Consider the following 57,671-nt stretch of genomic DNA (forward strand, 5'->3'; position numbering starts at 1 on the left):
TGCATAAGGATCAATATCGTACAAAGCCATTCTATTCTGGATTTCTTGCGGCAACGGCTGCTCAACCTTAGCACGAATAGAAGCTGGTAATCTTCCTTCACATGCTGTCAATATTCCCATTACAAACAACATGCACACAGCGAGGAATCTGCTAAATGTCATCGAATAAAACTCCAATCCAACACCCCTCACAAAAAATAACCTATGTTAGAGATCGACCAATTTGAAGATATTTTTCCCTTCGCTCTTGTTTAAGAGCTTCCCCATCTTTTCCAGCCATAGCTTTTAAAGCCTCTGAAATAACATCACCCGTTGCATCAATGGCAATCTCTTTGCCACGATGTGCTCCCCCTAAAGGTTCCGAAATAATGCCATCAATAATCTTTAAGCGATACAAATCTTGAGCGGTAATACGCATATTCATTGCAGCATCTTTCGCACGAGCTGGATCACGCCATAAAATAGAAGCTGCTCCTTCTGGTGAAATAACAGAGTAAATTGCGTGCTCCAACATATAAACTTTATTGGCAGCCGCGATTGCTATCGCCCCTCCAGAACCGCCTTCTCCAATAACAACGGAAACTACAGGAACTTTCAAACGCAAAGTTGTAGCTGTTGATTGGGCAATTGCTTCTGCCTGCCCCCGTTCTTCAGCACTCACACCAGGATAAGCGCCTGCCGTATCAACAAAAGTGAGAAGTGGCAAACCAAAACGATCAGCCATTTCCATAATACGTACAGCTTTACGATAGCCTTCTGGACGTGCAGAACCAAAATTATAGCGCAAACGTGTTTGCGTGTCATAACCTTTCTCTTGACCGATATAAGCAACGGCCTCACCTTTAAAGCGTGCAAACCCCGCTTGAATAGCCTCATCTTCAGCAAACTTGCGATCTCCGGCCAAAGGCGTAACGTCACTCAATAGGCGTTTAGAATAGTCCATAAAATGGGGACGATTAGGATGACGAGCAACTTGCGTTTTTTGCCACGGCGATAATTTTTTATAAATATCGCGCAAGGCTGTTTGGGAACGCGTTTCAAGGCGAGCAATCTCATCGCTCATATCAAGACTGCCTTTTTCCTGAGAAATTTTTTTTAATTCAAGAATTTTCCCATCAAGATCAGCAACTGGTTTTTCAAAATCAAGATAATTATACATTTGTGTCAACTCATTCAGTGTCACTTATACACTTATAATTTGCTTTATAAAGTCTTTTTCAAAAACATCACCTTTTCTTTAACGAGCCTTTTGCTCATCGGCAAGTGGATGATGCTCATTGACTAAACGATAAAGTCCCTCTTCCAACACATGGGTATAAATCTGAGTAGTAGCAATATCAGAGTGACCTAACAAATGTTGAACGGCACGCAAATCAGCACCATTTTGCAAAAGATGACTAGCAAAAGCATGACGCAACACATGGGGAGAAAAGCTATCACTTTCTATTCCTGCTCTTCTAGCGAGATTTTTCAACTCCCGCGCAACGACTTGACGAGCAATATATCCTGTCTCGGAATGCGCGGGAAAAAGATAAGAACTCGTAGCACCCTTTCCCTGATCACGCAAGTTTAACCACTGTGAAAGAACTTGGCATGCTTTTTTTGATAACAGCACCATTCGTTCTTTTTTGCCCTTACCACGAACCAAAACGCTGTACTCCTTCCTTCGAACAGACTGAACCGGCAGACTCACCAACTCACTGATGCGTAATCCCGTTGCATACAGCATTTCAATCAATAGCTGAAGACGTAGTGCACGGAAATACTCTTTGGACCCATAATCTGCTTGATTGACTTCTAACTGTGCCAAATCAAGCAATTTTATCACTGCATCTTCACTCATGATTTTGGGCAAAGGACGCCCCTGACGAGGTGCATCAATATCATGAGAGGGATCATCTGCTCTCAACCCTTCAGCATAAAGAAATTGATAAAACTGACGCAAAGTCGATAAACGGCGCGCTTGCGATGATGCCGCAAAACCAAAAGTATGCATAAGCGACAAAAGGGTAATTAAATCTTCTTTTTGTGCTGAAAAAAGCGAAACAGAGTGTGAAGACAATTCGTCTTGTGCCCACTGCAAATCATGCTGATAAGCCGCAAGTGTATGAGGTGAAGCCCCTCTCTCCGCGCTCATCATCTCAAGAAAATGATCTATCACAGCACCACTTTTCATTTCATTGATTCACTTCCGTAGAAAGATTCCATGAATCCAAGGGAACATCAATGTACATATCCACAGTTACTGGTTCAACCCAAACCACAAGAGCACCCATTATAATGAAAAAAACAGAAAACAAAATGAAAAGAATCATCAAAAATCTAGTCAATGTTGGCATAAGACAATAACCTACCCAAAAATATTCTATCTCGTATAATGCCTCACAAAGATTAACAGGAATTGACTTTAAGATGGATAAATGCCGAAATAAAGTTATGAAAAGCAATCGACCAAAACGAATCCCCATAACACAAATAAAGAATCAGCTCTTATCGTCCCTTGATAAAAGAGCACTTGTCCTTGTTGGCCTTATGGGGGCAGGCAAATCAGTGATCGGAAAACGCGTCGCCACCATGCTTCGTTTACCCTTTTATGATTCTGACCAAGAAATTGAAAAAGCTGCACAAATGACAATCACGGAACTCTTTGAAATTTATGGTGAATCCGAATTTCGTGCTCTTGAACAGCGTGTTATTCTAAACCTCATGAAAAAAAGTCCCCTTATTTTAGCAACAGGTGGTGGTGCCTACATAAATGAAAATATCCGAAAAGCCATTCACAAAAATGGTATATCTATATGGCTAAAAGTCGATCTTGATATCCTCATGCAACGTGTCTCAAAGCACCCGACACGTCCCCTGCTTAAAACAGCCAATCCTAAAGAAACCATGCAAAAACTCATGGAACAGCGTTATCCTATCTATGAAAAGGCAAACTTAACAATTAACAGTCATAAAGAAAGCCGTCATACCGTAGCACAAAATGTTATACGATCCGTACAGCACTACCTATACACAGAAATTAACAATAGGGATAACCAGCATGCAAACCAAAACCGTCACTGTTAAACTGGACAAACACTGTTACGATATCATCATTGGTCCGGGTCTGATTACACAAGCTGCTTCACAGATTAAACATGCTCTTAACAAAAAAGATCCTTATCCAACGCGCTTTGCACTTGTTACAGATACAAATGTTGCTTCCCTTCATTTGGAGATATTGCAAGCAGAATTAACAAAAAATAAAATTCATACTGTCCCTATTATTGTAGAAGCGGGAGAACAATCAAAATCATTTTCAACCCTGCAAGTTGTCATCGATCAAATTCTTGCTGCGCGTTTAGAAAGAGGCGACTGTGTTATTGCTTTTGGCGGTGGTGTCATTGGCGATCTAGCAGGATTTGCGGCAAGTATAATCCGCCGTGGTATGAACTTCATTCAAATGCCCACAACGCTTCTTGCACAAATTGATTCCTCTGTTGGTGGAAAAACGGGCATCAACAGCCGATATGGCAAAAATCTTATTGGTGCTTTTTTTCAACCGCAATGCGTTATTGCTGACACCTGTGTTCTTGATACCCTATCACTGCGTGAATTTCGTGCTGGTTACGCGGAAATGGTCAAATATGGACTCATTAACCAGCCTGATTTTTTTGAATGGCTTGAAAAAAATGGACAAGAAGTCTTTTCTAATGGCCCTATGCGAACAGAAGCCATTGTCCGCTCATGCCAATTTAAAGCTGCCATTGTAGCACGTGACGAACACGAAACAGGAGAGCGCGCACTCTTAAATCTCGGCCATACATTTGGACACATGCTTGAAACAGCAACCGCTTATGACTCAAAGCGTTTAATTCACGGTGAAGCTGTAGCAATTGGAATGATTCTAGCGCATCAATTTTCTGCTCAATTAAATTTAATAAGCCCCACGCTTACACAACGCGTTGAAGCACACCTTAAAGCAATAGGATTACCTACACAATTAAAGGATATCCCAGGGTGTCTACCAGATGCTGAAACTTTAATGACTCTCATTGCCCAAGATAAAAAAGTTTTACAAAATAATTTGACCTTCATCTTAACGCGCGGACTTGGCCAATCATTTATTGCAAAAAATGTTTCACCAGATGCAGTTTTATCCTTTTTGGAACAAAAATTAACAGAAATTCGTTAATTCATATTGAATATAATTGATTCGTTTTTATACTTCTATTAAAGATTAAATATGATGATGTCTGCGTAGCTCAGTAGGATAGAGCACAGGATTCCTAAAGAAATTGGGCACTTTGAGGAGAAATCCTCAAAGTGAATCTGCTCAAATTCGGGGAAAGCTTCATGGGCGACTATATGCCAATCCCGAGCCAAGTCTCTCTTCAAATGAGAGAAAGGTGTAGAGACTGAACGGGCAGCACCTAAAGAGCAAAAGCTTCAAGGTGAAGAGACAGTCCAGACCACAAACAGCCGATAAGGCTGGCGGTGAAAATCGAAGTGGTATGAATCCTGGGGTCGCAGGTTCGAATCCTGCCGTAGACACCATCGTATCAGTCAAATTATTCTTTGTGCACAATATTAGGAATATAGGGAAGCATCATGAAAAAAACTTTGCACATTTTAGGATTTTTCACCGCTTTAAGTTTATCACTCTTCAGCTCAAACAATAGCTTAGCTGGTTCTTTAATCATTGAAGTACCAGACAATCCAGAGCCCAAAACAGAGATCATTACCTATCAGTGTGATACTGAAACAGGTAAAGAGCGCGTTGAGGCAGTCTATCTTAATGCTGATAATATTTCGTTGGTTGATTTCAAATGGAACGGTGATCGTGTCATTGCTGCTAATGTCATCGCTGCGACAGGAGCAAAATTTGCAGGAGCTCAGTATATCTGGTGGGAGAAGAACAAAGAAGTCACGCTTTATGACCTTGCTCAGGATCCAGAAGAAAAAAAACCTATCCTCTGTAAAGATGAGTCAACATTATTATTTTAAATAACACGGGAAATATTATGAAAAAAATTTCTTTTACTAAACAATTTTTCATTACTTTAAGTGTGTTCCTCCTCGGTTCAATTAATGCATTAGCAAGTTCTTTAGTCATTAAAGTACCAGATGATCCAGAACCAACAACAGAGACCGTCTCCTATCAATGCGATATGGGAACAAGCAAAGAGCATGTTGAAGCAACTTATCATAATGCTGGCAATATTGCGCTTGTTGATTTAAAATGGAACGGTAAGCGCATCGTTGGTTCTAATGTAATTGCCGCTTCTGGAGGAAAATATGTGGGTGGTCAATACATTTGGTGGATAACTAAAAATGAAGCCATATTTTACGATCTTATTAATGATCCAAAAGAAGAAAAGCCCATCCACTGTGTAGAAGAAAAAAGCACAGAATAAGGAAGGTTCTTACATTTCAAGAACCGCGCTGGCTCTCATCTCTTGATGTTCCTTCTGATGTGGGTAACTTTTCCTCCGTCTGGTGTAATAAAAGAGCCAGCGGTTTTTCTGACTGTTCTTCTGAATGATGTCGATAAGCTGCTGTATGTGAAAGCAACATAGAAGCTATCGGCGCTGTTAAAAACAAAAAAAACATCAGCAACGCTTCATGAAAAACAAAATAATGGTCCACAAATATTGAATAAAGAAATGAAGAAATAAGAATACTACCAACGCCCCAACTCGTACATACTGAAAGCATATGCAAACGCTTATAAAAATTGGAAAAACGCACCAAACCTATTGTTGCGATCAATGTCAGTCCCGACCCTAATATTAAGAAAATCGTGATAGCAATAGCAACCACAAGCGATACATCATCTTTCATTCAATAATCTCCCCTCGCATGAGAAATTTCGCCAAAGCAATACTCGAGACTGGACCCAACAACCCAATAATGAGAGCTGCGACAAAATAAATGGTTGTTCCAGAACGAATATCGAATGTAAGAAACAAAAGAATAGTGGTTATATAAAGGGCATCCAAACCAACAATTCTATCCTGTGCCCGTGGACCACGAATCAACCGAAACAGCGCGAAAATCACCGCTAAACTTAAAAAAAACTGTGAAAAGAAAAGCCCCCAATAAAGAATCACCATACTCATAAAAAAATCTCCAAAAGCAATTGCTCATACCGTTGTTTGATCAACTGTTTGTAATCATATCCATTTTTTAAATTTAAGACATGAAGCAAAAGTTCACCCTTTTTACTATTATAGGCAACCCAAGCAGTTCCAGGGGTTGCCGAAAGGATGCACGCTAAAATAGCCAAAGCAGTGCGATTATGAAGCAGAAGAGGTACTACAATAAAACCAGATTTCTGCTCTCGAGACCTTTTTGTTAAAACAAACCAAGCCACCGAAACATTTGAGAATATAGAATCTATAAATACTCGAAAAACGAGACGAAAAACCGCACTCCAGCTTTTAATAACAGCCTTCTCTGGCTCCAGAAGCCGTATCATCCAACCACAAAACAAAGCGGTTAAAATCCCTAAAAGCAATTGCCCTAAACTAAAACCATTTAAAATAAGCCACATAAGGACAATGCCACCACTGAAAAAAGGGGAAGTATAAAAACGATTCATTTACTCATCTCCCTATTTTCGAGAGAAAAATCCGTTAAAACGCTCCCAATATAGTTTTGAGGTTCATACAAAGTCTTAGCGGTTTCAGACATATAATGACTAACAGGACTGGCTACAATTGTTATAAGAAAACACAAGGCAAGAAGAACGGCAATAGGTGCAAATTCTATCACCTGCACACGGGGAACGCGACCTTCAAGAGAAATCCAAAAAGTTCGGATACCCGTTCGTGTCAGTGCAATCAAAGCTGCAAATCCAGAGAGGGTGACAAAAACTACAAAAAGCCAATCTTGGTAAACCGGAAGAGAGGCAAAAAAATCCTCTCTACTATGGTTTAAAATTGCCATGAACATCATAAGTTTAGCAACAAAACCAGAAAAAGGTGGCAATCCAATAATCAAAATGGCACAGATACCAAAACAAGCCCCAAGAATTGCCAAGGTTACAGGGAAATATGTGCCAACTTCATCTTCTTCCTCCTCTTCATCGTCGCCATAAACCTCCATTGTGACAGCAAGAACATTAGCAGCCACATCTTGACAGCGCTCAACCAACTCTACCAAAAGAAAAAAAGCTCCCAGTGCTAAAGTTGAAGAAACAATATAAAAAAGTGCACCTGCTGTCAGTGCTGCATTGCCGATGCCGATCGCGGCCAACAATGTACCAGAAGAGACAAGGACACTATAAGCTGCCAAACGCACCAAAACTTGACTCGCCAATACCCCAATAAAACCAACAATCATAGTGGCAAGCCCACCATAAAACAAAACCGTATGACCAAAATGGTTAAAATATTCACTTTCAGGACTAAACCATAGCAACGTTAAACGTAAAATAATATAAATACCCACCTTGCTCAAAAGTGCAAAAGAAGCTCCAACGGGTGCTGCTACTGCACTGTAAGTTGGCACCAACCAAAAATTAAGCGGCCACATACCCGCTTTAAGCAAAAAAGCAATACCTAAAAGTGCAACACCTATTTCGAACAAAACAATATCTGTAGAAGATATATATTTTATTTTAACAGCCAAATCGGCCATATTAAGAGTACCAACGACTCCATAAATGAGCGCTATACCCACTAAAAAAAATAATGAAGCAACAAGATTAACCACGACATAATGCAACCCTGCGCGCACGCGTGTCTGACCAGAACCATGCAAAGCAAGCCCATAGGAAGCCGTTAACATAACTTCAAAAAACACAAATAAATTAAATAAATCGCCGGTCAAAAAAGCACCATTTATTCCCACCATAAAAAATTGCATTAGTGACTGAAAATGAGAACCAGCTTTGTACCAATGAGCCCGCGCAAAAACCAACACGCTAGTCACCAACAAGCTGGAAAGTAAAAGCATCATAGCGCTTAAGCGATCAAGGACTAAAACAATTCCAAAAGAAGACGGCCAATTACCAAGTCGATAAACATCACAAGCCGGTGCTATTTCAAGAGTACGTATAATCAATAAAATGGCAGTAACGACCAACAGTCCCGCAGAAGAAAGACTGATGAATGATTTAAGTTTTGCACGACGTTCATCATAAAAAAGAAGAAGTGCTCCAGTGATTAACGGCAAAAGAATAGGCAAAATAAGGAGATGATGCACCCCTACTTCCATTATTGCACCTCACGTCCATCAACGTGATCAGAACCCGTTAAACCACGTGAAACCAACAAGATAACTAAAAATAAAGCTGTTGTTGCAAAACCAATCACAATCGCAGTTAACACCAAGGCTTGTGGGAGAGGATCGACATAATTAGCTGGATTAATAACAGTGGTAGGATCAACAATTGGAGCAGCATTACTACGCGGTCTACTCATTGAAAATATAAAAAGATTAACACCATAGGAGATCAAGGACAAACCAAGAATGACTTGAAAAGTACGTGGACGCAAAACAAGCCAAATACCTGATCCGACAAAAACACCAATACCCAAAGAAAGAACAATTTCCATTAATTTTCCTTCTCTTTTAAAATAGGTTTCTTACCGATTCGGTAACTCCGAATTGACTGGTGTGCAAGTGCAATTAAAATGAGAACAGTTGCTCCCAACACAAGAGAAAGTACACCAAAATCAAACAAAAAAGCAGATGTCATGGGAACTTTCCCAATTAACGGAAGATGAATATATCGAAAAAAGGATGTTAAAAAAGGATATCCAAAAAACCAAGAGCCCATCCCCGTTACAACTGACAACAATAAGCCAAAGCCTATCCAACGCAAAGGTAAAACTCTCAAATGCGTTTCCACCCACCGAATATCGCGTGCAAGATATTGTAAAATAAACCCTATCGCCAAAGTAATACCACCGACAAATCCACCTCCTGGCAGATCATGCCCTCGCATGAATAAATAAATAGCAAAAGCAATAATAATCGGAAAGAGCCAACCCATAATAACAGCAGGAACAGCTAAATAATTTAATACTGTATCTCCCACATTTCGATTAGGCTGTGCTATATCAAAGGCTTTCTGGATACGTTGTTGAAAAGGCGCATCAATACTCTCAGGCGCAGGACGAAAACGTCGTAAGAGGGCAAAAACAGTAAGGGAAACAACACCCAAAACCACAATTTCTCCCATGGTATCAAAACCACGGAAATCAACCAACAACACATTCACAACATTGCGACCACCAGCATCTGAGTAAGCATGCGTTAGAAAAAAATCAGAAATCGTTGTACCTTGAGGACGTGTCATCACTGCAAAAGAAAGCCATGCTACACCAGCACCTCCTACAAGGGATATGATGAAATCACGGAAACGACGCAAACGAATCCAAAAATGAACAGCAGCTGGCCCAGGATCATGCAAACGTTTAGGCAACCACCGTAAACCAAGCAATAATAAAACGACTGTAACAACCTCAACAACCAATTGTGTTATTGCTAAATCAGGAGCAGAAAGCCATAAAAAGGTTGCACAAGTCATCAAACCAGCTCCCCCTAAAAGCATAAGTGAAGCAAGACGATGAAACTTTGCTCGCCAAGCAACTAAAAGCGCACATAATCCGCCAACCAGCCAAAGAGCGAGAAAAGGAATATCAAGTGGAAAAAGCGGTAATGTCCCCACTGGAATGAAACCATCGCACCAAAGTAAAAGACCAACAAATGCAAAACAGACCCAAAAAATCCAATGCAACTGGATCTGCAAACGGCGTGTTGACAAAGCAGATTCCACCGCACGGGCCCATTTCCAAGAAATAATTACGAGAATGCGTTCAAAAATACGCGGTCCTTTTAAGTGACGGAAAAAAGGAGCCCCATCATCACAGGATAAAAAATAACGATGCCCGACAGCATAGAGCAATCCGCCCCCTAATAATGCAACAAAACTCATCACTAATGGAGTGTTAAACCCATGCCAAACAGCCAAACTATAAGGAATTGTCATTGGTCCTAAAACAGACACGACCGCATTATCTAAAATAGGTCCTATTGTTAAATTAGGAAAAATACCAACCGCTAAACAAATAAACACCAAAAGCTCCATTGGTAAACGCATAAAATGCGGTGGTTCATGGGGAGTCTTGGGTAAATTGTCAGGCTTTGGTCCTAAAAAAACACCGTGAATAAAGCGTATAGAATAAGTCACACTAAACAGACTAGCTAGCGTTGCCACATAAGGCGCAATCCAATCGAGCCATGATTCCATATGCGTTTCAACAGCTTCAGCAAAAAACATCTCTTTCGATAAAAAACCATTCAACAAAGGAACCCCAGCCATCGCTGCACTCGCAACTAAAGCAAGAGTTGCTGTAATAGGCATAGAACGATAAAGCCCTGACAGTTTACGCATATCACGTGTTCCTGTCTCATGATCAATAATGCCAGCAGCCATAAATAAAGAGGCCTTAAAAGTAGCATGATTGGCCATATGAAAGATCGCCGCAACACATGCAAGTGGACTACCAAGACTTAAAAGCGTTGTAATTAATCCAAGATGACTAATAGTCGAGTAAGCAAGCAGTCCTTTTAAGTCTTGCTGAAACATGGAAAAATAGGCACCTAGCAGCAATGTCGAGAGTCCTGAAAAGCCAACCAGCCAAAACCAAGATTCTGTTCCAGAGAGCACAGGCCATAAACGAACAAGCAAAAACAATCCCGCTTTTACCATTGTTGCCGAATGCAAATAAGCCGATACGGGGGTTGGAGCAGCCATCGCGTTGGGTAGCCAAAAATGAAAGGGAAATTGCGCGCTTTTTGTTAACCCTCCCAATAAAATACAAATAAGGATAGGACTATAAAGAGAACTTGACCGGATCATATCTCCAGACTGTAGCACCTTATCCAAATCAAAACTGCCAACAGTATACCCAATCAATAAAACTCCAATAAAAAGGGCAAAGCCGCCAAAACCTGTGATCGTTAGAGCCATACGCGCACCCTCACGCGCACTTGCATTATGGTACCAATAGCCGATCAACAAAAAAGAAAAAATACTGGTGAGTTCCCAGAAAACAACCAAAAAGACGAGATTACCTGATAAAACTATTCCTATCATTGATCCCATAAAAGCCAAAAAAAAGGAAAAAAAACGAGGTACAGAATCCGCTGGATCCATGTAATAACGTGAATAAATGACAACAAGCAGCCCAATCCCTGTAATGAGCAAGCAAAAAAGCCACGATAAACCATCTATACGAAGAATCAAATCGCTTCCCCATTCTGGAAGCCAAGAAATATCTAAACGCACTATGTGGTTTCCGCGAACTTCCGGATAAAGCATTATTGTAAAAATAAGACAGAAAAGCGCGACAATCCCAGCAAACCAGGCTTCATTATTTTTTGCTGTCGAACGAAAAAAGCCAATGACAGCACTTCCACCAAAGGGAAGCAAAACGAGCAATACCAACATTGCTTCCCGTGTTGTCATTCTTTAAACTCCATTTTGCCTTAATATTTTGTCATCGACAAAAACTTATATTCTCACCCCCCATTCCACACTTAATGATAATAAGATTTAATAAAACTTAAAAGCATTTAAAATTTTAAAAAAAACAATGCTGGCATGAAAATACTGCGCACCACACAAGTCTTCTCTTTATTTTAAGAACAATAACGCCCACGACAAGAAGCAATTAAAATTTTATTTAATAATTTCTATCCTTTAAAAAAGCGTGATAAACACTGCTTACGCCCCCCATGAAAAGGCTGAAAACTATTATCATTTTTATTATAAGAGCGATAACGCGCAAGGCAAGATTCAATATGTTGTTTAAGCATCCATGGCTCTTTTTTTTCTAATTTTTCCGAAGAAGAAGTTAAAAACACTTTTTTAGCATCTGGTACAACTTTTAATGATGCGCCTTTTGTGCTTAAGTGCGGTGATGTAATAAATGCCACTTCAGGATACCACCAATTATCACTGTATTTACGATAACCACGCCGATAATGACGATAACCTTTAAAACCATTAAGTTCTCTACGCCCCGTAAAAATCAAAGGCACCGAACTATCTTGGAGAGAGGTCTGAGTAACCAGTTTGGCTTTAGCATCACTCCTATTTTGCCCCCAATTAACAAGAGTGGTTATTATAATGAAAAAACTGCTAACAAATACAAAAGCTAAAGCATAATATAATTTTTTTTTCATACTCATAACAAAAAACTCAACATAATAAACAACAGTAATTACAGAAAGCCTTTCTCTTGCTGGACAGAAACAGATTCTTTTCTTAAGATTCTTTTTTCTTGAGACATTCTGTTACTCTTTGTACTAAACGTTGATCTTGGCAATAAGATCCTACAAAAAAGAATGAATAAATAATGATAAAAACCCCCTACTATCTTATAGACAAATCGAAACTCATCAAAAACATGCAAACAATTTCTCGTTTACGGGAAATGTCCGGAGCTAAAATTTTACTTGCTTTGAAATGTTTTGCCACATGGAGTGTTTTTGATTTAATGTCTGAGTTCATGGATGGAACCACATCATCATCCCTTTATGAACTGCGTTTAGGAAGAGAAAAATTTGGCAAAGAAACCCATGCTTATTCAGTGGCTTGGGCAGATGATGAAATTGATGAAGCCTGTGGTTATGCAGATAAAATCATCTTTAATTCCATCCAACAGCTTCAACGCTTTTCTGATGCAACAAAAACCATTCAAAGAGGTTTAAGGTTAAACCCAGGAATGAGCGCATCAAATTTTGATCTTGCCAACCCCTCTCGCCCTTTTAGCCGCTTAGGAGAAACAAACCAAAGCGCTATCAAAGAAGTTCTGCCTCTTATCAACGGATTGATGATCCATAACAATTGTGAAAATGCTGACTTTAATCTTTTTAACCAAATGCTTGGGTATATGGAAGAAAAATTTGCAGAACTTTTTTCTGCTGTTGACTGGATAAGCCTTGGCGGCGGAATCCATTTTACGGCTGAAAATTATCCTCTAGAAGCTTTCGCAAAACGCTTAAAACAATTTTCTAAAACTCATGGTGTCACTCTTTTTCTAGAACCAGGAGAAGCTGCTATTACCAAAAGCACCACACTGGAAGTAAGCGTTCTTGACACATTGTATAATGAAAAAAAACTTGCCATCGTTGATAGCTCCATTGAAGCTCATATGCTTGATCTTTTAATTTATCGTGAGAATGCCAAATTAGAACCCAATCAAGGTCCACACGAAATTATGATTTGTGGAAAGTCTTGTCTTGCCGGCGATATTTTTGGAACATTTCAATTTCAAAAACCTCTTAAAATAGGCGATAGACTGTCTTTTCAGGATGCAGCAGGTTATACAATGGTCAAAAAAAACTGGTTTAATGGCGTTACAATGCCTGCTATTGTTCTCAAAGAGTGCGATGGTACATTAACACTTCAACGCCAATTCAGCTATAACGACTATCAGGAAAGCCTTTCATAAAGATAAACCATAAAAAACGTCATACAACAGTATTAAAAAGGAGATGGACCTACAATGAAAAAAAATGTTCTCATTATTGGTGCCGGAGGTGTTGCACAAGTTGTTGCGCATAAATGCGCTCAAAACAACGATATTCTTGGTGAAATTCATATTGCTTCACGAACACTCAAAAAATGTGAGGCCATCATTGCTTCTATTAAAGAAAAAAACACAATGAAAGAACAGGGTGTTCTCAAAAGCCATTCGCTCAATGCCATGAATGTAGAAGAAACTATAAAGCTCATCCAAAAGACCAAATGCGAAATTGTCATTAATGTTGGTTCTGCCTTTCTTAATATGTCTGTTCTTTCAGCTTGTATTGAAACCAAATGCGCTTATATCGATACCGCAATTCATGAAGACCCATTGAAAATTTGTGAAACACCTCCTTGGTATGGCAATTATGAATGGCCTCGACGTCAAGAATGTGAAAAAGCTGGTATAACCGCTATTTTAGGAGCAGGTTTTGACCCAGGTGTAGTGAATGCTTATGCTGCATTAGCGCGCGATGATTATTTTGATAAAATCACAGATATTGATATTATTGATATTAATGCCGGAAATCATGGGCGTTGGTTTGCTACAAATTTTGATCCAGAAATTAACTTCCGTGAATTTACAGGACAAGTATGGTCATGGCAAAATAAAAAATGGACTTCCAATAAAATGTTTGAAATCAGCCATGAATGGGATCTTCCCGTTGTGGGAAAACAAAAAGCCTATATGACAGGACATGATGAAATTCATTCACTTTCCAAAAATCTTGATGTAGAGAATGTCCGTTTCTGGATGGGATTTAGTGATCGTTATATCACTGTTTTTACGGTTCTAAAAAACCTCGGACTCTTATCCGAACAACCAATTAAAACGGCAGAAGGTCAAGAAGTCGTGCCCTTGAAAGTCGTGAAGGCCGTCTTACCCGACCCTTCCTCTCTCGCCCCAGACTACACAGGAAAAACCTGTATCGGAGATCTTATTAAAGGCGAAAAAGATGGAAACTCGAGAGAAATTTTTATCTATAATATAGCCGATCACAAACAAGCTTTTCATGAAACTGGGGCACAAGGCATTTCCTATACAGCTGGCGTACCAGCAGCCGCAACAGCTCTTCTTATTGCCACAGGCGAATGGGATGTTAAAACTATGGTCAATGTAGAAGAATTACCACCCCACCCTTTCCTTAAATATCTTGATCATATGGGGCTTCCCACTTTTATAAGAGAACAACAAGAAGATAAAAAATTACAATTTTAATACCTATAGAAAGCATATGCTTGATTTTTTAAGTTATCACAAAACTGCCCAATGAAAACAAACTTAATATTCTCGTGTAATTATGGTTTTCAAAAAAATTTTAGCTATTCGTTATATTTTGGCAACATTACGATTTCTTAACAACCTTAAAGAAGAGACATATCATCTTTTTAAGACATAGCAAGCAATGATCAAGAAAAGCAGAGAAGAAAAAACTAACTTAATCACACTGTATGACTTGTCATTATCATCAAAAAGATAGTGTCATAAACAAAAGATATAAAAATACCGCTTTTTTAAAGAAGAGCGGTATTTTGTAGAATATCCAATCCCTCCCCTCTTCATCTTAAATGACAAAGATCCTTAACCCACACCAATCATTAAACAATTCAATTTCTTTGGGTGAATTCCTCTTGGCTTCTCTCTTCATATGATTCATCATCATATATAACACATTGATTTATAACAATAAAATATCATTTTCAACTTGATTTATAACGCTGAATACTGTAAGATTTTCTTATCACAAGCTCTCTCACATTGAAGCAATTAAAATCTTTTGTCTGCACATCACAAACAAAGCGAGCGTGTGAGGTAAAATGATAAAAGAACAGAATAAAAATTCTCTTATGAAAACTCTCAAATAATAAAGAGCTTTAGCAATATTGAGAACTAAAAAAGTGTATTATCAATGTCAGCGTGTACTTTTACTAAACATAAAGATGATGGTGCACAATAGGTCGTATAACAGTTTGAATGAATTTCATATATTTCAAGAGAAACTTTACAGCTATACCATTCACGAGCACCATTGCGAAGTAGATTTGGGCATTTTGAGAGATGTTTTCTTAACACAAAGCACGCAGATAGGCTCAGAATCCTATCTTAAATATTTTATAACAGTATAAAAACTACCCCATATATAAAACTTTACATAGACTAAACACCACCGCTCTAAACGATAGTGCACAACAGAATAATCAATCAAAACTGCACAACAGATATCTAAAACAGTAATTATCGAAAAGCATACAACAAATGGAACATTTTAATACAATTGGTTATATTCCTTTTTAAAGTTTTAAAATGTTGTTGCATGCTTCACTAATATTTTCCGCCTCATGTGCCTTTTAAAATGTACTTTTTAAAAGCTTTTTAAATATGAAGTGGTTTAGCAAATGTTGCCAAAGCTGCCTCACGCACGGCTTCTGATAAGGTAGGATGTGCATGGCAACAACGTCCCAGATCTTCTGATGAACCACCAAATTCCATTAAAACTGCAATTTCATGGATCATTTCACCAGCACCAAATCCAAGAATATGCCCCCCTAATACCCGATCTGTTTTTTTATCAGAAAGGATTTTAACGAACCCATCACTCTTTTGCATTGCACGTGCACGACCATTAGCCATAAAAGGAAATTTGCCAACATTATATTCAATACCAGCAGTTTTTAGCTCTTCTTCTGTCCTTCCTACACTCGCAATTTCCGGCTGTGTATAAACAACACTAGGAATAACATCAAAATTAACATGTCCTTTTTGACCTGCCAAAATTTCTGCCACAGCAACGCCTTCTTCCTCTGCTTTATGTGCTAACATTTGTCCTTTTACGACATCACCAATTGCATAAATTCCTGGAACATTCGTCTGCCAATGAGCATCAATTGCAATAAATCCGCGTTCATCTAACTGAACACCAGCCTCTTGTAAGCCAAGCCCCTCTGTATAGGGAGAACGTCCAGTAGCAATAAGCACAACATCAGCCTCTAAAGTTTCAGATTCACCACCTTTGACAGATTCAAAGCTCACCTGAGCAGTTGAGCCAGATTGTGTAACAGCTGTCACCTTTGCACCCGTTTTATATTCAATCCCCTGTTTTTCCATTAATTTCTGAAATTGCCGTGAAACTTCACCATCCATTGAGCCCAAAACTTTATTAAGATACTCAATAATGGTCACCTTAGCACCTAAACGGCTCCAAACTGATCCAAGTTCTGAACCAATAACACCAGCACCCACTACAATCATATGCGCTGGTACTTTTTCAAGTGAAAGAGCTCCCGTAGAAGAAACAATAGTCTTTTCATCAATTTCAACATTCACCCCTGGAATGCCTGAACTCTCTGAACCGGTAGCAATAATAATATTTTTTGTTTCAATTGTTTGTTTATTACCATCTCTGGCAACAACTTCCACATGACCCGCACTCAAAATTTTGGCTGTCCCAAAAAAAGTATCAACTTTATTTTTTTTCATCAAAAAAGAAACACCACTCGTATTGGCTGTTACCACAGCTTTCTTATGAACCATCATTTGTTCAAGGTTAAGCTTAGATTTACCAATAGAAATACCAAGCGTTTCAAAACCATGCTGGGTTTCAGAAAACACTTCTGAAGCATGCAACAACGCTTTAGAAGGAATACAACCAACGTTGAGACATGTTCCTCCTAATGTTGTACGCTTTTCAATAATCGCTACTTTAAGTCCCAGTTGTGCCGCCTTTATTGCTGCTACATAACCACCTGGACCCGCTCCGATCACAGCCACATCATAAGACATCCGTTTCTCCTTTCATCCTGAAAACTGTATTTTACAAATCAAGAACAAGGCGTTCCGGATCTTCTAAGCTTTCCTTAACACGCACAAGGAAAGTCACAGCTTCTTGCCCATCCACAATACGGTGATCATAAGAAAGCGCTAAATACATCATGGGACGAATCACAACTTGGCCCTCAACAACCATTGCTCGCTCTTTAATCGCATGCATTCCCAAAATACCAGATTGTGGTGCATTCAAAATCGGTGTTGACATCAACGATCCATACACACCACCATTGGTAATGGTAAAAGTTCCGCCCTGCATATCAGAAACGGCTAATTTTCCATCACGCGCAAGACGTCCCAAACGACCAATCTCTTTTTCAATCTCTGCCAATGACATTTGATCTGCATCTCGCACTACTGGAACAACAAGCCCTTTATCCGTTCCAACAGCAATTCCAACATTGACATAGTTTTTGTAAACAATATCTGTCCCATCAATCTCGGCATTAACAGCAGGAAGTTCTTTTAATGCATGACAAACAGCCTTGGTAAAAAACCCCATAAAACCAAGTTTAACACCATGTTTCTTTTCAAAAAGATCCTTATAACGCTTGCGCAAATCCATCACAGCTGACATATCAACCTCATTAAATGTGGTTAACATCGCTGCTACATTTTGTGCATCTTTAAGACGGCGAGCAATTGTTTGACGCAATTTCGTCATACGAACCCGCTCTTCACGTGTTTCTTGGACAGGAGTTGCCGAAGAACTCGTCGCAGAAGAAGAGGGTGTAGGGGCATTTGTACTTTGTTTTAATCCACCAAGAACATCTTCTTTAAGAATTTGTCCACGTTTTCCAGAACCTGAAATATCGCTTTTTGCAACATTATTTTCAGCCATCAATTTTGCTGCTGAAGGAGAAGGAGGCATTGCACTGCTCAAAGCAGGCTTCTCCGATTCAGATGAAGCCGCTGGAACAAGCGTAGCAGAAGGTGAAAATGATTGGGAGACACCAGCTTCTCCAGCTTTCACCACTCCTAAAAGAGCATTTACTTCAACCGTATCGCCTTCTTTTGCAATGATTTCAGATAATTTCCCAGCAACAGGAGAAGGAACTTCAACGGTTACCTTATCAGTTTCTAATTCAACCAAAGGCTCATCCATAGCGACAGCTTCGCCAAGTTTTTTAAACCATTTGCCAACCGTTGCTTCGGTAACCGATTCGCCCAAAGTAGGAACACGAATTTCAGTAGTCATAATATTTTTCCATACATCAGAGTAGTAATAAATTAAGAACCTAACGCGTCTTTAAGAAACGCAGCCAGTTGTTCAAGGTGTTTCACCATTAACCCAGAGGCCGGTGACGCACTCGCAGGACGTCCTGCATAACGAGCACGTGAATATTGCGCATTAATATGCGTCAAAACCCATTCCAAATAAGGCTCAATAAATGACCAAGCCCCCATGTTTTTTGGTTCCTCTTGGCACCAAAAAACTTCCGCCTGCAAAAAGCGCGATAACACATTCACCAAAACTTTTGCAGGGAAAGGATAAAGCTGTTCAATACGAAGGAGATAAACATCATCAATACCCTTTTTTTCACGTTCTTCATAAAGGTCGTAATAAACCTTACCAGTACAAAGAACGACACGGCGAATTTTATTATCTTTTTGCAACTTAATGACAGAATCTTTGAGACATTCTGCATCATCAAGCAACACACGACAGAAACTTGTTTCTGGCCCCATTTCATTGAGAAGAGAAACCGCTCGCTTATGACGTAAGAGTGATTTCGGTGTCATCAAAATCAATGGCTTACGGAAATCACGCTTAATTTGTCGACGCAAAATATGAAAATAATTTGCAGGGGTTGTACAATTAGCAACCTGCATATTATCTTCCGCACAAAGTTGAAGAAATCGTTCTAAACGTGCAGAAGAATGCTCCGGCCCTTGCCCTTCAAAACCATGAGGCAATAAACACACAAGACCAGACATACGAAGCCACTTACGCTCTGCGGATGAAATAAATTGATCAAAAATGACCTGTGCACCATTAGAGAAATCACCAAATTGTGCTTCCCAAAGTGTTAATCCTCGTGGTTCAGCAAGAGAATATCCATATTCAAAACCAAGAACAGCTTCTTCAGAAAGCATAGAATTAACAACGTCATAAAGCGCTTGCCCCTTTTGTAAATGATTCAAAGGAATATAACGCGCCTCATTTTCTTGGTCATAAAGAACGGAATGACGTTGTGAAAAAGTTCCCCGCTCAACATCTTCACCGGAAAGACGAACCGGTGCACCTTCCAAACAAAGTGAACCAAAAGCTAAAGCTTCAGCGGTTGCCCAGTCAACACCCTCACCGGTTTCAAAAATTTTAGCACGATTATTTAAAAAACGTTGAATGGTTTTGTGAACGTGAAAATCTGCCGGAATTTCAACAATTTTCTGACCAATTTCCTTTAAAGTTTTTAATTCAACACCGGTTGCTCTAGAATGCTGCTCATCAGAACTACTAAAAGCTTTGAGTCCCGTCCAGCTTCCATCAAGCCAATCAGCCTTATTAGGCTTATAAGAAGCACTCGCTTCAAGTTCACCTTCAAGCTTATCGCGCCATAATTTTTTTTGTTGCTCAATCTCTTCTGAAGAAATCATTCCTTCTGCTACCAATTGGTCACTATAAAGTTGAAGTGTTGTTTTATGATTACGAATTGCTTTATACATAAGCGGCTGCGTAAAGGAAGGTTCATCACCTTCATTATGCCCATAACGGCGATAACAAAACATATCAATAACCACTGGTTTATGGAAAATTTGGCGAAACTCTGTTGCTATTTTGGCAACAAAAACAACCGCCTCAGGATCATCACCATTCACATGGAAAATTGGTGCATCAATCATTTTTGCGACATCTGATGGATAAGGCGAAGAACGTGAAAAACGTGGAGATGTTGTAAAACCAATCTGGTTATTGATAATAACATGAAGTGAGCCTGCAACACGATAACCTTTAAGACCTGAAAGACCAAAAGTTTCTTGGATAACGCCTTGTCCTGCAAAAGCAGCATCACCATGAATAAGCAATGGCATCACTTTTGAACGCTCACTTAATGGGAGTAAATCAGTATGCGCAGGTCCCATAAGTTGATCTTGTTTAGCACGTGCTTTCCCCATAACAACCGGATCAACAATCTCAAGATGAGATGGATTAGCCAACAGCGATAAGTGAACTTTTTTACCATCAAAGTCCAGATCAGCGGTAGTTCCCAAATGATATTTGACATCACCGGATCCCTCCACATCATCAGGCTTATAAGATCCCCCTTTGAATTCATGAAAGATAGCCCTATGCGGTTTGGCAAGAACTTGTGAAAGAACATTTAAACGACCACGATGTGCCATTCCTAAAATAACTTCCTGCACCCCCAAAGCACTACCACATTTGATAATTTGTTCAAGAGCGGGAATCAGCGCCTCACCACCATCGAGTCCAAAACGCTTTGTACCTTTATATTTAGTGTCTAAAAACTGTTCGAATCCCTCTGCCTGAATAAGCTTATTCAGAATAGCTTTCTTGTCTTGTTGTGTGAAAGAAATTTTTTTATCTCGCCCTTCAATGCGTTCTTGAAGCCATGCTTTCTGAACTGGATCAGAAACATGCATATATTCCACACCGATTGTTGAACAATAGGTCCGATTGAGAATCTCAAGCATTTGCGGAATAGTTGCATATTCCAATCCTAAAACATTATCAATAAAAATGGGACGCTCGTAATCAGCTGGAGTAAAACCATAAGCTTCTGGAGAAAGTTCCTTATAATCTTCTTGTTTTTCGGCCAATTGAAGAGGGTCAAGCTGCGCATGAAGATGTCCCCGTTCTCGAAACGCACGAATCATCATAATTGCATGAACGGAATCACGTGTTGCACGAATAATATCTTGTTTACTGGAAGTTTTTCCCTTTTGTGCAGCACCTGTTATTGCTTTTTCCTTTAATTTATCGCCAAGATATTTTTCAAGAGAAGACCAATCACCATCAAGAGCAGAAACCAATTCACCCTCTGCTTTTAATGGCCAATGATCACGCTGCCATGTTGCTCCTTCAGCATTTTTAAGAACATCTTCTTTATTATCATGAAGTCCTTCAAAAAAAGCACGCCACTGTGAATCAACACTGGTAGGATCTTTTTCATATTGAGCATAAAGTTGATCTATATAATCCGCATTCCCACCATAAAGAAATGATGTCTGTGCAAAAAGGCTATTTATTTCGTCCTGCCTTGCCATATACCTCTCCGGAACATCTATTCCGTCTCCTTATATCTCTTTTGACCTTTAAATGCTTACAAACAAGCAGTAATTTGAACATTCAAAAAAGTTTTACCTTTTTATACTCAAGTCTTTTCACCTGAATCTAAGAACCTTTGCTTATTCAGGTGAAACTTTCTTTTAGCCTTTCAAAACTGACATCAAAGTCTTACCTATCTGTGATGGTGAAGAAGACACACGAATCCCTGCTGATTCCATTGCTGCAATTTTATCTTCTGCTCCACCCTTACCACCAGAAATAACAGCACCGGCATGTCCCATTGTCCGTCCTGGAGGAGCCGTACGGCCAGCAATAAAGCCAACAACTGGCTTTTTTCGACCTTTTCTTGCTTCATCTTGCAGAAACTGTGCTGCTTCTTCTTCAGCAGAACCACCAATCTCACCAATCATAACAATAGACTGAGTTTCATCATCTGCTAAAAACATTTCCAACACATCAATAAATTCAGTACCCTTAACAGGATCACCACCAATCCCTATAGCAGTTGTTTGTCCGAGACCTTCCTGACTCGTCTGAAAAACGGCTTCATAAGTTAAAGTTCCCGACCTCGAGACAACCCCAACAGAACCTTTTCTAAAAATAGAACCAGGCATAATACCAATTTTACATTCATTTGGTGTAAGAATACCGGGACAATTAGGACCAATAAGACGAGACTTTGAGTTTTCTAATCGCGCCTTCACTTTAACCATATCCATAACGGGAATACCTTCCGTAATACAGATAATTAAACGAATTTCAGCTTCAATAGCCTCTATAATAGCTGCCGCAGCCCCTGCAGGAGGAACATAAATAACGGAAGCATCCGCACCTGTTTTTTCTTTTGCTTCTGCAACATTAGCAAAGATAGGAAGAGTTTCACCTTTTGAACCTTCCCATGTTTCTCCACCCTTTTTAGGATTAACGCCACCAACCATTTGCGTACCATGATAAGCAAGCGCCTGTTCTGTATGAAATGTTCCTGTTTTTCCTGTAAGCCCTTGAACTAGAACTTTTGTCTCTTTATTCACAAGAATCGACATAGCTTAAGCTCCCTTCACGGCTGCAACAATTTTTTGGGCAGCATCATCTAAATCATCAGCAGGAATAACATTCAAACCACTCTCATTAATAATTGCTTTACCCTGCTCAACATTAGTGCCTTCAAGACGAACAACCAAGGGAACTTTTAAACCAACCTCACGAACAGCAGCAACCACACCTTCAGCAATGACATCACAACGCATAATACCACCAAAAATGTTAACCAAAATGCCCTTAACATTTGGATCGGCCGTAATAATCTTAAAAGCAGCTGTCACCTTTTCTTTTGATGCTCCACCACCAACATCCAAAAAATTCGCTGGCTCTGCTCCATAAAGCTTAATGATATCCATTGTTGCCATAGCAAGCCCAGCACCATTAACCATGCAACCAATCGTACCCTCAAGAGCAACATAAGCAAGATCATGCTTTGATGCTTCTATTTCCTTTGGATCTTCCTCTGAAAGATCGCGTAATTCTAAAATATCTGGATGACGAAACAGAGCATTATTATCAAAAGAAACTTTCGCATCAAGAACACGCAAACGACCATCTTTCATCACAATAAGTGGATTGATTTCTAAAAGGCTCATATCTTTTTCACAAAATGCCTTATAGAGAATCGGAAAAAGCTTTTCACCATCTTCTCGCGCACTACTTTGTAGTTTCAACGCATCACAAAGTCTTGCACAATCAGCAGAAGTAACACCCTCTCCAGCATCAATGGGAAGCGTGAATATTTTTTCTGGTGTCTCTTCAGCAACCGTTTCAATATCCATTCCACCTTCTGTTGAAACAACAAAAGCAATTCGACCAATGCTACGATCAACCAAAAGTGAAAGATAAAGCTCCCGTTCAATATCGGCACCGTCTTCAATATAAAGGCGGTTGACCTGCTTACCCTCTGGACCAGTTTGTTTGGTTACCAAAGTTTTTCCAAGCATTTCTTGAACATTTGCAACAACTTCTTCAACAGATTGTGCAAGCCGAACACCACCCTTTGCATCAGGATCAAGTTCTTTAAACTTACCCTTACCACGACCACCAGCGTGTATCTGACTTTTAACCACATAGAGAGGTCCGGGCAATTTTTCCGCCCATTTTTCCGCTTGCTCTACAGAATAAACAGCGACACCATTTGCAATTGGTGCTCCATATTCATGAAGCAGACGTTTGGCCTGATACTCATGGATATTCATGCATTTGTCCTTTTCTTTTATGGATCATGGATCTTATTAATCCTAAAGTTTTAATATTCTAAATACTTATTTTAATGAATTAAACCTTGTTCAATTTACTTGAGACTAGGTACAAGAGCAATACAAGCTTCACAAAGCTTTTTAACCGCATTTACTGAATGATCAAAAGCACCTCTTTCTTCTTTATCAAGATCAATTTCAATGACTCGTTCAACACCACCTGCACCAAGTACAACAGGAACACCAACGTAAGTATCATTAACCCCATATTCTCCTGAAAGATAAGCTGCAACAGGCACAACACGCTTAGTGTCCTTTAGATAAGCCTCAGCCATAGAAACAGCAGAAGCTGCTGGTGCATAATAAGCAGAACCTGTTTTTAACAAACCAATAATTTCTGCACCACCATCGCGGGTACGCTGGATAATTTGATCAATTCTTTCCTGTGTTGTCCAGCCCATCTTTACAAGATCAGGCAAAGAAATACCACCAACCGTTGAATAACGCACGAGAGGAACCATTGTATCACCGTGGCCCCCTAAAACAAACGCTGTCACATCTTTAATAGAGACCTTAAATTCCTCAGATAAGAAATGACGAAAACGCGCTGAATCAAGAACACCTGCCATACCAACCACTTTATGTGTAGGGAGACCTGAAAATTTCTGCAAAGCCCACACCATCGCATCAAGGGGATTAGTAATACAAATAACAAACGCCGAAGAAGCGTATTTTTTAATTCCAGCTCCAACTTGTTCCATAACCTTTAAATTAATGCCCAAAAGTTCATCACGGCTCATACCAGGTTTTCGCGCAACGCCTGCTGTTACAATAACAACATCAGCACCTTCAATTGTTTCATAAGCATTAGCACCTTTTAGACTGATATCAAAACCATCAACAGGAGAAGATTCGGCGATATCTAGAGCCTTACCTTGTGGCACACCTTCTGCAATATCAAATAAGACCACATCAGCAAGCTCTTTAAGCCCAATAATATGTGCTAAAGTACCACCAATCATACCTGAACCAATGAGAGCTATTTTTTTCCGTGCCATTTTATTTTTTCCTAACTTTTAGATAATTCAGCGCACACCCATCAGCGTCCGTATACTGAATATTTTTGACTTCAACCATATTCAAACAATATCATAAAAAGGAGTAAAGAAATGAAATTTACAAATTTCTCTCTTTACAGAAACAACAACCCTCCGCTGAAACAACTATTAGAAAATTATCACGATGTATCGATAAAGTGAATTTAAAAAAAATACAACAGAATTATTATATTTCTTTAATTTCAAAAAGTTATTGTTTTTACAGTTTACGTAAAGGTAAAAGTATAATCAATGCTTCTTCTTCAAAAGAAAATGTTCTTCCCAAAGTTTTAAATAATCGTAGCTTTGCATTTCGAAAAGACGTGATTGTGTTCTTTTAAATTCAAATGTTTCCGTAATCTGCGCATGCCCTTTATACAAATCCCCTACCCCTGCCGCAGCCGACATAAACAACCGTATGTGGCGCTCATAAAGAATATCAATAAGCAAAATAAACCGTTTTGTTTCATTGCGACATGTATCATCCATGACCGGTACATTATCAATAAAAATCGTATGATAACGCTCTCCTAATAACAAATATTCAGCCGCGGCCAAAGGCTTTGCACATAAATCCCCATAATCAAAACGAGCACATCCTGCACCAAAGCGCGGAATAGGAATAAGGCGCCCTTTTATAGAAAGCTCATCAGATGTCTCCTTATGTCCTTGCAATACAAGTGCCCATGCTTGATCCATATATTCATTTGCCGGGACCCCCAACGGCGACACATACACCTGTTGTAGATTTGATTTTTCAAGGCGATAATCTGTTTTTGCATCAAGATTAACAACGCGAACATATGCTTTCAAAACTTGAATAAAAGGCAAAAAGAGTTCACGATTTAAACCGTTACAATAAAGGTTATCCGGCGCCACATTTGAGGTTGCAATAAAGAAAATTCCTTTATCAAACAAAGCAGAAATAAGCCGCCCCAATACCATAGCATCAGCAATATCTGTTACACTAAACTCATCAAAACAAAGTATTTTTGCTTCTCGTGCAAGATCCTCAGCAACAGCTAAAATAGGATTATCTTGTTTAAATTTTGCACACCCAGATGCTTGACGATAAAAATTAATACGCTCATGCACATCAGCCATAAAATCATTAAAATGGGCACGCTTTTTATGACCTTTAGGCAAACAAGAAAAGAACAAATCCATCAGCATGGTTTTGCCCCGTCCTACTTCACCATAAATATACAGTCCCTGAAAAAAACCTGTTTCATCTCCTTGTTTTACAACACAAGAAATATTTTGTTTTTTCCTTTTAAATATTCTATTAAAGAAAGAGCAAAATATCCAAGTCCAAGGACGAGAGATATTTTGTTCCGTAATTTTTTTTAATAAATGATCAAAATATTCTGTTATAGCTAATTGAGCGGGATCAAAACAAACCTCTCCTTTAGCGACAAGCTCCTTATAACGTGTTGAAACGAGAATCATCCAAAAAACCTTTTTCAAACCGATCTCAATGAAAAATACAAATACTTTTCACGAATCTGTCCGTCTAGCTTAGCTTGTCATAAACGGTCAAAAATGATTTAACGACTTAAAACAACGGGATGATCATCAAGTGTACGTCCCTCAAAACGATCAACATTTGAAGAATAAAGAACGAGGATAACACGTCCAGAGTTATTATAAAAATATAATCTTTTTCCTTTAACGTCCCACGATCTCACTTGGGAAGCAATTCCTGGACAGTGTAAAGGACCAGCACGGTACCCTTTTCCAAACTTTGTTTGTGGAGTTGCAATCCGGCAAACTTTTCCTCCCATAGAAAGATTCCATACTCCAGCAATACTTGCAGGAAATAAATCAGTGGCACTGCTTGGCAATTCGAGACTAGCCATTCGTCCATCGCTCTGAGAATCTCCTTTTTCATACACCGAAGCGTTTGCGTCTTCAGATATCGACGAAGAAGGAGACGACAGATCAGACGCTTCCAATATTGTCATTTGTTGAGATGGATAAAAAACTTCTAATGCGTTATTATCGTCATTACCATCAAACCGTGTTGTTGAACATCCCCCTAAAAACATTACAGTTGATAGTGCAACGAAAAACGAAACTCTTGAAAACGCCATGTCTGTACTCTCTCCCACGACAATAAATAAGTTCACAAAAAAATTAAGCGAATATTTGTTATAGTTACAAAGATAAATTAACAAATTAAAAAAAACAGGTTAAAATCACTTATTTTAAACGAAATAACTTATGTACCAAATTTTATATTTATTAAACACTGGAAATTTATAATATTTTCAGCCATATATCTCTTTTATAAGTAATCATTAGAAATAGAGAAGTTTCATGAAAACGCCATTTAGCAAAATGGACGGTCTTGGAAATCAAATTATTGTTGTTGATATGCGTGAAAGCACTCATGCTCTTACACCAAAAGCAATCCTTGCTTTGTCAGCAGATCCTGAAATGCATTTTGATCAAATCATGGCTATCCACACACCAACCCAGAAAAAAGCCAACTTCCGCATCGAAATATGGAATGCCGACGGATCAATGGCTAAAGCTTGTGGCAATGGTACCCGCTGTGTCATCGCATGGCTTAAAGATCACAATTTTGGTGAAAAATTTCATTTAGAAACTCCCGCTGGAATTATTGAAGGGAAATACCAAACCGACAATCTCATTTCTGTTGATATGGGATGCCCAAATTTCAATGCAAAAGAGATGCCTGTTTCACGTGAAATAGTTGATACAAATCACGTAGAAATTACGGCTGGTCCCCTAAAAGACGCTTGTCTCATATCCATTGGCAATCTCCATGCTATCTTTTTTGTTGAAAATGATATTCAACATATTCCATTAGAGGAATATGGGCCAAACCTTGAACATGATCCCCTGTTTCCCGAACGGTGCAATATTTCCATTGCTTGCATAACGTCAAAGAAAAGTCTAAATTTACGTACATGGGAGCGAGGAGCAGGATTAACACAAGCATGTGGGAGTGCTGCTTGTGCAAGTGCAGTGGCTGCTTATCGTCGTGGACTTACAGAGCGCCATATTGATGTGAACTTACCAAAGGGAACACTTAATATTTTTTACCGAGAAGACGATCACATTATTATGACAGGACCAATAAAATATCAATTTAGTGGTTTTTTAAGCCCTTTAACAGGGTCCTACAAAAAGGATCACTCCTGATGGCAATAGAAATTGTAACTTTTGGTTGTCGACTTAACAGCTACGAATCGGAAATCATTCGCAAAGAAAGTACTTCTTCAGGGCTAGATCAACTTAAAGATGGTGCTATTATCTTTAATACTTGTGCTGTCACTGCCGAAGCCGTACGACAAGCAAAACAAGCTATCCGCAAAGCACGACGTGAAAATCCTCATGCGCGTATCATTGTAACAGGGTGTGCAGCCCAAACAGAAGCACAAAATTTTGCCTCAATGACAGAAGTGGATCTCGTTTTAGGAAACGAAGATAAACTTCACGCCCATTCTTATCGTCAACTTCCTGATTTTGGTATTAATCATTCTGAAAAGGTGCGTATCAATGACATTATGGAAGTACAAAAAATTGCCCCACATATGGTCAGTGCAATGCAAGAGCGCACCCGCGCTTTTGTACAGGTACAAAACGGATGTGATCATCGCTGTACATTTTGCATTATTCCTTATGGACGAGGACCATCTCGTTCAGTTCCCATGGGTGCTGTCATAGAACAAATTAAAAAGCTGATAGGTGGGGGTATCCAAGAGGTGGTCCTTACAGGTGTTGACCTTACAAGTTATGGCCACGACCTTCCTGGAAAAGCTACTCTAGGAAAATTAACTTCAGCAATTTTGCATCATGTTCCTGACTTAACGCGATTACGCCTCTCATCTATTGACTCTATTGAAGCAGACGAAGAACTCATCAATCTTTTAGCTTATGAAACAAGAATCATGCCCCATTTGCATTTATCTTTGCAAGCAGGTGATAATATGATTTTAAAACGGATGAAACGGCGTCATCTGCGCGAACATGCCATTCAATTTTGCCAAGAGTTGCGTGCCAAACGTCCTACAATGGTGTATGGTGCTGACTTAATTGCTGGTTTTCCTACAGAAACAGAAGAGATGTTTCAAAACAGTCTTGTTTTAATCAAAGATTGTAATTTAACCCATCTCCATGTCTTCCCCTTTAGTCCAAGAGAAGGAACACCTGCCGCACGTATGCCACAAATCAACCGTAAAATAGTTAAGATGCGTGCTGAAAAATTGCGTAAAGCAGGTGAGATGGCTTACCAAAAGCATCTTGCTCATTTACAAAACAGTCTACAAACAATTCTCGTTGAAAAAGATGAAATCGGACGAACAGAAGATTATACCCTTGTACAGGTTAAAGGTGCAAAAGCAGGAACAATTGTTCAAGCCCTTATCGTTGATCATGATGGCGATAAATTGATTGCTGTCCTTCCAAAATTAAACGCTGCTTGAGCAGGAAAATTCTTATGACGAAATCTTTTATTAAAAAAATATTCTCTTTTAACAAATCTCAAGAGCAAGAAATTGAACAACAGATTTCTATTCCTGATAAAAGCGATATAATAGAAGAAAATAAAGACAAAAATGAAAAGACAAAAAATAACCAAGTTTCTATAGACACAGAAAAAGAAGAACAAACAAAAAATCCAGAGTCAATACTTACAAAATATGATGAAAAATCTCCATTTCTAGAATCCCGTTCTGATAAAATTCCTTTTTCTGGTAAAATTATTGTCACAGACAACATCCGTGAAAAAAAGAATGAAGAAATTTTATCTGAACCTTCTGTTGAACAAAAAAAGACAGCGTGGTTTGGGCGCCTTAAAAAAGGTCTATCCCTTTCTTCACAACGCTTAAGCGGATCAATTAGCGATCTCTTTGTTAAAAGAAAACTTGATGAAGACACATTGCAAGAGCTCGAAGATATTCTTATCCAAGCTGACATAGGTGTAGAGACGGCAACACGCATCACAAATACTTTAGCTTCCAGTCGTTACGGAAAAGACCTCTCCCCAGATGATATTCATACTATTGTAGCGGATGAGGTCAAAAAAGTTCTGGAACCTGTTGCAATACCATTGGAACTTGATCTCAGCCATAAACCGCATGTTATTTTGCTGGTAGGTGTAAATGGCACTGGAAAAACGACAACTATTGGAAAACTTTCAGCAAAATTAACAGAAGGGGGATTAAAAGTTATGCTGGCAGCTGGTGATACTTTCCGAGCCGCAGCTATTGAGCAACTACACATCTGGGGTGAACGTACCAATTCTCCTGTTATTTCAACAAAATTGGGTGCAGATGCCGCCAGCTTAGCATTTGATGCTTATGAAAAAGCAAAAAAAACAAACAGTGATGTATTAATTATTGATACAGCAGGGCGTTTACAAAATAAATCTGAATTGATGGATGAATTAGCAAAAATTATTCGTGTTTTAAAAAAACATACCCCCCAAGCACCCCATACAATCCTTCAAACGCTTGATGCAACAACCGGACAAAATGCACTCAACCAAGTAGATATTTTCCGCGATATTGCTGGTGTTAATGGTTTAGTCATGACAAAGCTAGATGGGACTGCACGAGGAGGAATTCTTGTCGCTATCGCAGCAAAATATAAATTACCCGTTTATTTTATCGGTATAGGAGAAGATATTGAAGACCTTCAACCCTTTTCTGCTTCTGACTTTGCCGAAACTATCGCAGGAAAACATGCATGAAACAGCCTTTATCTAATCCTAATTTACACAATAATTCTGAAAAAAAAATGAATAACAATAAAAAAAAATCTCTCTCACCAACACTTAAGTTTCTTTTGGAAATGGGTCCATTGGTTGCCTTCTTTTTTGCCAATTATAAGGGAGAATGGCTGATAAAAAACATTGGATTTTTTCAAAATTTTAACAAATCTATTTTCCCTGCAACAGCTATTTTCATGGTAGCGATAATTATTTCCCTAAGCTTATCATGGATCCTTGCAAGACAAATTCCTATTATGCCTCTTATTTCGGGAATATTTGTTTTAGTTTTTGGCTTTCTAACTCTCTGGCTTCATAATGAAACTTTCATAAAAATGAAACCGACAATCATTAATAGCTTATTTGCTTTTATACTTTTTGGTGGGATGTTTTTTAAAAAACCACTTTTACGTTATGCTCTTGATTCTACCTTAAAACTTGATGATTTAGGTTGGCAAAAACTTACCTATCGTTGGGCGTTTTTTTTCATTTTTCTTGCCCTTTTGAATGAAATAATTTGGCGTAATTTTAGCGATAATTTCTGGACAAGTTTCAAAGTATTTGGCGTCATGCCTATAACAGTCCTTTTCATGCTTACCCAAATGCCTATAATTATAAAACATTCAAAAGGACTTTTTACAGAAGAGGACAAATCTGATTCTTAAAAAAATCACCACTACCGATTATTTTATAGATTCATCGCCAAACACTGTTCGGGAGAAAAAATATGTTGATTGAACAGTTTATTTGTCGAGAAGACAATTTTGGTATACTCATTCATGATGAAAAAAGTGGTATGACAGCTGCAATAGATGCTCCTGAAAGCAAAGCGATCCACAATGCTTTAAAGCGCCACAATTGGACACTTAACACTATTTTTGTAACTCATCATCATCACGACCATGTAGAAGCCCTATCAGAATTAAAACAAGTTTACAACGCTATGGTTATCGGGCCAGAAGCAGAAAAAGAAAAGATCAATTATCTTGATCAAACACTTCAACCTGATGAAAGTTTTTCTTTTGGCACACACCTGCTTTTAGCTCTTTCAACACCTGGTCATACTTTAGGCGCATTATCTTACTATTTTCCTGAGAAGAGTTTACTCTTTGCTGGAGATACACTTTTTTCATTGGGCTGTGGACGTCTTTTCGAAGGAACACCTGCACAAATGTTAAATTCTTTAAAAAAACTTCGTAAACTTCCTGATGAAACACTTCTCTATTGTGGACATGAATATACAAAAAATAACGCTCTTTTCGCACTAACAATTGACCCACATAATAAAAAACTCCACCAAAGAATAGAGGAAGTTTTTTTGCTACGTGCAAAAAACGCTATGACTTTACCTGTCACTTTAGGGCAAGAAAAAGCCACCAATCCCTTTCTCCGCTGGGATGATAGTGTGTTGCGAAGGAACCTTGTAATGGAAGAAGAAACAGATGAAGAAGTTTTTGCTGAAATTCGAAGAAGAAAGGATAATTTTTAACCATGCTTAAGTTCGTATTACGTTTGTTTCTCCTTTTTCTTTTCGTGATACATATTCAACTAACAAGAGCAGAGGAAAAGGAAACAGATAATTCTTCTCTTATATCCCCTCTCGTTGCAAATTATCCCTTAACAGAAGATTTTTTTTTAAAACTGGAAAAAATTGAAAAAGAATGTGAAAATTTACTTCCAGAAACAAAAAATGATCTTATCACTTATGATTCTAGTATCCACTCTAATATTGAAAACTACACTACCTATATTTCTAGTAAACCAAAACTTATGAATATTTTTAAAAAAAATAATATCAAACCAGAAGATTTTGCTGCTGGAACCTTAGTACTTAAAGAAATATCCGCGCTTCTCATATTTGCACCTGAAAAGGAATATTCTACTGAGAAAAATATTATATTTCTAAACAATCTTGAATTTGTTAAAAAACATTTTTACAAAGCAACAATTCTTTTAGATAGCTGTGAAAAACTCATTTTGAGCAACTAATCAGTTATGAAATGTTAGAAAATATCACCCCTTTAATCTAATAAAGAAGTCAGTGCATTAAAAAATCACCGTATTTTTATCATTCCTAATAATTGTTTTTATTTCGATTATATTTACAAATGTTTTTCTAAAAATAAAGAATAACAGACGGAAAAGTATTTATTGAAATTCAAAAAAGAAAGGATAATTTTTAGTCATGTTTAAACTTCTATTGTGTTTTTTCTTCATTTTTCCTTTTGTATCATACGCTCAAGAAAAAAAACAAGAAATAGATGATCCTTCTTTTATACCGCCTTTCATTGCAAATTATCCCTTAACAGAAAATATTCTTTTAAAGCTGGAAAAAATCAAAGCAGAATGTAGAAATTTATCTTCAGAACCAGAACAAACAAATACAAAAAGTGATATCAATACTTATGATGATCATATTGAAAAATATGCTGCCTATATTTCTAATAATCCAAAACTTGTGAATATTTTAAAAGAAAATAATATCACACCAAAAGATTTTATTGTTGCTCACTTAGCACTTAAAGCGACATTATATGTACTTACTGATGAGGAAAATTATACTTATGAAAAAAACTCTTTACCTTCAAGAAATCTAGAATTTGTTAAAGAACATATGTATAGAATAATCCAAATTTTAAGAGATAACTGTTAAAAATCTTTTTATAACAATTGATTAACTTTGTAAACGCCGACAAATTTCATCTAATTGTTCTAATGAAGAGTAATGTATTTTTAAATCGCCACCTTTTTTACCATGTCGAATAATAACTTTCATTCCTATCACATCTGCAAGTAATTTTTCTAAAGATTTTGTTTCAGCATCTTTTTCCGTATTGGTACGCTTTTTAGTTTTAGGATTGGCTTTCTCATATGCAAGTATTTCTGTTTGACGTACTGAAAGCCCTTCACGAATAATTTTCTCAGCTAAATTTTGTGGATCATCAACGGTTATAAGACAACGTGCATGACCAGCAGAAAGTTGTCCATCCGTTAAGAATTGTTGTACTCTTTCTGGAAGTTTTAATAAACGAAGCGTATTTGCAACATGACTACGACTTTTTCCAATAACTTGTGCTAAATCTACTTGTGTATAATCATGCTCATTCAAAAGCATCTCATATCCTTTTGCTTCTTCGATAGGATTAAGATCTGCCCGCTGAACATTTTCAATAATAGCCAATTCCAAAGCGGTTTTATCGTCCACATCACGAATAATAACGGGTAATTGACTTAAATTTGCACGTTGTGCTGCACGCCAGCGCCGTTCACCCGCAATCAATTCAAACCGATGAGGATGATCTCTTAAAGGCCTTACAATAACCGGTTGAACCACACCGTGTTGACGAATTGATTGTGCCAAATTATCAAGCTCTGTTTCAGTAAAATGACGCCGAGGATTGTGAGGATTACATGAAATAGATTCAATAGAAATAAATCGCTCAGAAATACTACCGGATTCATTTAATTTATCAAAGCTTGATGAACGTGCAATATTGTTGTTTAAATTGATATCTCCAATCAATGCCGCTAATCCACGTCCTAGTCTTTTTTTTGAGAGATCATCATTCATAATTTTTCTCTTTGAATTTTTAGATTATTTTTTATATTTTTAAGCAGCAGCGCGTGCTTGTTTTTCACGTTGTATCATTTCTGATGCTAGACGCAAATAAGCTTGGCTTCCAGCACATTTGAGATCATAAAGCAATACAGGTTTGCCAAAAGAAGGTGCTTCTGATACTCTTACATTTCGTGGAATAACAGTACGATAAACTTTATCTCCCATAAAAGAACGTACATCTTCAACAACTTGATTTGAAAGGTTATTACGTCCATCATACATTGTTAGAACAATACCTTGGATTTCTAAAGATGGATTAAGTACGGATCGCACTTGTTTTACTGTTTCAAGTAATTGACTTAAACCTTCAAGTGCTAAAAATTCACACTGCATAGGTACCAAAACAGAATCCGCGGCCCCCATAGCATTAAGTGTTAAAAGATTAAGGGAGGGAGGACAATCAATTAAAATATAATTGAATTTTTTTTCCATTTCCGGATCATCATAGAGAGCTTTACGTAAGCGTTGTATGCGATCTTTTGATGAAGAAATTTCCATTTCCACACCTAAGAGATCAAGTGTAGAGGGAACTATATAAAGATTGGGTACAGCTGTTTTTAAAGCCGCCTGTGTAATTGAAACGCCTGAAACCAAAACATCATAAGACGATAAAGGACGGCTATTACGATCAATCCCCAAACCAGTACTTGCATTACCTTGTGGATCAACATCCATAATAAGAACATTTTCACCAATGGCTGCTAAAGCTGTTGCAAGATTAATTGCTGTGGTTGTTTTTCCGACTCCACCCTTTTGGTTTGCAATAGCGATAATTCGTGTTTCGCTCATTTTGCTCTACCCTCTATATGATCGAATATGAGAAATTTCCAAAATAACAGAATTTTCATCAACTTTACTTTTATGTTTTAACAGATCAAAGTGCCAATTGGCAGAGGCATTTTTTATTTCTGTAGCGTAATCCCGACCTTTTTGCAAAAGAGCTATAGTTTTTTCTGTTAATAAAGGAAAAATAAGTTGTAAAAGAGTATTAAGCGGCGCTAATCCCCGTGCCGTTATAATATCAGACATGGGAATTTTTTGATATATATCTTCAATCCTAGCGTGATAAACCGTTGCTGGAAGATTAAGTTGAGCAATAACTGTTCGCAAAAAAGCAACTTTTTTCCCATTACTTTCAACAAGATTAATATGTCCTGCTTTTTTTTCTTTCAAAAAGATAGCAATCACAATTGCAGGAAAACCTCCTCCTGATCCTAAATCACACCAATGTAAAGAATGAGCATACAAAGGAAAAATTTGTGCTGAATCTAGAATATGTCGTGTCCATAGATCTGGTATTGTTGTAGCAGATATCAAATTAATATGCGCATTCCATTGAAGTATTAAAGACTCAAACTGAATTAAATTTTCCATTGTTTCACGTGAAACAGAAGGAACAATATTTAATAATTGTTGATATTTTTTTTCTATAGAAAAATCCATTAAGCTGTTTTAGCCTTTTCACGTCGTTGACGTTGAATATATGTAATAATAAGAGATAACGCAGCGGGTGTCATGCCATCAATTTTTTGTGCATCAGCAATTGAACGCGGCGATACTTCTTTAATTTTTGATTTAAGTTCATTTGAAAGACCTGAAATTGCCTGAATATCAAGAGAAGAAGGAATTTCTAAACGCTCATCTCTCTGAAGAGAAGCAATATCTTGTGCTTGTTTATCTAAATAAACCGCATATTGTGCTTCAATTTCTAAAGATTCTGCTGTTTTAGAATCAATTTTTTGTAATTGTGGCCAAAAATCTGAAAGACGCTCTAAGGTCATATGAGGATAAGCAAGAAAATCATAAGCCGAACGCCGAATTCCATCATGATTAACATGTAATCCATGAGCAGAAGCTTCATTAGGTGTTAAAAAAATACTTTGACATATTGATCGTGCTTGATCAAGCCGTTGTTGTTTTTTCTGATAACATTCCCAACGTATTTTACTCACAATACCCCATTTTTGTGCCAAAGGTGTTAAACGCGTATCAGCATTATCAGATCGTAAAGATAAACGAAATTCAGCACGTGATGTAAACATCCTATAAGGTTCACAAACACCACGTGAAACCAAATCATCAACCATAACACCAATATAAGCCGTAGATCGACTTATAAGTATTTCATCTAATTTACCTACTTTACGTGCAGCATTTAATCCAGCTAAAAGTCCTTGTGCTGCTGCTTCCTCATATCCTGTTGTACCATTAATTTGTCCTGCTAAAAATAAACCTGGTAAAGAGCGTAATTCTAAGCTTCTCGTTAATTGTTGTGGATTAACAAAATCATATTCAATAGCATAACCAGGTTGCAAAACTATAGCATTTTCCAATCCTTCAATGGTTTTCAATAGAGAAATTTGCACATCTTCAGGAAGAGAAGTAGAAAGACCATTTGGATAAACGGTATCATCATTTAATCCTTCTGGTTCTAGAAAAATCTGATGTCCATCACGTTCTCCAAATTTAACAATTTTATCTTCAACAGAAGGACAATAACGTGGTCCTAACCCTTCAATATTTCCAGAATATAAAGCAGAACGATAAATATTCTCGCGAATAATTTGATGTGTTTTCTCATTTGTACGTGTTATTGCACATTCAATTTGTGGTTGTTCAATTTTCTCTGTTAAAAGAGAAAAGGGTATGGGATTTTCATCTGCTTGTTGTTTTTGGAGAGCTTCCCAAGCAATTGTTTTTTTACTCAAACGAGCAGGGGTTCCTGTTTTTAATCGACCAAGTTTTATATGATAATTTTTTAAACGTTTAGCAAGTTTCACACTTGACTGATCCCCCATACGTCCAGCAGCCCATGTTTTATCACCAATATGAATAAAGCCATTTAAAAATGTCCCTGTTGTTAAAACAACAGCACCAGATAAAATTATTCCTTGTTTTTTTAAAATAACACCTGATACACAATTATCTTTAACAACCAGATCAATAACTTCATCCTCAATAAGAGTAAGATTTTCTTGTTCTTTTAATAATTTTTGAATTTCTTTTTTATAAAGTTGTCTATCTGCCTGTGTTCGTGGTCCTCTTACTGCCGGTCCTTTACGTCTATTAAGTAGTCTAAACTGAATTCCAGCAGCATCTGCTGCTCTTCCCATGAGACCATCTAATGCATCTATTTCACGAACTAGATGCCCTTTTCCAAGTCCACCAATAGCAGGATTACACGACATTGTTCCCAATGCTGATATTTTATGTGTAACAAGCGCTGTTTTGGCTCCTACACGCGCTGAAGCTGAAGCTGCCTCACAGCCAGCATGACCACCACCAACAATAACAACATCATATGATTGCATTTAATTCATTCCGTAGAAAATATTCTAAGGTTTCACGTGAAACAATATATAAATTACATAATCTTTATAATCTGTCTATGAAATAATCAATGTTTCACGTGAATCATTATTTACCAACACAAAATTCTGAAAAAATAATATCAAGCAAATCTTCAACATCAATATCTCCTGTAATTTTACCAAGAAAATCACTTGCACAACGGAGATGTTCTGCACGTAAACTGAGATCAAGAGAATGATAATTAAGAGAAAATTCAATCTCTTTAACAGCCTCCTTTAACAATTGAAGTTGTCTTTTACGTGCTGGAACAATATTTCCAATTTCAGAAGCACGATGATGACAAAATGATTCAAGTTCTTTTATAAAATAATCAAAATTTAAACCAGTTAATGCGGAAAATTGTATAGACCAACGCTGATCATTTTTTTCATAAAGATCAAGCTTATTGCCAACACACCATATTTCAGCCGATGTTTCTGGTAAATCAACCTGCTTAGGATTTCCTATATCATAAACCAAAATAACCAAATCAGCTTCCATAACATGCTGTTTAGCAATTTCTATTCCCATCTGTTCTATTTTATTTTCTGTTTTTCTAAAACCAGCAGTATCCGTTAAAAAAATAGGTAAACCACCAAGAATAATTCTCATTTCTAAAGCATCACGGGTTGTTCCTGCTTCTTCCGTTACAATAGCAACAGATCTTCCTGAAAGACGATTCATAATGCTTGATTTTCCAGAATTAGGAGCACCAGCAATAACAATTTTTAATCCATCACGTAAAATACTCGCACGCTCTCCTTCAGTAATATATTCTCGAAGAGAGGTACAAAGATCTTCAATATCTTTCCAAACTTTATCAGATATTGCGTTGGGAATATCTGCTTCATCAACAAAATCAAGTTCTGCCTCGATAAAAGCACGCGCCTTCATAAGCTTATGACGCCAATCACGATAAAGCGTCGTTAAATGTCCACTTGTACCCATAACAGCTAAACGCCGTTGGCTTTCCGTTTCTGCTTCTATTAAATCAGCAAGACCTTCTGCTTGAACAAGATCTAATTTTCCTTCCATAAAAGCACGACGTGAAAATTCACCTGCCTCTGCAATACGGCATCCAGAAAATGTCGATAATTCATCGAGAAAACGATTAACAACGGCTTTTCCTCCATGTAAATGGAATTCTGCACAATCTTCCCCCGTAAAACTATGAGGAGCAGGAAAAAAAACAGTTAAACCAGAATCTAAAAAACTACCATCACGAGCAGTAAGATTTCCATAATGCATAAAACGTGCTTTAGGTAAACGACCACAAAGCGTTTTAACTATATCTACAACATGAGGACCAGAAAGCCGAATGACTGCAACCCCTGAAGGTAACAATCCACTCGAAACAGCAAAGATTGTATCCACAGGTCTTAATCCTAATAAAAACTTTAATGACTCTACGTATTCATTGAATCAAAAAATTCACTATTGTTTTTTGTTTGCTTTAATTTATCAATCAAAAATTCAATTGCATCTGTTACATTCATAGATGCTAAAATACGACGAAGAACAAAAATTTTATGTAAATCTTGTCGTTCTACCAGAAGTTCTTCCTTACGCGTTCCTGACTTTAAAATATCCATAGCAGGGAAAATACGCTTATCAGCAACTTTTCGATCAAGAACAATTTCCGAATTACCTGTTCCTTTAAATTCTTCAAAAATAACCTCATCCATACGACTTCCTGTATCAATCAAAGCCGTTGCAATAATGGTTAAAGATCCGCCTTCTTCAATATTACGTGCTGCACCAAAAAAACGTTTTGGACGCTGGAGAGCATTTGCATCCACACCACCTGTTAAAACTTTACCCGAAGAAGGAACAACTGTATTATATGCACGCCCAAGACGTGTAATAGAATCGAGAAGAATAACAACATCACGCCCATATTCAACGAGACGTTTGGCTTTTTCAATGACCATTTCTGCCACTTGTACGTGACGTATTGCTGGTTCATCAAAAGTAGAAGAAACCACTTCTCCTTTCACTGAACGCTGCATATCAGTAACTTCTTCTGGTCGTTCATCGATTAAAAGAACAATGAGATAACATTCAGGATGATTAGTGGTAATAGAATGAGCAATATTTTGAAGTAAAACTGTTTTTCCCGTCCGAGGAGGAGCTACAATTAACCCTCTTTGTCCTTTTCCCAATGGAGATATCAAATCAATCACGCGTGATGACATATCTTTCTCTGTAGGATCTTGTATTTCCATTTGGAAACGTTCATTTGAATAAAGAGGAGTAAGATTATCAAAGTGAATTTTATAACGAATCTTTTCAGGTTTTTCAAAATTAATTGTATTAATTTTAAGGAGAGCAAAATAACGTTCTCCCTCTTTTGGACTGCGTATAGGACCCTCAATTGTATCACCTGTCTTTAAAGAAAACGACTGTATTTGTGCAGGTGAAAGATAAATATCATCAGGACCAGGAAGATAATTAGCATCAGCAGATCTCAAGAATCCAAATCCGTCTTGTAAAACTTCAACAACACCCTCTCCTATAATTTCTACGTCTTGTAGAGCAAGTTTTTTCAAGATAGCAAACATTAATTCTTGTTTGCGCATAAGGGAGGCATTTTCAACTTCTAATGTTTCAGCAAAAGAAACAAGCTCAACGGGATTTTTGCTTTTAAGTTCTTGTAGTTTCATTTTTTGCATGAAATATGCTCTTTGTAATGGAGAAGATTGTTCTAAATAATTTATGGAAATTTATGAGTGAAATATTATTAAGAAAAAAATATTCTACACTCAATTTTTTTAATCTGCAAGTACCATTTATATGAAATTTATTCCTGTAATATTAAGTAATTATATGAAAAACTTGAAAAAATATAAAATCCAAATAGTATTTAATTATTTTAATAACAAAAATGTAAGTTAAATTTATAGCATTAATGAAATGCTATTCAAAAGTATTTTTACAGAAATTTATATTAATAAATTTATATTAAAGAAAGGATTATTCTTATTTATAACTGTGTTTAGTGTGGATTATTATTTATCCTCAATTTTATCCACAAAAGGAAGTTAAAAAAGAATAAAAATAACACTATCTTAAAGATATTATCCCCTCTTTTTTTATAAGAGGGATTAAATTATCACAAGCATTTAATTTGTGCATAAAAAAGGAGAATTTTTCCTAAATTTTAGTTTTATAAAAAACGGTGAAGATATATACACATATCTTAACAAGGAGTTAAAATTTTTGTGACAAAAGAAAAAAAATTCTTTCATTTACACATGCTTTCTGATGCAACGGGAGAAACATTAATCTCTGTTGGAAGAGCTGTAGCATCGCAATATGCAATGAGTCAGGCAACAGAGCATATCTATCCTATGATTCGTAATAGAATACAGTTACAAAAAGCTCTTGATGAAATACAACAAGAACCAGGTATTGTTCTTTACACAATGATTGATGAAGAATTTAAACTTCTCCTTCAAAAAATGTGTAAAAAAATAAAAGTTCCCTGTATTGATATATTACATCCTGTTTTAAATGCTTTTCAGTCTTACCTTGGAATGCCAACACATTTACGTGCGAGCGCACAACATGATCTTAATGCGGATTATTTTCGCCGTATTGAGGCACTGGATTTTACAATAGAGCATGATGATGGACAGTCTTCCAGTAGCTTATCCGAAGCAGATGTGATTCTTGTGGGAATTTCAAGAACCTCTAAAACGCCAACAAGTATCTATTTAGCAAATCGCGGAATAAAAACGGCTAATATTCCTCTTATTCCTAATATTGATTTGCCAGAATCCCTTTTAGAGGCAAAAAATTCTTTAATTATTGGTTTAATTGCTTCAGCTGAAAGAATCTCACATATCCGCCAAAATCGAGATTTGGGAGAAAGTTTTGCTCTTGATAATTATACAAATCGTATCAACATAGCTGAAGAATTAATCTATGCAAAACGCATTTGCGAACGTTTTGGTTGGCCTATTATTGATGTCACAAGACGTTCTATTGAAGAAACTGCTGCTGCAATATTTGAACTGTTATCACGATTTCGTGAAGGAAATGAGAGAAAATTCTCATGAACGCAGATACGTTAATATTAGCATCTCTTAGTTTTTATCGTGCAAAATTATTAAAAAAAGCAGGCTTAAATTTTTCCATTGAAGGAACTTCTTTTGATGAAAGAGAAGTAGAAAAAAAAGCAAAAGAAAAAACACCTAAAGAACTCTGTTGTTTTCTCGCGAGTGCAAAAGCAAAAAATGTTTCAGACCGTTTTCCTGATGCTTTCGTTATTGGTTGTGATCAAGTTCTTGATTTTGAAGGTCAAGTTTTTCACAAAGCAACAAATATTAAAGAAGCACATCAACGTTTATGTGAATTATCAGGAAAAACCCATTCTCTTCATAGTGCGGTAGCTTTATTTAAAAATGGTCAAAAAATTTGGGTTGAAGCTTTTAGTGCACATATGTCCGTCCGTTTACTCTCATCAGAATTTATTGAACGTTATTTAGCACGCGTAGGAAAAGATGTTTTAAACAGCGTGGGAGTATATCAAATTGAAGGAGAAGGAATTCATCTCTTTGAAAAAATTGAAGGAGATTTTTTTACCATTGTTGGTTTACCTTTACTGCCTCTACTCATAAAACTGCGTCACTTAGGAATTATTGATGGTTGACTTAACAATAAAAAAAACAAATTATCCGCGTGCTTTTGTTGTTGGTTCTCCAATTCATCATTCAAAATCGCCAAAAATTCACAATTTTTGGCTTAAACAATATGGTTTACAAGGAGAATATATTGCACAAGAAGTAACATCTGAAGAATTCAGTCATTTTATTGCGTCTTTACAAAAAATAGGCTTTTGTGGAGGAAATGTTACTTTACCTTATAAACAGGAAGCTTTTCGTTTAGCAGATTATAAAGATGAGAGAGCAACAATGATTGGTGCTGTTAATACACTTTGGTATGAAGGAGATAAGCTTTGTGCCACGAATAGTGATGCCTATGGTTTTAGCGCTAATCTTGATGATTTTGCATCTGATTGGGGAGGGGAAACAGCTCTTGTTTTTGGAGCAGGTGGTGCCGCACGCGCTATCATATATGCCTTAAAAAAACGCGGATTTGAACAGATTTATTTGATTAACCGTACAAAACAACGCGCTGATAATTTAGCTCAGCATTTTGGAAAAATCATTAAAGTTTACGATTGGCATAAAATCCATGAAATACTTCATCAAGCTGATTTGATTGTTAATACAACCTCTATTGGTATAAAAAATCCAGAAGAAAAAAGTGATTCTTTTTTTTGCGATTTTCATAAAGCAAAAAAAACGGCGTTAGTAACAGATATTATTTATACACCATTGATAACTCCTTTTTTACAACAGGCAAAGGCTTGTGATCTCAAGACGGTTGATGGACTTGGGATGCTTCTACATCAGGCTGTTATAGGGTTTGAACAGTGGTTTGGAATAAGACCACAGGTAACAAAAGCTTTACGGACAGCTATTTTAGAGGATATGAGTAAAAAAAGAGAATGAAGATCATAGGATTAACGGGATCAATTGCTATGGGAAAATCAACAGTTGCTGATTTTTTCAAGCAAGCGGGTATTTCTGTTTTTAGTGCTGATGAAGCAGTAAAACAGCTTTATAAAAGTGAGCCAGCTTTGTCATTCATAGAGCGTATTTTTCCTGGTGTTGTTGAAAACGGTGAAGTTAACCGTTTGAAACTTTCTGAAATTTTGATTGATGATAAAGAAAAATTACAAACATTAGAAAAAATAATTCATCCTTTAGTGCAAGAAAAAGAAAGGGAATTTATTGATATAGCGCGTGAACAAGGGAAAAAATTCGTTATTCTTGATATTCCACTTTTGTTTGAAAAAAATGGTGAAAGTCGTGTGGATAGCGTTATTGTTGTTTCTGCTCCACCAGAAATACAAAAAGAACGTGTCATGATTCGCCAAGGTATGAATGAGAAAAAATTTGCCTTTATCAATGCTCAACAAATGCCAGATGAAAAAAAACGAGAACGTGCTGATTTTATTATTGATACAGGGAAAGATTTAGAGAATACACGTCAACAGGTTTTTGATGTAATAAAAAAACTAAAGAATTGAAGTTATGCGGGAAATTATTTTTGATACAGAAACAACAGGTTTAGATAAAGAAAAAGATCGCATAATCGAAATTGGTTGTGTAGAAATGGTTGATCGTTATCTTACGGGGCGCCAATTTCATGTTTATTTAAACCCTGAAGGCGTTATTATTCCTGATGAAGTTGTAGCAATTCACGGATTAACCAATGAACGCCTAAAAAACGAGAAAAGTTTTAGTGATATTGTTGATGAGTTTTTAGAATTTATCAAAGACGCGACAATGATTGCGCATAATGCGAGTTTTGATATTGGTTTTATTAATGCAGAATTAAAACGTGTCAACAAACCGCTTATCAGTGTTGATAATATTCTTGATACACTGGCTATGGCGCGGCGTAAATTTCCTATGGGTCCTAATTCTCTTGATATTTTATGCAAACGTTTTGGAATTGATAACAGCCATCGTGTTCTTCATGGTGCTTTGCTTGATGCAGAGATTCTAGCCGATGTTTATATTGAGCTTATCGGTGGAAAACAAGGTGTATTGGGTTTTGATAACAGAAGGGGTGTTGATGAACATATCCAGAATGATAAAGATACATCTTATGCCGTTAAAATTCGCCCACAGGCTTTACCTTCAAGATTGAGTACGCAAGAAAAAAAGTTACATGCTGATTTTATCTACAAAATGGGTGAAAAAGCTCTGTGGAATAATTTCAAAATTCATGAATAACATCATCTTTTCTCTAAAAAAGTCACGATTGAAATTAAAGAATATCGATGTCAAAAAAAACGGTCGTTGTGGGGAGGGGAACACCACAACGACCCTGTCGCTACATCGTACCTCAGCTATCATAGGAGGAGCAAAATGAAAGCTATTAATCCTGTAACAGCAAAGAAAAGCTCTAGGTACTTAATATAAAGTGCAACGACTTCATGTCTTATGAAAAGAAAAAATGGCTTTTTAGAGGCAAAGTGAAAAAATATATAAGGACAAATTGTTTTTTTAGCTGAAATGGAGAAAAAATTGTAATGAAAGCAACAGATCATCTTTTTTTGGTTGACGGATCAGGCTATGTTTTTCGTGCTTATTATGCTTTGCCGCCTTTAAAACGTAAAAAGGATGGACTTCCTGTAGGAGCAGTAGCTGGTTTTTGCAATATGTTATGGAAATTACTATGTGATGCTCGTAATACAGCTACGGGTGTTGTTCCAACACATTTTGCTGTTATTTTTGATTATTCATCTGATACTTTTCGGAAACAAATTTATCCTGAATATAAAGCGAATCGCGCTGAACCTCCTGAAGATCTAATTCCTCAATTCGCGCTAATACGCCAAGCAACGAAGGCTTTTAATTTGCCTTGTATTGAAAAGGAAGGCTTTGAAGCGGATGATTTAATTGCTACCTATGCAAAATTTGCAACAAAGGTTGGGGCAAAAACAACCATTATTTCTTCTGATAAGGATCTTATGCAACTCGTAAATACGCATGTATCTTTGTATGATGGAATGAAAGATAAGCATATAGGTATCTCAGAAGTTATAGAAAAATGGGGTGTTGCGCCTGAAAAAATGATTGATTTACAAGCATTAATTGGAGATTCAACAGATAATGTACCGGGTATTCCAGGCATTGGTCCAAAAACTGCAGCTCAGTTATTAAATGAATTTGGTTCTCTTGATCTTTTATTGCAACGCGTAACAGAAATTAAACAAACAAAACGGCGTGAAAACATTCAAGCTTATAGAGAACAAGTTAAAATGTCTCGTGAACTTGTCAGGCTTAAAACAGATGTTCCTATAGATAATGATTTAGATGATTTTGTTTTGGAGCCACAAGATGGTCCACGTTTAATTGCTTTTTTGAAAGCGATGGAGTTTTCAACATTAACGCGTCGCGTGGCAGAGGCAACGTCATGCGATGCAGCTGTTATTGACGCACTTGATATAGATGTTGAATGGGAAAAACTAAGTCCCAGGCATGATTCTGAGATCAAGAATACTGAGCACGCATCTCTTCATAGTTTTTCTGAAAATTCTCCACAAGTTTTTGCACAAAAACGTAAAGATCAAGCGCTGACTCAAAAAATTACAAGAGCTGCTTATACAACAATTCTTGATGAGAAAATTTTAAAAGAGTGGTTATCACAAGCACAGGAGCAGGGTTTTTTCGCTTTTGATACTAAAACAACATCTCTTGATCCGATGCAAGCAAAGCTTGTTGGTTTTTCACTTGCATTACAGCCGGAAAAAGCAGCTTATATACCTCTTGAACATTTTGATGAAGGAGAAGAGGACCTTTTGAGGGGCGGGCGCATTACCTCACAGATTGAGGCCCGAAAAGCTTTAGCACTTTTAAAACCGATATTAGAAGATTCAGCGGTGTTAAAAATTGGTCATAATATAAAATATGATTGGTTGGTGATGAAGCAATACGACATTATGATAAGCTCTTTTGACGACACCATGCTTTTATCATATGCTTTTGATGCTGGAACTTTAACCCATAATATGGATGATTTGTCTGAACGTTGGCTTGAGCATAAACCAATTGCCTATAAAGATTTAACGCATAACGGAAAAAAAATTACTTCTTTTGCACAAGTAGATTTAAAACAAGCAACCCTTTATGCGGCGGAAGATGCTGATATAAAGCTACGCCTTTGGCAAGTATTGAAACCACAACTTGTTGCTCGTGGGATGACAAAAATTTATGAGCGTCTTGATCGACCCCTTGTAAAAGTTCTTGCAAGAATGGAAGAACGGGGGATTCTTATTGATAGGCAGATTTTATTGCGTCTTTCTGGAGAGTTGGCACAAGCTGCTTTGATTCTAGAAGAGGAAATTTATAAACAAGCTGATGAAAAGTTTAATATTGCTTCGCCAAAGCAATTAGGGGATATCCTTTTTGGCAAAATGGGATTGCCTGGAGGCGCCAAAACTAAGGGTGGACAATGGTCAACTTCTGCACAGACTTTAGAAGAGTTGGCTGCTGAAGGTCATATTTTACCGCGTAAAATTATTGAGTGGCGTCAACTTGCAAAGCTAAAATCTACCTATACAGATGCCTTGCCTTCTTATATTTTTTCAAAAACAGGGCGAGTTCACACGAATTATTCTTTGGCAATAACATCAACAGGTCGGTTATCATCATCAGAGCCAAATTTGCAAAATATTCCAGTGCGAACTGCTGAAGGACGTAAAATCCGAACAGCTTTTATTGCTCCCAAAGGACGTGTGTTACTTTCTGCTGATTATAGTCAAATTGAGTTGCGCATTCTTGCACATATTGCGGATATAAAAGCATTAAAAGAAGCTTTTGCTAAAGGGCATGATATTCACGCTATAACGGCATCACAAATGTTTGGTGTTGCGATAGAAGGAATGCATTCAGATATACGACGGCGTGCAAAAGCGATTAATTTTGGTATTATTTATGGTATTTCAGCTTTTGGATTAGCCAATCAATTGGGAATTTCACGCCAAGAAGCGGGTCGTTATATTCAACTGTATTTTGAAAGATTTCCAGGAATTAAAGATTATATGGAGAAGACCAAAATCTTTGCACGTGAAAATGGTTATGTAGAAACAATTTTTGGACGTCGTATCCATTATCCAGAAATAAAAGCAAAGAATGTAAAAATTCGTTCTCTTAATGAGCGGGCTGCTATCAATGCTCCAATTCAAGGTTCTGCGGCCGATATTATTCGCCGCGCTATGATACATATGGAAGATGCTTTAAAAGAAGAAAAACTATCAGCAAAAATGTTGCTGCAAGTGCATGATGAACTGATTTTTGAAGTACCAGAAGAAGAAAGTAAAAAAACCATGACTGTTGTTAAAAATGTTATGGAAAATGCTACAATACCGGTTCTATCTTTATCTGTACCGCTTGAAGTAAAAGTCATGACGGCTCAAAATTGGGATGAGGCACATTAATTTTTTTATTTATTTTTAAGAATGTTGATTGCGTTAGAAAGATTAAGATAGGCTTTGATAGGCAAATGATCTGAAGCAATGCGTGCAAGCGGTGAAAGATGATTTTCAATACTTGTTACCAATTGGTGGGGAAAAGAAAAAACTCTATCAAGGGCTAAAAAAGGAAAGCGAGAGGGAAAGCTTGGTACAACTTCAAAAGTGCTATCAAAATAGGGAGAAAAATGATTTAAAGATGAGCCTTTTCCCATCCGCCATTCATTAAAATCTCCTATAAGGAGTGTAGGCATAAGGGGGCGTTTTTGGAAAATTTCAAGGAGCATTTTTGTTTGTTGTTTACGAGAGTAACGTAATAAGCCAAAATGAGCCGCAATAATACGAATAGGGCCTGCTTCCATTTCCAACTCTACAACTACAGCCCCACGTGGTTCAATACTAGGAAGAGTGACTTGTAAAGTATCACGTACATATCCCTTTCGCAAAAAAAGAGCATTCCCATGCCAACCATGGCCATGAGGTGACATAGTATTAAGAGGTACAGGAATCAAACCGGTTTCAGCTTTTAATAGCTGAAGATTAATCAAACCAATGCGTTCCCCAAAACGTTTATCTGCTTCTTGAAGAGCAAGAATATCAACTTGTAATTCAGTAATAACACGGACAATTCTTGTAGGATTAAAAATTTTATCAACACCTACACATTTATGCACATTATAGGAAGCAACGGTCAGATCATAATTACTATTTTGATTGATGATGTTTGATTGATGATGAGAGCGGCTGTGAATTGCATTAAAAAGGGAGCTGTGGAGTTTTTGTTGGATAAAACCGGTAAACCAAGGGAATTTTTGCTTATAAGGTATTTTTGTCATTTTACGAAAAGAATAGTCCCTAAGAGGCCAAGGGTAAAGACTTACACTAAAAACAAAAGAACCTTGTCTCTTTTAGAAACAAGGTTCTTTAATTAAGTTATGATTTTTGCAATCAATCACGGTTTGAGCCAAGAAACTGTAGCAAGAAGACAAACATATTGATGAAATCAAGATAAAGATTCAACGCGCCCATAATAACTTTACGTCCTCTGGTATCGCTTTCATCTCCTTCATAATACATCAACTTAATGCTCTGGGTATCGTAGGCTGTTAAACCAGCAAAGATAAAAACACCAATCACAGAGATAGCAAACTGCAAAGCGCTTGATCCAAGAAAAATGTTCACAATCATGGAAAGAAACAAGCCGATCAATCCGATGAATAAGAAGGAACCGATTGCTGTGAGATCACGCTTTGTTGTGTATCCATAAAGTGAAAGAGCTCCAAAAGTTGCGGCGGAAATGACAAAGGTTTGCACAACACTTTCTGTCGTATAGCGCAAAACGATTGAAGACAGTGAAAGACCAACCAGAGCAGCATAACCAAAAAAGAGACTACGAGCAGCATTTGTGCTCAATGTATTAATTTTAAAACTGAGGAATAAGACTGCTATGAGTGGTGCAAACATAACAATATAAGAGAATGGCGATGTATAAAATGTTACTCCAAGTGGTGTTAGATAAACACTGCTATTGATTTGAGCTGCTGCTTGGCTCATATCTGTTGTCGTTGCTAATGATACAATTGCATAAGCGGCAGCAGCTGTAATAAGCAAACCAATGGCCATTGCATTGTAGACACCCAACATATAGTCGCGTAATCCCTGATCAATTGATGCATCGGCATGAGAAGCAGGTGCCGAACGTAAATCTTTAAAATTAGCCATAATATAAAATCCTTTAGCATATGTTCTGTCAGGTATAGGGCTTTAAAAGTGTCTCTGTCATTACACAGATAAGCTTGGTATAAGCCTTAATTGGGCAAATACAAAAACCCTTAAGAATCACTGACAGAATTCCAGCATATATGCTCTTATTATGGAGATTTATTTAAAAATTACAAGAGATTTATATGAAGAAGGAACCTTACAAATTGGTAAGGAAATAGTTCATTTTAATAAAAAATATTTCCATTTTTTGCCATATTTTTGCAAGATAAAAAGACTATACTTAAAAACTTTTCTATTTTCACAGAAACTATGTAATACAATCCCTTATAAAATATTCACTATTTTTGCGTTTATGAGAAGAGCGGCAAGTATCATCACACTATTTTTCAACTTCCAATATTGCATCTGTTTTGCACGGTTATAAGAGCTATCGAATTGGATTTTTATATAATATATTGATATGTAATGATAAATTGTCTTTTTGAATGCTAAATGATACTCTAAATATCGCAAGCTTCTCTGGTTTCAAATCTGTTTATATTAATCAAGATTATTAACTTGCTTGTGTCTTGCAAGAGACAGGGTTTTTATGGATTCAACATGAACAGATTCCAAATAAAAGAGATTTAGGCTATTAAGGGCTTTATTCAATATGAAAAAAGGTAATTTATATTTATAATCAATATGTTGCTTTAACAAGACACCATTGAAAATAGTTGAAAAAATGTTTTTTATTAAACAATATATAAAATAAAAAAGGAGAGTTTTTAAACGAAGCACTTAAGAAAAGCTCTGTAAAAGCGATATCTGTAAAAACTAAAAAACATACGAAAAGCAATTGTTCTAATTAAATAAATGGAACTTTAAATGCTGTGAAATATCTCCTCAAAAATTATGATGTAGGACACATGGATAAAAAATATTGATTTCTATTTGAGTTCATTTCTTTTGCACTAACTAAGTGTAGAAATGTGAAGTTGAAAAGAAAGTAAGATCTTATCGTCCCATGAAGAGAAACACGTGAAATGACGAGCAACAAGAATTGATTAAGAGAAATCAATGCGTAATCAGACTTGTGATGATCAAAGCTCTCTGTTTTCTAAGGCAATGAACATATCAATGAGGAGATGTACTATTGGAATGAGGCTTTGCTTTCATCCAAGTACGCAATTCTTCAATAAGGATGGCAATAACACCGAGAGTGATAAAACTATCTGCAAGGTTGAAAATAGCAAAATAAAAAATATCATCAATATGAAAAAGTATATAATCAGTGACATGATGAAAGCGAATACGATCAATGAGATTGCCGATGGCTCCTCCAATAATAAAAATAAGGCCAAAGCGCATTAAATACTTATTATATTCAGTATTTTTCCATAACCATAGAAGGAAGATAATCACAATGATCGTGATGGCGATGATTCCCCACTGAGAAAAGGAAGAAAAAAACGAAAATGCGATGCCAGAATTGCGCACATGATAAAGGGAAAGAAAAGGAATAAGCGAAATTTCTGTTCCTAAAGGCATATTGTGCATAACCCAGTATTTGACAGCTTGATCAAGTACTACTGTAAAAGCCAAGCCCAAGAGAAGAAAAGGGAGTGATTTACGAATCATGTTTTTCCTCACATGGTTCCAGTATTAAATAGGGGCGACGGATTTCATAAAGCATAACAGCTGTTGCTACAGCTAGATTAAGCGAGTCTGCTCGTCCGCTTTGTGGAATACGCGTAAGTTTATCACACCGATTCGTAAGAAGATCTGATAATCCCTGTTTTTCATTCCCCATTAAAAGGATAATAGGGCCATTTTTGAAGTCAAGTGTGCGATAATCCAGAGATCCTTTGAGGTGTGTTCCAACGATCATACCTTTAAAGTGAGAAGACCAGTTTAAAAAGGCGCTTTCATCAAAACGATAAAGTGGTACAGAGAAAATAGATCCCATGGTTGCACGGACCGTTTCAGGCGAGAAAGGGTCTGTTGTTTCACCAATTAAAATAACACCTTTAGCACCTACAGCATCAGCGGTTCGAATAATGGTACCAAGGTTTCCAGGATCACGCACACGATCAAGCGCGATGTAAACATCTTTAATCTGTCCTTTTATCATTTCAAAAGAGTGCCATTTTTGCTTGAAAATACCAATAACTGTTTGTGGGTTATCGCGTCGGGTAAGTGATTCCATAACTTTTTGTGAGGCTTTAATAACAAAACCACCGTTGGCTACAGCACGTGCGGCAGTATTTTCGATAGTAGCATTACCGATTTTACTTTTAGAAAAAATAAGCGTCTGTATTGTCCAGCCAAGATTGAGAGCATCAATGACCAATTTCAATCCTTCTGCCATGAAAAGACTTTCTCTATTACGGTTTTTCTTTTGGCTAAGTGCTTTAAGATCTTTTATGATGGGGTTGCTAAGAGAGGTAATTTCTTTCACTCTACCAGTTTTGGGTCTACACATATTCAAGCAATCCAACGGCTAAAAAGAGAAGTAGAAAGAGCACGTCCTGCAACTTCTTCACGCAAAATGAGTTCTCCTGATTCGACCGTACCACCAAGATTTACAAATGCATCACGCATTAAAGCATGAAGTGCAAAGAAGGAAGCACGAATAGAATAAGCTGTAAGGACAACAGAGAGCGGTTTATCAGAGAGAAGTTTACGACAATTTGTGATCATGGCGGGTAAATGATCAAACAGTTGCCAAATTTCACCATGGGGTCCACGCCCATAAGCAGGGGGATCAAGAAGAATCATATCATAGCTTTTTTTACGACGCAGTTCACGCTCGACAAATTTCATAGCATCATCGCAAATCCAGCGAATAGAATGATCTGGTAATCCTGCTCTTTCTTGATTAGCTTTTGCCCACGCAATGGCTTTTTTAGAAGCATCAACATGGGTAACATTCGCACCCGCTCGTGCTCCAATCAAAGAGGCAATACCTGTATAGCCAAAAAGATTCAACAATTTTATAGGGCGTTTGGCTTGAACAATTTGTTCTTCCATAGAGCGCCAATGGGCATCTTGTTCAGGAAAAACCCCCACATGACGAAAGGAAGTAAAACGGCCTAGAAAAGACAATCCATTCCAAGCAAGAGCCCATGTTTCATCAAGTGGCTTTTTAGGAAAATGCCAACGCCCAACCCCTTCTTCATCAAGGTTTCCTGTGAAAATAGCATCAACATCAGCCCATTGTTGTTGAGGTAAAGCGGGTTTCCATAGTGCTTGACCTTCTGGTCGAATAATGCGGTAAGTTCCATAACGTTCTAATTTTTGTCCATGACCAGAATCAATGAGAGCATAGTTTTCGCTTATACCCGTTTCTAAAATAAGGGGCAACTTTTCCTGCGGATATCTATTGTTATGGGAGGATTGAAAGTATTGTGCGGGCATGTTTTGTATCACGGTATATGAGGTATAAAAAGATATTATAAAGCTCTTAAATGTTTCGTAAAAGTGCAAAAAAGCTAAAGTCAATTAAAACATGTATAAAAAAAGAAAAAGAGCACTTTTAACTCTGTACTGAATATAAAATACTAAAGAGAAAAGATTTCATTTAAATACCATTACACCAGATTTGTGATAGATGTTTTCAATTTTTCAATCTCGGCTTTACTTTTTTTGAGAGCTTTTTTGTATTTGTGATAGGAAAACCAACTTATCAGATTTCCTAATAAAATACCAAAACCAAAGAAAATAAAGAGCCATATAAAGAGGGGAGCATGATAAGTAAAACTTTCAGGATTTGCTCGAAAAGGATCAAGGGTTAACGGAACCATTTGACGATTAGCCACGATAAAAACAATCAAAACCGCTGCGAGAATCACACCGATACTTGTTAGAAGAATACGTTTAATTATCATAAGTTTCTCACTGATTAAGACGGTCGCGTAAATCCTTGCCAGTTTTAAAAAAAGGAATCCACTTTTCTTCAACAGAAACAGCTTCACCTGTTCGTGGATTACGTCCATTACGGGCTGAACGGCTTTTTACAGAAAAAGCTCCAAATCCACGAAGTTCAACGCGATTGCCATTTGCAAGTGCTGTTGCAATTTCCTCAAAAATAGCGTTTACAATATTCTCCACATCCCGTTGAAAAAGATGCGGGTTATGACGAGCGATAATTTGCACAAGCTCTGATTTTACCACAATAGCCTCACTTTCACACAAAAAAATTTTGTAATTGTGCACTCCATGCATATTACAATATATAAACGGATAAAAGCAAAATAAAATCAAGAAAAAACAAATTGCAAGAAACAAAATTTGAAAATACCTTCTATAAAGGTTATACAGATTAAAAATGCGGAGTATTTAAGAGATCAGGAGAGTATGTCCGTACACAATCATTATGAAGCCTTTTCAACGCAATCATCTTGTGGAGATGTTTTAAAAAAAGCATCCCGTCATTCGCGTCGCATTAGCATATTAAAAATCTTTTTACCTCTCTTAGCGTTGATTTCAGCGCTGGTTTTTTGCTGGTTTACGTTTTTCTTGGTTCCCATTACTTCTGATTCTATGCCTTTGAACAATGGAGAAAGTGGCGTGATGAATTTGACGATGCTCAATCCAAAATTAGAAGGGTATACGCGTGCTCATGAACCTTATTGGCTTAAAGCAGAAAAGGCATTTCAAGACCATACACACGCTGGAATGATTGGGTTGCAAAACATTACAGCTAGAGCATTTATGGGCCAACAAAGACAGATTTTTCTCGCAGCACAAGGGGGGGTTTACGATAACATTAATGGTTTTTTACAGTTGGACAAGCCATTCACCATTACGACGAATGATGGGATGATGGTACAATTTATGTCAGCTAGTATTAACTTATCCGAGGGACAGTTAAAAACAGATCAACGTGTTAATATTCAGCAAGCCGGTTTTCATCTTGCCGCAAACGCCTTACAAATTCGAGAAAAAGGAAAAAACATGTATTTCCATGGTGGAGTGCATTTAGTGCTTCAAAAGCAATAACGCAATATCAATACAAATCTTTAAAGGATATTTATAAAGAGAAGTATGTGTATATACAAACAAAAGAATTGAAATAATGAAATCGTACAAAAGATGGATAGGTGTGATGTTGGCTTTTAGCATGGGAATGTTAGGAGGAGGAGCAGTTTTAGGATATGCTGAAGTGGCCCATTTTGGAATAAGTCTATCAAGCGATAAAGAACCGGTAGAACTTCATGCAGATTCTTTGGAAATACGTGATAAAGAAGGGATAGCGCTTTTTAAGGGTGATGTTTCAGTGGTGCAAGGTGAACGTCTTTTAAGAACGGCAGAATTAGTTGTTTACTACGATAAAGCATATAAAGAAATTGATAAAACTCAGGAAAATACAAAGGTATCATCTGTTTCTTTATTTGGTTCGTCGAGTATACAAAAAATGGAAGCTTTAGGAAAAGTTTATATAAAAATTGCTACGCAAGTTGCTACGGGTGATAAAGGCGTTTTTGATGGAAAGTCAAAAATGATGAGTTTGACAGGGAATCATGTTGTGTTAACTGATGGTGACAATGTGGCAACGGGGTGCAAACTAACGGCAAATATGGAAAGCGGAAAGGCTTTTTTAGAAGGTTGTGAGACACCTAAGAAAAAAGGTCGTGTTTCTATTATTTTAAAACAAAATCAAAAGAATGGTCATTAAGATTTCATGTTTGGAATCAAAATAAAAAAACAGACCGATAGGTATAATCTTGAAAGTGAAGCTTCAAAAAACCCCTTAAAAGGGACCTTGATTGCCAGTAATTTGATTAAAGTTTATCGAGGAAGACGAACTGTTAATGGTGTTTCTTTTGGCATTCGTACGGGAGAAGCCGTTGGCATTTTAGGACCCAATGGGGCAGGTAAAACAACTTGTTTTTATATGGTTACGGGGCTTATAAAATCTGATGGAGGATCCATTAAAATTGATGGATTTGATATTACGCATCTTCCGATGTATCGACGTGCGCGTTTAGGTATTGGATATCTTCCACAGGAAGCGTCTATTTTTCGTGGTCTTTCAGTAGAAAATAACATTAAAGCTGTTTTAGAGGTCGTTGAAAAAGATCGCCTTAAACAGCGTGAAGAGTTAGATAGCCTTTTACATGAATTTAAAATTGATCATTTACGTAAAATGTCTGCACTTTCGTTATCTGGAGGTGAACGTCGGCGACTTGAAATTGCGCGCGCTTTAGCTTCTCGTCCCCATTTTATGTTACTTGATGAACCATTTGCAGGAATTGATCCTATCGCTATTTTCGATATTCAACAACTTATTCGTCATTTAACGAAGCGTGGCATTGGTGTTTTAATAACGGATCATAATGTGCGTGAGACATTAGGGCTTGTCGATCGCGCTTATATTATTCATACAGGGCGGGTGTTAGTTCACGGTTGTCCTAACGATATTATCAACAACGTTGATGTACGCAGAATTTATTTAGGAAATCAGTTTTCTCTTTGATTTTACAGCTTTCACGAGTTTCCATTTAAGTTTAACCAAACATTATTACTGAAAATCTCCTTATTTATGCCAAAACTTCTTTTATGACTATAACCTTAGAATGTTTTTATTGAGTGGTGAAAAAAGCTTCATCATTAAAGAGTTAGTTTGTTTTTTTATAAGTTTAGCTTACTCATGATTGTATCATAGAAAAGATATCACTAGATTAACGTGATAATGAGTGATAAATGAAACTCTCAATAAATGCGTGTGTTATTGAAAGGTAAGAGATGTTTATCATATTTTTCTCTGTAATATATCGATGATGCTGGTTTAGGTATTTTAATAGGAGCGCCGGTTATTCAATAGGAGTTGTCGTATTTTATTGGTTTATATGGCCCTATTAAAAAATAGGAGCTTGACTACAGATATCAGGCTAAATCTATAAATCTTTTAAAATAACCATTAAATCTCTAAAAACCTTTATATTCTTGTTATAAGGCGGTATTCAAGCTATACAGTAATTTTCAAAGTAAAGGTCCATTTTGCTCAGTATGCTTTTCATTTTAATTTAAGGGATCATTTTTAAGAAAATGAAAAACTCTGATAGCGAATTATACATCAATTCTTATGACAAGTTTAATAAATTTATGAATAATGACCTTTTCTAGAGTCGTAAGGAAATTAACTTTATGAACAACTTCATTTCTTTGTTTTCTCATGCCGTTAATGAGGAGCTAAATACTATTTATTGTTGTGTTAAAAGTGATATGACATGTATTGAGTTATCATCCGTTATAAATTGAAAAATAAAAACACATGCGATGTTGCGAAAAGTGAAAGAACATTAAGTATCTATACCGTTTATAGGTTTATTGATGAGCATTTGAGCGTGTAAGAGGAAAATTAAAGTATGAATTTGAGTGAGTTAATAGCACCGGAAGCGATCATTCCGGCTCTTAAGGCTAATTCGAAAAAACAAGTTCTACAAATTTTAGCCGAAAAGGCTTCTAAGCTGACAGGTCTTAGTGAGCATGTAATTTTTGATGTTGTTTTGCAACGCGAGAAGCTTGGTTCAACGGGTTTGGGTGGTGGTATTGCGATTCCTCATGGGAAATTACCTGATATTGATCGGATTGTTGGTATATTTGCACGTCTTGAAAGTCCTGTTGATTTTGAAGCTCTCGATGACGAACCTATAGATCTCGTTTTTCTCCTTTTGGCACCTGAAAATGCTGGTGCAGATCACTTAAAAGCTTTATCTCAGATTGCACGTGTTTTGCGCCATGCTGATGTTGTGCAAAAGTTGCGCAATACGCATAATGCCAATGCGCTTTATGCTTTATTGATTCAAACTTCAGAATCAAATGCAGCTTAAAAGGTATTATGAGCGTATAAATTGCGAGGTATGCACCACAGAGCGTAGGAAATAATATAATTTGCATCTTAAGACTAATAACAAAAGGTTATGTCATGAGATTTAAAAAAAATCATTTCTAAGTGAACCTTCTTTTTAAAGAGCAAGCAACAAAAACGAAGGAGTTGTCCTTTCTTGTTCTCGTATATTAAAGCACCTAATTATTATGTTCATGGATTCTTTTATCCTATTATACTATAAAAACACTATCATTTGAGGTGTGGTGAGATAAATTCTGGAAATCTTCTTGATATATTAAGTGCTTTTAGAGTGCGTGGTAAATATTTTTAAGCAGGATTTGTCTGTAGAGCCTTTAGTTAAGTGAATCACATGAGTGGAAAGGCAAGGGGAACTCGACTCAACAAGAATCCAAACTT

At 37.1% G+C, this 57,671-nt stretch carries 54 protein-coding genes (1 of these 54 cut by a window edge); 23 read left to right on the forward strand and 31 right to left on the reverse strand.

The genetic code is table 11. From position 1 onward, the window contains the following. The 3 genes from PVV63_RS00530 to PVV63_RS00540 form a co-directional block, all read right to left on the reverse strand. Positions 1-162, reverse strand: partial view of a murein L,D-transpeptidase family protein gene (locus PVV63_RS00530; protein WP_273790140.1) — the beginning only. 588 nt of this gene lie to the left of the window's left edge; only the first 162 of its 750 coding nucleotides appear in the window; the start codon lies at positions 160-162; its stop codon lies beyond the left edge, outside the window. Positions 163-202: 40 nt separating this feature from the next. Further along, entirely contained in the window at positions 203-1,159 is a 957-nt protein-coding gene (locus tag PVV63_RS00535; protein WP_273790141.1) for an acetyl-CoA carboxylase carboxyltransferase subunit alpha, read from the reverse strand. Between the two features lie 78 nt (positions 1,160-1,237). Next, positions 1,238-2,176, reverse strand: a complete 939-nt coding sequence (locus PVV63_RS00540; protein WP_273790142.1) for a site-specific tyrosine recombinase XerD — start codon at positions 2,174-2,176, stop codon at positions 1,238-1,240. A gap of 260 nt (positions 2,177-2,436) precedes the next feature. Here PVV63_RS00540 and PVV63_RS00545 point away from each other — a divergent pair, with 260 nt between their 5' ends. The 4 genes from PVV63_RS00545 to PVV63_RS00560 all read left to right on the forward strand — a co-directional run bounded on the left by PVV63_RS00545 (position 2,437) and on the right by PVV63_RS00560 (position 5,399). Continuing rightward, the gene (locus PVV63_RS00545) at positions 2,437-3,069 is read left to right on the forward strand and encodes a shikimate kinase (RefSeq protein ID WP_273790308.1); all 633 of its coding nucleotides are present in this window, start codon (positions 2,437-2,439) and stop codon (positions 3,067-3,069) included. Continuing rightward, positions 3,044-4,177 carry a 3-dehydroquinate synthase gene (gene aroB, locus PVV63_RS00550; protein WP_273790143.1) on the forward strand — a complete coding sequence of 378 codons (1,134 nt, stop codon included), beginning with the start codon at positions 3,044-3,046 and terminating at the stop codon, positions 4,175-4,177. Before PVV63_RS00545 ends, aroB begins: the two co-directional genes overlap by 26 nt. 416 nt (positions 4,178-4,593) lie before the next feature. Beyond that, on the forward strand, positions 4,594-4,989 hold the full coding sequence (locus tag PVV63_RS00555; RefSeq protein ID WP_273790144.1) for an MliC family protein: 396 nt from the start codon (positions 4,594-4,596) through the stop codon (positions 4,987-4,989). Between the two features lie 17 nt (positions 4,990-5,006). Further along, positions 5,007-5,399: an MliC family protein gene (locus PVV63_RS00560; protein WP_273790145.1), complete on the forward strand. Its 393-nt coding sequence runs from the start codon at positions 5,007-5,009 to the stop codon at positions 5,397-5,399. Between the two features lie 16 nt (positions 5,400-5,415). On the opposite strand, the gene mnhG is transcribed toward PVV63_RS00560, so the two are convergent. The 7 genes from mnhG to PVV63_RS00595 all read right to left on the reverse strand — a co-directional run bounded on the left by mnhG (position 5,416) and on the right by PVV63_RS00595 (position 12,192). Further along, positions 5,416-5,826, reverse strand: coding sequence for a monovalent cation/H(+) antiporter subunit G (gene mnhG, locus PVV63_RS00565; RefSeq protein ID WP_273790146.1), 411 nt, complete (start codon positions 5,824-5,826; stop codon positions 5,416-5,418). Beyond that, on the reverse strand, positions 5,823-6,104 hold the full coding sequence (locus PVV63_RS00570; RefSeq protein ID WP_273790147.1) for a K+/H+ antiporter subunit F: 282 nt from the start codon (positions 6,102-6,104) through the stop codon (positions 5,823-5,825). The genes mnhG and PVV63_RS00570 overlap by 4 nt, the downstream gene beginning before the upstream one ends. Continuing rightward, on the reverse strand, positions 6,101-6,586 hold the full coding sequence (locus PVV63_RS00575) for a Na+/H+ antiporter subunit E (RefSeq protein ID WP_273790148.1): 486 nt from the start codon (positions 6,584-6,586) through the stop codon (positions 6,101-6,103). The genes PVV63_RS00570 and PVV63_RS00575 overlap by 4 nt, the downstream gene beginning before the upstream one ends. Further along, positions 6,583-8,205, reverse strand: coding sequence for a monovalent cation/H+ antiporter subunit D (locus PVV63_RS00580; protein WP_273790149.1), 1,623 nt, complete (start codon positions 8,203-8,205; stop codon positions 6,583-6,585). The genes PVV63_RS00575 and PVV63_RS00580 overlap by 4 nt, the downstream gene beginning before the upstream one ends. Further along, positions 8,205-8,546: a Na+/H+ antiporter subunit C gene (locus PVV63_RS00585; protein ID WP_273790150.1), complete on the reverse strand. Its 342-nt coding sequence runs from the start codon at positions 8,544-8,546 to the stop codon at positions 8,205-8,207. The genes PVV63_RS00580 and PVV63_RS00585 overlap by 1 nt, the downstream gene beginning before the upstream one ends. Next, on the reverse strand, positions 8,546-11,467 hold the full coding sequence (locus PVV63_RS00590; protein ID WP_273790151.1) for a monovalent cation/H+ antiporter subunit A: 2,922 nt from the start codon (positions 11,465-11,467) through the stop codon (positions 8,546-8,548). Before PVV63_RS00590 ends, PVV63_RS00585 begins: the two co-directional genes overlap by 1 nt. A gap of 227 nt (positions 11,468-11,694) precedes the next feature. After that, positions 11,695-12,192, reverse strand: a complete 498-nt coding sequence (locus PVV63_RS00595; protein WP_273790152.1) for a BA14K family protein — start codon at positions 12,190-12,192, stop codon at positions 11,695-11,697. A 167-nt stretch (positions 12,193-12,359) separates the two neighbouring features. Here PVV63_RS00595 and PVV63_RS00600 point away from each other — a divergent pair, with 167 nt between their 5' ends. Both PVV63_RS00600 and PVV63_RS00605 read left to right on the forward strand, forming a co-directional pair. Then, on the forward strand, positions 12,360-13,457 hold the full coding sequence (locus tag PVV63_RS00600) for a carboxynorspermidine decarboxylase (RefSeq protein ID WP_273790153.1): 1,098 nt from the start codon (positions 12,360-12,362) through the stop codon (positions 13,455-13,457). Between the two features lie 54 nt (positions 13,458-13,511). Continuing rightward, positions 13,512-14,750: a saccharopine dehydrogenase family protein gene (locus tag PVV63_RS00605; protein ID WP_273790154.1), complete on the forward strand. Its 1,239-nt coding sequence runs from the start codon at positions 13,512-13,514 to the stop codon at positions 14,748-14,750. Positions 14,751-15,905: 1,155 nt separating this feature from the next. On the opposite strand, the gene lpdA is transcribed toward PVV63_RS00605, so the two are convergent. The 8 genes from lpdA to PVV63_RS00645 all read right to left on the reverse strand — a co-directional run bounded on the left by lpdA (position 15,906) and on the right by PVV63_RS00645 (position 27,042). Then, positions 15,906-17,312 carry a dihydrolipoyl dehydrogenase gene (gene lpdA, locus PVV63_RS00610; protein WP_273790155.1) on the reverse strand — a complete coding sequence of 469 codons (1,407 nt, stop codon included), beginning with the start codon at positions 17,310-17,312 and terminating at the stop codon, positions 15,906-15,908. Between the two features lie 31 nt (positions 17,313-17,343). Continuing rightward, the gene (gene odhB, locus PVV63_RS00615; RefSeq protein ID WP_273790156.1) at positions 17,344-18,555 is read right to left on the reverse strand and encodes a 2-oxoglutarate dehydrogenase complex dihydrolipoyllysine-residue succinyltransferase; all 1,212 of its coding nucleotides are present in this window, start codon (positions 18,553-18,555) and stop codon (positions 17,344-17,346) included. Between the two features lie 32 nt (positions 18,556-18,587). Next, entirely contained in the window at positions 18,588-21,587 is a 3,000-nt protein-coding gene (locus PVV63_RS00620) for a 2-oxoglutarate dehydrogenase E1 component (RefSeq protein ID WP_273790157.1), read from the reverse strand. Positions 21,588-21,749: 162 nt separating this feature from the next. Then, positions 21,750-22,652, reverse strand: a complete 903-nt coding sequence (gene sucD, locus PVV63_RS00625; protein WP_273790158.1) for a succinate--CoA ligase subunit alpha — start codon at positions 22,650-22,652, stop codon at positions 21,750-21,752. A gap of 3 nt (positions 22,653-22,655) precedes the next feature. Next, the gene (gene sucC, locus PVV63_RS00630) at positions 22,656-23,852 is read right to left on the reverse strand and encodes an ADP-forming succinate--CoA ligase subunit beta (protein ID WP_273790159.1); all 1,197 of its coding nucleotides are present in this window, start codon (positions 23,850-23,852) and stop codon (positions 22,656-22,658) included. Between the two features lie 95 nt (positions 23,853-23,947). Beyond that, on the reverse strand, positions 23,948-24,910 hold the full coding sequence (gene mdh, locus PVV63_RS00635; protein ID WP_273790160.1) for a malate dehydrogenase: 963 nt from the start codon (positions 24,908-24,910) through the stop codon (positions 23,948-23,950). Between the two features lie 288 nt (positions 24,911-25,198). Continuing rightward, entirely contained in the window at positions 25,199-26,398 is a 1,200-nt protein-coding gene (gene zapE, locus PVV63_RS00640) for a cell division protein ZapE (RefSeq protein ID WP_273790309.1), read from the reverse strand. Between the two features lie 98 nt (positions 26,399-26,496). After that, the gene (locus tag PVV63_RS00645) at positions 26,497-27,042 is read right to left on the reverse strand and encodes an AprI/Inh family metalloprotease inhibitor (RefSeq protein WP_273790161.1); all 546 of its coding nucleotides are present in this window, start codon (positions 27,040-27,042) and stop codon (positions 26,497-26,499) included. A 226-nt stretch (positions 27,043-27,268) separates the two neighbouring features. Between PVV63_RS00645 and dapF the strand changes: the two genes are divergently transcribed. From dapF to PVV63_RS00680, 7 genes are all read left to right on the forward strand, one after another. Continuing rightward, the gene (gene dapF / locus PVV63_RS00650; RefSeq protein ID WP_273790162.1) at positions 27,269-28,120 is read left to right on the forward strand and encodes a diaminopimelate epimerase; all 852 of its coding nucleotides are present in this window, start codon (positions 27,269-27,271) and stop codon (positions 28,118-28,120) included. Further along, a complete protein-coding gene (mtaB, locus tag PVV63_RS00655; RefSeq protein WP_273790163.1) occupies positions 28,120-29,403 on the forward strand; it encodes a tRNA (N(6)-L-threonylcarbamoyladenosine(37)-C(2))-methylthiotransferase MtaB in 1,284 nt (427 codons plus the stop codon). Before dapF ends, mtaB begins: the two co-directional genes overlap by 1 nt. A 14-nt stretch (positions 29,404-29,417) precedes the next feature. Then, a complete protein-coding gene (gene ftsY / locus PVV63_RS00660; protein ID WP_273790164.1) occupies positions 29,418-30,671 on the forward strand; it encodes a signal recognition particle-docking protein FtsY in 1,254 nt (417 codons plus the stop codon). Continuing rightward, entirely contained in the window at positions 30,668-31,354 is a 687-nt protein-coding gene (locus PVV63_RS00665) for a septation protein A (protein ID WP_273790165.1), read from the forward strand. The genes ftsY and PVV63_RS00665 overlap by 4 nt, the downstream gene beginning before the upstream one ends. Positions 31,355-31,416: 62 nt before the next feature. Beyond that, positions 31,417-32,178: a hydroxyacylglutathione hydrolase gene (gene gloB / locus PVV63_RS00670; protein ID WP_273790166.1), complete on the forward strand. Its 762-nt coding sequence runs from the start codon at positions 31,417-31,419 to the stop codon at positions 32,176-32,178. A 2-nt stretch (positions 32,179-32,180) separates the two neighbouring features. Continuing rightward, complete coding sequence (locus PVV63_RS00675) at positions 32,181-32,678, forward strand: hypothetical protein (RefSeq protein ID WP_273790167.1); 498 nt, start codon at positions 32,181-32,183, stop codon at positions 32,676-32,678. A 196-nt stretch (positions 32,679-32,874) separates the two neighbouring features. Beyond that, on the forward strand, positions 32,875-33,342 hold the full coding sequence (locus PVV63_RS00680; protein ID WP_273790168.1) for a hypothetical protein: 468 nt from the start codon (positions 32,875-32,877) through the stop codon (positions 33,340-33,342). Positions 33,343-33,363: 21 nt separating this feature from the next. Here the strand turns inward: PVV63_RS00680 and PVV63_RS00685 are convergent, their stop codons facing one another. The 6 genes from PVV63_RS00685 to rho form a co-directional block, all read right to left on the reverse strand. Continuing rightward, positions 33,364-34,260 (reverse strand): ParB/RepB/Spo0J family partition protein, encoded by an 897-nt coding sequence (locus tag PVV63_RS00685; RefSeq protein ID WP_273790169.1) that lies wholly within the window; start codon positions 34,258-34,260, stop codon positions 33,364-33,366. Positions 34,261-34,299: 39 nt separating this feature from the next. Continuing rightward, positions 34,300-35,097 carry a ParA family protein gene (locus PVV63_RS00690; protein ID WP_273790170.1) on the reverse strand — a complete coding sequence of 266 codons (798 nt, stop codon included), beginning with the start codon at positions 35,095-35,097 and terminating at the stop codon, positions 34,300-34,302. A gap of 6 nt (positions 35,098-35,103) precedes the next feature. After that, entirely contained in the window at positions 35,104-35,751 is a 648-nt protein-coding gene (gene rsmG / locus PVV63_RS00695) for a 16S rRNA (guanine(527)-N(7))-methyltransferase RsmG (RefSeq protein ID WP_273790171.1), read from the reverse strand. Further along, positions 35,751-37,619, reverse strand: a complete 1,869-nt coding sequence (mnmG, locus tag PVV63_RS00700) for a tRNA uridine-5-carboxymethylaminomethyl(34) synthesis enzyme MnmG (RefSeq protein ID WP_273790172.1) — start codon at positions 37,617-37,619, stop codon at positions 35,751-35,753. The genes rsmG and mnmG overlap by 1 nt, the downstream gene beginning before the upstream one ends. 106 nt (positions 37,620-37,725) lie before the next feature. Continuing rightward, positions 37,726-39,033 carry a tRNA uridine-5-carboxymethylaminomethyl(34) synthesis GTPase MnmE gene (gene mnmE / locus PVV63_RS00705; protein WP_273790173.1) on the reverse strand — a complete coding sequence of 436 codons (1,308 nt, stop codon included), beginning with the start codon at positions 39,031-39,033 and terminating at the stop codon, positions 37,726-37,728. 32 nt (positions 39,034-39,065) lie between these two features. Continuing rightward, positions 39,066-40,331 carry a transcription termination factor Rho gene (gene rho / locus PVV63_RS00710; RefSeq protein WP_015857121.1) on the reverse strand — a complete coding sequence of 422 codons (1,266 nt, stop codon included), beginning with the start codon at positions 40,329-40,331 and terminating at the stop codon, positions 39,066-39,068. A gap of 549 nt (positions 40,332-40,880) precedes the next feature. Between rho and PVV63_RS00715 the strand changes: the two genes are divergently transcribed. The 6 genes from PVV63_RS00715 to polA all read left to right on the forward strand — a co-directional run bounded on the left by PVV63_RS00715 (position 40,881) and on the right by polA (position 47,680). Next, on the forward strand, positions 40,881-41,720 hold the full coding sequence (locus tag PVV63_RS00715) for a pyruvate, water dikinase regulatory protein (RefSeq protein WP_273790174.1): 840 nt from the start codon (positions 40,881-40,883) through the stop codon (positions 41,718-41,720). After that, entirely contained in the window at positions 41,717-42,313 is a 597-nt protein-coding gene (locus PVV63_RS00720) for a Maf family nucleotide pyrophosphatase (protein ID WP_273790175.1), read from the forward strand. The genes PVV63_RS00715 and PVV63_RS00720 overlap by 4 nt, the downstream gene beginning before the upstream one ends. Continuing rightward, entirely contained in the window at positions 42,306-43,178 is an 873-nt protein-coding gene (locus PVV63_RS00725; protein WP_273790176.1) for a shikimate dehydrogenase, read from the forward strand. Before PVV63_RS00720 ends, PVV63_RS00725 begins: the two co-directional genes overlap by 8 nt. Then, entirely contained in the window at positions 43,175-43,759 is a 585-nt protein-coding gene (coaE, locus tag PVV63_RS00730) for a dephospho-CoA kinase (RefSeq protein WP_273790177.1), read from the forward strand. Before PVV63_RS00725 ends, coaE begins: the two co-directional genes overlap by 4 nt. 4 nt (positions 43,760-43,763) lie before the next feature. Then, a complete protein-coding gene (dnaQ, locus tag PVV63_RS00735; protein WP_273790178.1) occupies positions 43,764-44,471 on the forward strand; it encodes a DNA polymerase III subunit epsilon in 708 nt (235 codons plus the stop codon). 299 nt (positions 44,472-44,770) lie between these two features. Next, complete coding sequence (gene polA, locus PVV63_RS00740; RefSeq protein WP_273790179.1) at positions 44,771-47,680, forward strand: DNA polymerase I; 2,910 nt, start codon at positions 44,771-44,773, stop codon at positions 47,678-47,680. Between the two features lie 5 nt (positions 47,681-47,685). Here polA and PVV63_RS00745 read toward each other — a convergent pair whose 3' ends face one another. The 7 genes from PVV63_RS00745 to ihfB form a co-directional block, all read right to left on the reverse strand. Continuing rightward, positions 47,686-48,549 (reverse strand): endonuclease/exonuclease/phosphatase family protein, encoded by an 864-nt coding sequence (locus tag PVV63_RS00745; RefSeq protein ID WP_273790180.1) that lies wholly within the window; start codon positions 48,547-48,549, stop codon positions 47,686-47,688. Positions 48,550-48,661: 112 nt separating this feature from the next. Next, on the reverse strand, positions 48,662-49,435 hold the full coding sequence (locus PVV63_RS00750; protein ID WP_273790181.1) for a Bax inhibitor-1/YccA family protein: 774 nt from the start codon (positions 49,433-49,435) through the stop codon (positions 48,662-48,664). 1,119 nt (positions 49,436-50,554) lie between these two features. Next, positions 50,555-51,058, reverse strand: a complete 504-nt coding sequence (gene lspA / locus PVV63_RS00755) for a signal peptidase II (RefSeq protein ID WP_273790182.1) — start codon at positions 51,056-51,058, stop codon at positions 50,555-50,557. Continuing rightward, positions 51,048-51,902 carry an RNA methyltransferase gene (locus PVV63_RS00760; protein WP_273790183.1) on the reverse strand — a complete coding sequence of 285 codons (855 nt, stop codon included), beginning with the start codon at positions 51,900-51,902 and terminating at the stop codon, positions 51,048-51,050. The genes lspA and PVV63_RS00760 overlap by 11 nt, the downstream gene beginning before the upstream one ends. A 2-nt stretch (positions 51,903-51,904) precedes the next feature. Then, complete coding sequence (locus PVV63_RS00765) at positions 51,905-52,837, reverse strand: class I SAM-dependent methyltransferase (protein ID WP_273790184.1); 933 nt, start codon at positions 52,835-52,837, stop codon at positions 51,905-51,907. Between the two features lie 173 nt (positions 52,838-53,010). Next, on the reverse strand, positions 53,011-53,307 hold the full coding sequence (locus PVV63_RS00770) for a lipopolysaccharide assembly protein LapA domain-containing protein (RefSeq protein ID WP_273790185.1): 297 nt from the start codon (positions 53,305-53,307) through the stop codon (positions 53,011-53,013). A gap of 7 nt (positions 53,308-53,314) precedes the next feature. Beyond that, positions 53,315-53,593, reverse strand: coding sequence for an integration host factor subunit beta (gene ihfB, locus PVV63_RS00775; protein WP_273790186.1), 279 nt, complete (start codon positions 53,591-53,593; stop codon positions 53,315-53,317). A gap of 183 nt (positions 53,594-53,776) precedes the next feature. On the opposite strand from ihfB, the gene lptC reads away from it, so the two are divergent. The 4 genes from lptC (at position 53,777) to ptsN (ending at position 57,255) form a co-directional block, all read left to right on the forward strand. Continuing rightward, entirely contained in the window at positions 53,777-54,421 is a 645-nt protein-coding gene (gene lptC, locus PVV63_RS00780) for an LPS export ABC transporter periplasmic protein LptC (RefSeq protein ID WP_273790187.1), read from the forward strand. 76 nt (positions 54,422-54,497) lie between these two features. Continuing rightward, entirely contained in the window at positions 54,498-55,097 is a 600-nt protein-coding gene (locus PVV63_RS00785; RefSeq protein WP_273790188.1) for an LptA/OstA family protein, read from the forward strand. Positions 55,098-55,103: 6 nt separating this feature from the next. Then, positions 55,104-55,898, forward strand: a complete 795-nt coding sequence (gene lptB / locus PVV63_RS00790; RefSeq protein ID WP_273790190.1) for an LPS export ABC transporter ATP-binding protein — start codon at positions 55,104-55,106, stop codon at positions 55,896-55,898. Positions 55,899-56,790: 892 nt separating this feature from the next. Continuing rightward, positions 56,791-57,255 (forward strand): PTS IIA-like nitrogen regulatory protein PtsN, encoded by a 465-nt coding sequence (gene ptsN / locus PVV63_RS00795; protein ID WP_273790191.1) that lies wholly within the window; start codon positions 56,791-56,793, stop codon positions 57,253-57,255. The last annotated feature ends 416 nt before the right edge of the window (positions 57,256-57,671 follow it).

The organism is Bartonella sp. CM31XJBT, from assembly GCF_028618555.1.
GTDB lineage: Bacteria > Pseudomonadota > Alphaproteobacteria > Rhizobiales > Rhizobiaceae > Bartonella.

Coding starts and splice junctions, on each gene's coding strand:
- PVV63_RS00540 (WP_273790142.1), bottom strand. CDS start 2,176: ATGAAAAGTGGTGCTGTGATAGATCATTTTCTTGAGATGATGAGCGCG.
- PVV63_RS00585 (WP_273790150.1), bottom strand. CDS start 8,546: ATGGAAATTGTTCTTTCTTTGGGTATTGGTGTTTTTGTCGGATCAGGT.
- PVV63_RS00680 (WP_273790168.1), top strand. CDS start 32,875: ATGTTTAAACTTCTATTGTGTTTTTTCTTCATTTTTCCTTTTGTATCA.
- PVV63_RS00725 (WP_273790176.1), top strand. CDS start 42,306: ATGGTTGACTTAACAATAAAAAAAACAAATTATCCGCGTGCTTTTGTT.
- mdh (WP_273790160.1), bottom strand. CDS start 24,910: ATGGCACGGAAAAAAATAGCTCTCATTGGTTCAGGTATGATTGGTGGT.
- PVV63_RS00785 (WP_273790188.1), top strand. CDS start 54,498: ATGAAATCGTACAAAAGATGGATAGGTGTGATGTTGGCTTTTAGCATG.
- PVV63_RS00760 (WP_273790183.1), bottom strand. CDS start 51,902: ATGTGTAGACCCAAAACTGGTAGAGTGAAAGAAATTACCTCTCTTAGC.
- PVV63_RS00675 (WP_273790167.1), top strand. CDS start 32,181: ATGCTTAAGTTCGTATTACGTTTGTTTCTCCTTTTTCTTTTCGTGATA.
- PVV63_RS00570 (WP_273790147.1), bottom strand. CDS start 6,104: ATGAGTATGGTGATTCTTTATTGGGGGCTTTTCTTTTCACAGTTTTTT.
- PVV63_RS00605 (WP_273790154.1), top strand. CDS start 13,512: ATGAAAAAAAATGTTCTCATTATTGGTGCCGGAGGTGTTGCACAAGTT.
- ftsY (WP_273790164.1), top strand. CDS start 29,418: ATGACGAAATCTTTTATTAAAAAAATATTCTCTTTTAACAAATCTCAA.
- PVV63_RS00745 (WP_273790180.1), bottom strand. CDS start 48,549: ATGACAAAAATACCTTATAAGCAAAAATTCCCTTGGTTTACCGGTTTT.
- mnmG (WP_273790172.1), bottom strand. CDS start 37,619: ATGCAATCATATGATGTTGTTATTGTTGGTGGTGGTCATGCTGGCTGT.
- PVV63_RS00535 (WP_273790141.1), bottom strand. CDS start 1,159: ATGTATAATTATCTTGATTTTGAAAAACCAGTTGCTGATCTTGATGGG.
- lspA (WP_273790182.1), bottom strand. CDS start 51,058: ATGATTCGTAAATCACTCCCTTTTCTTCTCTTGGGCTTGGCTTTTACA.
- mtaB (WP_273790163.1), top strand. CDS start 28,120: ATGGCAATAGAAATTGTAACTTTTGGTTGTCGACTTAACAGCTACGAA.
- PVV63_RS00560 (WP_273790145.1), top strand. CDS start 5,007: ATGAAAAAAATTTCTTTTACTAAACAATTTTTCATTACTTTAAGTGTG.
- dnaQ (WP_273790178.1), top strand. CDS start 43,764: ATGCGGGAAATTATTTTTGATACAGAAACAACAGGTTTAGATAAAGAA.
- PVV63_RS00545 (WP_273790308.1), top strand. CDS start 2,437: ATGAAAAGCAATCGACCAAAACGAATCCCCATAACACAAATAAAGAAT.
- PVV63_RS00555 (WP_273790144.1), top strand. CDS start 4,594: ATGAAAAAAACTTTGCACATTTTAGGATTTTTCACCGCTTTAAGTTTA.
- odhB (WP_273790156.1), bottom strand. CDS start 18,555: ATGACTACTGAAATTCGTGTTCCTACTTTGGGCGAATCGGTTACCGAA.
- dapF (WP_273790162.1), top strand. CDS start 27,269: ATGAAAACGCCATTTAGCAAAATGGACGGTCTTGGAAATCAAATTATT.
- rho (WP_015857121.1), bottom strand. CDS start 40,331: ATGCAAAAAATGAAACTACAAGAACTTAAAAGCAAAAATCCCGTTGAG.
- aroB (WP_273790143.1), top strand. CDS start 3,044: ATGCAAACCAAAACCGTCACTGTTAAACTGGACAAACACTGTTACGAT.
- lptC (WP_273790187.1), top strand. CDS start 53,777: ATGTCCGTACACAATCATTATGAAGCCTTTTCAACGCAATCATCTTGT.
- lpdA (WP_273790155.1), bottom strand. CDS start 17,312: ATGTCTTATGATGTGGCTGTGATCGGAGCGGGTCCAGGTGGTTATGTA.
- PVV63_RS00620 (WP_273790157.1), bottom strand. CDS start 21,587: ATGGCAAGGCAGGACGAAATAAATAGCCTTTTTGCACAGACATCATTT.
- PVV63_RS00595 (WP_273790152.1), bottom strand. CDS start 12,192: ATGAGTATGAAAAAAAAATTATATTATGCTTTAGCTTTTGTATTTGTT.
- PVV63_RS00580 (WP_273790149.1), bottom strand. CDS start 8,205: ATGGAAGTAGGGGTGCATCATCTCCTTATTTTGCCTATTCTTTTGCCG.
- PVV63_RS00575 (WP_273790148.1), bottom strand. CDS start 6,586: ATGAATCGTTTTTATACTTCCCCTTTTTTCAGTGGTGGCATTGTCCTT.
- rsmG (WP_273790171.1), bottom strand. CDS start 35,751: ATGGATTTTTCTATAGAAAAAAAATATCAACAATTATTAAATATTGTT.
- PVV63_RS00770 (WP_273790185.1), bottom strand. CDS start 53,307: ATGATAATTAAACGTATTCTTCTAACAAGTATCGGTGTGATTCTCGCA.
- PVV63_RS00720 (WP_273790175.1), top strand. CDS start 41,717: ATGAACGCAGATACGTTAATATTAGCATCTCTTAGTTTTTATCGTGCA.
- ptsN (WP_273790191.1), top strand. CDS start 56,791: ATGAATTTGAGTGAGTTAATAGCACCGGAAGCGATCATTCCGGCTCTT.
- PVV63_RS00665 (WP_273790165.1), top strand. CDS start 30,668: ATGAAACAGCCTTTATCTAATCCTAATTTACACAATAATTCTGAAAAA.
- sucC (WP_273790159.1), bottom strand. CDS start 23,852: ATGAATATCCATGAGTATCAGGCCAAACGTCTGCTTCATGAATATGGA.
- zapE (WP_273790309.1), bottom strand. CDS start 26,398: ATGATTCTCGTTTCAACACGTTATAAGGAGCTTGTCGCTAAAGGAGAG.
- coaE (WP_273790177.1), top strand. CDS start 43,175: ATGAAGATCATAGGATTAACGGGATCAATTGCTATGGGAAAATCAACA.
- gloB (WP_273790166.1), top strand. CDS start 31,417: ATGTTGATTGAACAGTTTATTTGTCGAGAAGACAATTTTGGTATACTC.
- polA (WP_273790179.1), top strand. CDS start 44,771: ATGAAAGCAACAGATCATCTTTTTTTGGTTGACGGATCAGGCTATGTT.
- PVV63_RS00600 (WP_273790153.1), top strand. CDS start 12,360: ATGATAAAAACCCCCTACTATCTTATAGACAAATCGAAACTCATCAAA.
- PVV63_RS00690 (WP_273790170.1), bottom strand. CDS start 35,097: ATGAGCGAAACACGAATTATCGCTATTGCAAACCAAAAGGGTGGAGTC.
- PVV63_RS00645 (WP_273790161.1), bottom strand. CDS start 27,042: ATGGCGTTTTCAAGAGTTTCGTTTTTCGTTGCACTATCAACTGTAATG.
- PVV63_RS00590 (WP_273790151.1), bottom strand. CDS start 11,467: ATGACAACACGGGAAGCAATGTTGGTATTGCTCGTTTTGCTTCCCTTT.
- lptB (WP_273790190.1), top strand. CDS start 55,104: ATGTTTGGAATCAAAATAAAAAAACAGACCGATAGGTATAATCTTGAA.
- sucD (WP_273790158.1), bottom strand. CDS start 22,652: ATGTCGATTCTTGTGAATAAAGAGACAAAAGTTCTAGTTCAAGGGCTT.
- PVV63_RS00765 (WP_273790184.1), bottom strand. CDS start 52,837: ATGCCCGCACAATACTTTCAATCCTCCCATAACAATAGATATCCGCAG.
- mnhG (WP_273790146.1), bottom strand. CDS start 5,826: ATGAAAGATGATGTATCGCTTGTGGTTGCTATTGCTATCACGATTTTC.
- PVV63_RS00685 (WP_273790169.1), bottom strand. CDS start 34,260: ATGAATGATGATCTCTCAAAAAAAAGACTAGGACGTGGATTAGCGGCA.
- PVV63_RS00750 (WP_273790181.1), bottom strand. CDS start 49,435: ATGGCTAATTTTAAAGATTTACGTTCGGCACCTGCTTCTCATGCCGAT.